Below are 57,671 nucleotides of genomic sequence, written 5' to 3'. Positions count from 1 at the left end.
ATAGGATTCGTACGCCTTACCAAATTCTTTTACGCATGCCGGAATGGCTTGATCACGATTTAACTTTAAGCCATTTTCTAACATTGGAATCAGCGAAATAATTTGGTCGAAAATATGTCCTGCTTGGGCCTCACTTAGTACAAACGCTAATTTTGATAGTTGTCGGCGTTGCTCTGGTGGCAACATCTTACCATGTGTTTGCGTCCATTTTAACATTTTTTTACGGATATCACGTGTTTTTTCTAAGTATAGACTTTGTCCGTAGGCAGCGATTGCATAAGCTAGCGATAAATCCTCCGCATGATGCCAGTCTTCCTCAAAGATCTCTTGCTGCGCCTCAATTTTTTCATTTAGTAGCGTGATATCTTCTTGATAAATATCCAATTTGCGTTGCTGTTGCTTATATACCTCGAGGGCAAGATTTAACTGGTCAATGTCAAGCTGCATCTTCTCTCCAAATAAACCCTTCTCATTCAAAATCCGCTGTACTTTTTCAACACGCTCTGCTGTAATGCTATCGCGTTCTTTGACAACGTGTGTTCGTTTTTTCAAGTATTCAAAGTAAAAGCTATATTTTTGCACGTAAATGAGAACTTGCTCCGCGGTATTTCGGTCGACTGTTAAGCCATTAGGATCTACAACCACTACGCCAGCCATTTTGCCGAGCATCGAGTAAACGATAACTTCAAAAAGCGTACCATTAATACGAACTTTGTACGGTAACGAGTGATTATTTTCTAGCATTTTTTTATATACTTTGGGATTTTTATTTACCATCCATATCACCTTCACTAAGCATTTTCAGTATCTATACTTCTATTATAAAGGAAAATCATCAAAATGTCAGGAGAAAGTTTTATTAGTTTACATAATAATATTATGAGCAATTAACTCTATTTATAACTAACAGCTATAAACATATCAGCATCTTGCTTCATGAATACTTTTTCGCCATGATAAAATATATCGATATCAGTCGACTCAAAGCCAGTACTCGCAAGCCATTTTTTGAGTTCATTTGCATCAAAACCATTATGAACAGTAGGATGATCAATGCGTTCATTTTTATCAAAGTCAACAATAATTAGCTTTCCTCCATCATTTAAAGTTCCATACAATCTTTCTAAAATGAGTTTAGTATCTGGAATATGTAAAAGAACCAGCGAAACTAAAATAATATCCGCTTTGGTTGCACTAACGTCCTTCGTGAAATCTGCAACTAATGTCCGCGCATTTTGAATATTAGTTTGTGCTATTTTATCACGGATTATCTCTACCATGCCTTCTGAGGAATCAATTAGTGTAATGGAGTTCACCAGATCCGTTAGCTGTAAACCAATTAGTCCAGTTCCACTTCCATAATCGATGAGTGTTTTATTTTTAGCTTCCATCAATTCTTTCTTTACTCTGCTGGCAACGATATTAGCGAGTTCGATCCGGCTTTCTGAATCATAATTTTTTGCCATTCTTTCAAAAATATTATCTTCCATCTGTAGTCTCATCCTTTACTTTGTCGTTTTATTTTTTTCAAACAGCCATATGATTAGTAAACATCCTAATACTTCTATTGGGATACTTACAATAAACCATAAAATAGTTCGCGGGAAAATCTCATAATAGTAGTACATTGAAACTGTTAGCCAAATAAATAGTAGAATATACTTTACGATGCTTCCCAAGAAATCACCTCTTACATCTGTGTTGTAGCTATTTAGATTTTGTTCCTTAAAAGAAAAACCTACCATTCTTTACGAATAGCAGGTCCTTAAGAATCACTTAAAACGTGATTTATTTTTTCACTTGATTCATAACTTCTTCAACAAAGTTGTCTTCTTTTTTCTCTAATCCTTCGCCGACTTCAAAGCGAACGAATGATTTGATTGTAGCGCCTTTTTCTTTAACAAATTGGCCTACAGTTACGTCTGGATTTTTAACGAATGGTTGATCTTCTAGGCTAATTTCGCTAAGGTATTTCGTTAAGCGACCTTCGACCATTTTTTCAACGATGTTAGCTGGTTTGCCTTCGTTAAGAGCTTGCTCTGTAAGGATTTTTCTTTCGTGCGCAATTTCGTCTTGAGAAACGTCATTACGAGAAATGTATTTAGGATTAATTGCTGCAACGTGCATTGCAACATCTTTCGCAATCGCGTCATCAGAAGTTCCTTCAAGAACTACTAATACACCAATACGTCCACCCATGTGAATGTATTCGCCAAATGCGTGATCAGCAACTTTTTCTTTAATTTCAAAACGACGAAGAGAAATTCTTTCACCGATTTTTTGGATTGCTTCATTGATGTAGTCTTGTAAAGATTGCCCATTAGGCATTTCCGTTTTTAAGGCTTCATCTAAGTTATCTGGACGAACAGTTAGTAGTTGGTTTGAAATGTCTTGTACTAATTGAATGAATTGGTCATTTTTAGCTACAAAATCTGTTTCCGCGTTGATTTCAAGTACTGCAACATGTTTGTCATTGCTGACAACACTTGTCATACCTTCTGTCGCGATACGATCTGATTTTTTAGCAGCTTTCGCAATACCTTTTTCACGTAGGTAGTCGATTGCTAAATCCATATCTCCATCTACTTCTACTAATGCTTTTTTACAATCCATCATACCTGCACCAGTTTTTTCACGTAGTTCTTTTACCATTTGAGCTGTAACGTTAGCCATTTACAATTCCTCCTAATATAAAATTGTTTGAAAAAAGGTGATAAGAGATTGCCACTTATCACCTTGTTAGTTTTAAATCATATCTTATGCTTCTGTTGTTGGTTCTTCAGCAACTGGTGCTGCAGGTTTTTCTTCAACAACTGGAGCTTTTACTTCTTCAACAGGAACTTCTTGCTCTTCACCTTGGTTTACTTCGATGATAGCATCAGCCATTCTAGCAGTTAAAAGTTTAACCGCGCGGATAGCATCGTCATTTGCAGGAATTACGTAATCAATTTCATCTGGATCACAGTTTGTATCTACAATACCGATAATCGGGATGTGTAATTTACGAGCTTCTGCAACAGCAATACGTTCTTTACGAGGGTCAACGATGAACAAAGCATCTGGAAGACCTTTCATATCTTTAATACCGCCTAGGAATCTTTCTAATTTCTCTTGTTCTTTCTTAAGTAGAACAACTTCTTTTTTAGGAAGGACTTCGAAAGTACCGTCTTCTTCCATTTTTTCGATTTTCTTAAGATGTTTAATACGTTTTTGGATTGTTTCAAAGTTTGTCAATGTTCCACCTAACCAACGATGGTTAACGAAATATTGACCTGAACGGATCGCTTCATCACGTACTGAATCTTGCGCTTGTTTTTTAGTTCCTACAAAAAGGATTGTTCCACCGTCAGCAGAGATTTCTTTCATGAAATTGAAAGCTTCGTCTACTTTCTTAACAGTTTTTTGTAAATCGATAATGTAGATACCGTTTCTTTCTGTGAAGATATATTTCTTCATTTTTGGGTTCCAGCGACGTGTTTGGTGGCCGAAATGTACCCCAGCTTCTAACAATTGTTTCATTGAAATAACAGGCATGTTATTCCCTCCTATGGTTTTATTTTTGCGGATTTTCCGCCCTCCGCGTGAATCAACCAGACAAAGACTTGCAAGCAAGCACCTTTTGTACTGTCCTCAACGCGTGTGTGATTTAACACTGTTTTCTATATTAGCATAAAAACCTTCGTATGACAAGTAAATGCAACGTTTATCTTACAAAATAGCGAAATGTTTTCTCTTATTCGTGCGTATGTCCAGAAAATGGTGTGTACACATTGTCATACTGCAGGTGCATCATCATTCCGTTGGTCGCATGGTCCAAGTTATGGCAATGATCCATCCAAATTCCTGGATTATCAGCTTTAAATGCGACTTCATATGTCTCACCAGGCTTTACGTTTAGAGTGTCTGTCCACCAAGGACTACCCGTTGTCGCTTCCCCATTACGCGTCAGAACAAGCATGGTATGTCCGTGTAAGTGCATCGGGTGGTGACCATAACTCCTATTGATAAACGTCGTCTTCACTAGATCCCCCTCACTGACCATGAGCATCGGTGTGTTTGGATAAAGCATGCCGTTAATCGTCCATAAATGATGCACCATACCGTCGAAAAAGGCTAACTTACTGTCAAATACCATCGTAAATTCACGATCAAATCCACGAGATAAATCTAATCCTGTTGCTTTTTGTTCACCGTATTGCTCCGGTTTGAAAACTTCTTTTGGAATATCATGAGAAGCTTCGGTTGTTCTCGTCGTCGATTGGAATTCCCATCCTCCTGCCTCATCTTTTGCATCAAATAACCGCACTGCATGATTTGGCATCGTGAATGTAATATCCATGCGTCCGCCAGCTGGCACCTGTAAGTACGTATCTTTTAGATTTGTTGGTCGATAGATGGCGTTCCCGTCAATCGCAGCCACTTGATACGAAGCTCCGTTCAGAATGATTTTTTGTGGCTTATTATGTGCATTTCCAAGACGGATTCTGACTTTAGTACCTGGTTTTACAGTTTTCGGCAAACTTCCATTAGCTGATAGTAGTGCGCCATCTTTATCTATATATTTCGGAGCAACGAAGCCCACGATTTCGAGTTCATTTTGTGTCCTGTCTTTTGGTTCAACAACGAGCGACCCAAATAAACCATGACCTACTTGTTCGGAAGACTGACTGTGAGAATGGTACCAAAATGTCCCCACTTTATCCGCTTTGAAACGGTACGTATGACTCTCCCCAACCCCGACTGCTTTTTGCGAGATATCCGGGACACCATCTTCTGAGATCGGTACGTCATATCCATGCCAATGAATCGTAACGCCATCCGCAATATCTTTGTTCATTAAAGTTACCTCCACGACATCCCCCTGTTTTACGCGAATCGCAGGCCCGGTCATTTCTCCATTAAAAAGCCATACTTCTTTTTTCGTCCCATCAGGAACCGTCATCCTTTTTTTTGCCGCTGTAAAACGATAGCGCTTGGTTACGTCCGCTTTACTCGGTCCAGTCAAGGTAGTTACATCCGTTTGATTCTGCAATTTCGTCGCATTTCCACCGCCCCAATCCATAATCATATCTTGCCCATCAGCCTTCATTTCATTTGCGTTCCATATGAGCGACACGGAAATAAAAGCAAGAATTGTAAAGACACTACCAACAATAAGCCAGCTACGCTTTGCTCGATCTGCCAGCCATTTATTCCATGCATATAATAGAAAGAATGCGAAAATTGGTACACCAAAACATTCGAAATATTCCCTAACGCTCGGAAATGCAGGTATTTGGAAAGCAATCATAAAAACAGCAAACCAAGATATGAAAATCGCATACCGTTTTGTCACCGTTCGCCAGCTCGTGTGTTCCCGAAAAATCAAGACTAGCAAAATTGGAGACAAAACCATTGGTGCTAACATCCCAAAAATTTGCCGAATAAATTCCCAACCAATAGTCAGGCTTGCAAGTAGCGCAACGGCACACCAAGCTATGAAAAAAAAGCCATTTACGATAAATAAAGCTCTGGTACCTTTAAAGAAAAAAACTGACCAAATAACTGCCATTGCCACCAGTATAAAAATAGAACTCCCAAAAAACATCATATACATCTGTATGTAACTCCTTTTTATCTATATATTGTCATTTCTATTTAAGTATACTACAAATTGCACAATCTTTCTTAGCAATCGCTAGTAAAATTATGTTATACCGTTGAGAAAACAACGTAGAAAATCACGCTATTCTCTTATTTTAACTATGTCAAAAGGTGTGCTAGTCTCTTTTTAGATATGCCTATTTTCCCATTTTAAACACTAAGTGAATGTTTTCACAAAAACAACTAGACAAAGACTTTGTGAAGTGTTACACTTACTTTATAAATAAGAAACACAAAAAAAGGACGGCGAGTCGACCGCCGCAATTTTTTTGAAATAACAGGGACATTAAATGTCACGAGAGGACGTTTTTAGTCCCAATATCATTGGAGGGTTCAAAAATGGCAATGAAAGAAAAAGCTGTAAATGAAGAAGTAGAAGTTCAAAAGGTAATTGATAAATTAGCAAGTAATGGACAAAGCGCACTGAAAGCATTCGCTGACTTTGACCAAGAAAAAGTAGATAATATCGTTCATGCAATGGCACTAGCTGGTCTTGATCAACATATGCCTCTTGCTAAACTAGCGATTGAAGAAACTGGTCGCGGTATTTATGAAGATAAATGTATCAAAAATATTTTTGCAACAGAATATATTTGGAATAGCATTAAAGCAGATAAAACAGTCGGCATTATCCATGAAGATAAACAAACCGGTGTTGTTGAGATTGCAGAACCAGTCGGCGTTATTGCTGGGGTAACTCCTGTAACTAACCCAACTTCTACTACACTATTTAAAGCTATCATTGCTATTAAAACACGTAACCCAATCATTTTCGCATTCCACCCAAGCGCTCAAAAATGTTCTTCTGAAGCCGCTCGTGTTGTTTATGAAGCAGCAGTTGCAGCAGGCGCTCCAGAACATTGTATTCAATGGGTTGAGAAACCATCACTAGAAGCGACAAAACAATTGATGAACCATAAAGATGTAGCGCTCGTGCTTGCTACAGGTGGTGCAGCAATGGTTAAATCAGCGTACTCTACTGGTAAACCTGCTCTTGGCGTTGGTCCTGGTAACGTTCCAGCTTACATCGACAAAACAGCGAAAATCAAACGCGCAGTAAACGACCTAATCCTATCTAAAACTTTCGATCACGGTATGATTTGTGCTTCTGAACAAGCTGTCATCGTCGACAAAGAAGTTGCCAAAGCTGTAAAAGACGAAATGGAAGCGAACAAATGCTACTTCGTTAAAGGCGCTGAATTCAAAAAATTAGAAAGCTATGTTATCAATCCTGAAACACACGCGTTAAATCCAAATGTTGTAGGTAAATCCCCTGCTTGGATCGCAAACGAAGCTGGATTCAAAGTTCCAGAAGATACAAAAATGCTCGTAGCTGAAATTAAAGGTGTGGGCGACGATTACCCACTATCTCATGAAAAACTAAGCCCAGTCCTAGCTTTCATTGAAGCGAAAGACCAAGCACAAGCTTTTGATCGTTGTGAAGAAATGCTTGTATACGGTGGTTTAGGTCACTCAGCAGTTATTCATTCAACAGACCGCGAAGCACAACTAGCATTCGGTTTACGTATGAAAGCATGTCGTATCATTGTGAACGCACCATCTGCTCAAGGCGGAATCGGCGACCTTTACAATGGCTTCATCCCTTCCCTAACACTAGGTTGCGGATCTTACGGTAAAAACTCTGTATCACAAAACGTTAGCGCAACAAACCTTTTAAATGTGAAACGTATCGCAGAACGGAGAAATAATATGCAATGGTTCAAACTGCCACCAAAAGTATTCTTTGAAAAATATTCTACACAATATCTACAAAAAATGCCGAACATCGAACGCGTATTCATCGTAACTGACCCAGGAATGGTGCAATTCAAATATGTTGACGTTGTTATCGAACACTTGAAAAAACGCAGTAACAATGTAGACATTCAAGTATTTGCAGACGTAGAACCAGATCCATCTGACGTAACTGTTTATAAAGGCGCAGAACTAATGAAAGACTTCAAACCAGATTGCATTATCGCACTCGGTGGTGGTTCCGCAATGGATGCTGCCAAAGGTATGTGGTTATTCTATGAACACCCAGAAGCTTCATTCTTCGGTTTGAAACAAAAATTCTTAGATATTCGCAAACGTACATTCAAATATCCTAAACTTGGTGAAAAAGCGCAATTCGTTGCCATCCCTACTACATCTGGTACTGGATCTGAGGTTACTCCTTTTGCGGTTATTACAGATAAAGAAAACAACATTAAATACCCACTTGCAGATTACGAATTGACTCCAGACGTAGCAATTGTCGATGCACAATATGTGATGACAGTTCCAGCTCACATCACAGCTGACACAGGTATGGACGTATTAACACATGCGATCGAGTCATACGTATCCGTAATGGCAAGCGATTATACTCGTGGATTGTCTCTACGTGCCATTGAAATGGTATTCGAATCATTACGCGCTTCCGTTCTTGAAGGTGACGAAGATGCTCGTGAAAAAATGCATAATGCTTCCGCTATGGCTGGTATGGCATTTGCCAACGCTTTCCTAGGAATTAACCATAGTTTAGCTCACAAAATCGGACCTGAATTCCATATCCCTCATGGTCGTGCGAATGCTATCCTTATGCCACACGTTATTCGTTACAATGCAACAAAACCTAGAAAACATGCGTTGTTCCCAAGATACGAATCTTACCGCGCAGACCAAGATTACGCACAAATTGCTCGCGTACTAGGGCTTCCAGCTTCTACAACAGAAGAAGGCGTGAAATCACTAGTTGATGCAATCATCAGCCTTGGTAAAGATTGCGGAATCGAAATGAGCTTGAAAGGTCAAAACGTTGACAAGAAAGCATTCGACGCAGTGGTTGATACACTTGCTGATCGCGCGTTCATGGATCAATGTACGACTGCTAACCCAGTTCAACCGCTCGTTTCCGAGTTGAAAGAAGTTTATATGAACGCTTATAAAGGTGTTTAATTTATAACTATATAAAAAAGAACAGCCCCTCCCTCGGGCTGTTCTTTTTTTATGCTACAACTTGTTTACATAATTAAATTATCGTTTACTACGCCCAAATAAGCAACGATATATACAATCCAACCAATGTGATAAATAAAACTGGCAGTGTGATGACAATTCCAATTTTAAAGTACATTACCCAACTTATTTTCACATTTTTTTGAGCTAATACGTGAAGCCATAAAAGTGTTGCTAAAGAACCAATTGGCGTGAGTTTAGGTCCTAAATCAGATCCAATAACATTGGCATAAATCAGCGCTTCTTTCATGATACCTGTAAAAGGAGTATGGTCAATCGCAAGTGCATTAATCATCACGGTTGGCATGTTGTTCATGATGGAAGACAGAATCGCAGCAATGAATCCCATCCCAATCGTACCCGCGAATAATCCATAACTACCGATGTATTCCACTGCACTGGCTAACACTTTTGTAATCCCTGCATTTTGTAGACCATAAACAACCACATACATGCCTATCGAGAAAAATACAATACTCCAGGGTGCTCCTTTAACAATTTTTTTGGCGTTGACAGCTCTACTATTTCGAGCTAGTACTAGGAAAATAAAAGCAATGAGTAATGCAATGAAGGAAACTGGTATCTGTAAAAGGCTACTCAAAAAGTACCCAGTGACCAAAATAGCTAAAACAAACCAAGAGATATGAAACATTTTTAAGTCCTTAATCGCAGAAACGGGTGCTTTAAGATCTGTCGCATCGTATCTTTTTGGTAAGGCTTTTCTAAAGTAAACATATAATATCAAAATGCTAGCGATCAGGGAGAATAGTGTCGGTAACCACATAATGAGAGCATATTGCGAAAAAGTGATGCCAAAAAAGTCTGCCGAAACGATATTTACTAAATTACTTACTACTAGTGGTAAAGAAGTTGTATCTGCAATAAATCCGCTGGCAATAATGAAGGGAAATACTTTCTTCTCATCAAATTTTAGTGCCCGAACCATCGCTAAAACAATTGGCGTCAATATCAGCGCTGCCCCATCGTTCGCAAAGAAAGCCGCAACCAACGCTCCTAATATTGCAATCAGAACAAACATCAATATTCCATTTCCCTTGGCTAGCCTCGCCATATGTAGTGCCGCCCACTCAAAAAAACCGATTTCATCTAATATAAGCGAAATAATGATAATGGCGATAAAAGCTAATGTTGCATTCCAGACGATTCCTGTCACCGTAAATACATCTGTAAAACTTACAACACCTAGTAATAAGGCAATAATGGCGCCACCACAAGCAGACCAGCCTATAGATAAATTTCTAGGCTGCCAAATAACGAAAATAAGTGTGCATATAAACACCAAAATCGCTAATGTTACTTCCATTTCCCCAACCTCCCAAAAGCCGTGTGCTATGTATATTGATTGCCGGCCAATATATAAAGATAAATCTATGAATTAGATATACATTTTCTTGATGATAGTAAACCGATACATAGATATTTATCTATATACAATATAAACCCCAAAATAATGTACGTCAAGTATTTCACTGCAAATTAGAAATACTTTGGATGACCCTACGCTTTTACTTGTATGTTAGTGGATTTTTAGCTATGTATACCTTATACTATCTCTATCACCTAGCGTGGTAATTTATTCATTAGGAGGAAACACAATGGCAAATACAATACCTTACTTAGAGCTTAACGGAAATACGAAAGAGGCTTTGGAATTTTACGGGAATGCTTTCGGTGCAACACCAACTATGGTTCAGACTTATGCCGAGATGGGTGATTCACGTGGTGATGAGACTCTTGGAAATCGCATTGTCCATGCACGTCTTGAAAAAGATGGTGTAGAGCTGCTTTACTTCTCAGATTCTTATACTGATGACGAGTCCGTAGTTGCTGGTAACATGCTTTCCATCGCTTTTATGTTCGATGATGAAGCTTCACTAAAAGCAACTTACGAGATATTTAAAGATGGTGGGCATGTGTCTATCGAGTTGCAAGAAATGCCTTGGGGTGGTACTTATGCGAAATTAACAGATAAACTTGGTGTTGAATGGCAATTAAACTGGCAAAAAAGCTAAGTTTATTTAATGAAAGCGAGGCAAGGGTTCCAAATAACGGGACTTTTGTCTCGCTTTATTTTTTTGTTATGTCAATTTTTCGCGGTTTTCTGTATGGAAAGGGCATGTTATCACATGATCATCAATCATCCCGATTGCCTGCAAGTAAGAATAGATAATAACAGGACCTACAAAGGTAAATCCACGCTTCTTTAGGTCTTTACTAATTTGTTGCGATAACTCATTTTGAGCTGGCATTTGGGCCATATCTGTCCAATGATTGATTATCGGTTCACCGTTTGAGTATCCCCAAATATAGTTAGCAAATGAACCGAATTCCGCTTGAACTTTCAAAAAGGCAATCGCATTTTTGCGCACGCCACCTATTTTTAGTTTATTTTTCACGATTTCTGCGGTTTCACGAATATGTTCTAATTCTTCATCAGTCATCACTGCGCATTTATTTGGATCAAATTGATGAAAAGCATTTTTGTATGCTGCTCGTTTATTCAAAATCAGGCGCCAAGATAAGCCGGCTTGTGCACCTTCTAAATTGAGCATTTCAAATAAATAATACTCATCACGACTTGGGACACCCCATTCTTCATCGTGATAGCCTTGTTCTACTGTATCATTCATTGCCCAACCGCATCGTTCTTGTTGCATGATGTATCGCCCTTCTTTCTTTTATTATTTAAATAGAGCTCGAACTTGTGCTATTTCTTCTTTTGTTAGTTTCGCATCCAGTGTTTTCATATTCGCGCGAACTTGGTCAGGGCTTTTGGCGCCTGGAATCACAACATCGATTCCGTCGATACCAAGCGTTGTAGCAAGGATAATGTTTGCGATGGAAACTTGGTGTTGTTCTGTTAAAGCCTTGAGACTATCCACTTTTGTGATAATATCCAAGTATTTTTGGCCTTGGAAATGCGGGCGCTCTTTTCGGAAGTCTTGGGGCGGATTTTGTTCGGTAAACTTCCCTGTTAATAGGCCACTTGCAAGCGGTGTGTACGGTATAAATGAGATCTCGTTTTCGATACAATAGGGAATCATATCGGCCTCTAATTCAGGATAGATCAATGAATATTTGTCCTGTACGACATCTACGTAACCATCTTTATTCGCGGCAGCTAACGCCTCCATGTTAAAATTAGACACACCGATAGCGCGTATTTTCCCTGCTTCTTTTAGTCGTTGTAATGCTCCAACTGCTTCGTCCGGAGGGGTTCTTCCATCTGGGAAATGGATGTAGAATAGGTCGATATAGTCCGTTTGTAAGCGCTCCAATGCGATATCAACGGCTTCTGTCAAAAATGCTGGAGAATTATCAAGTTTGATTTGATCTCCATTTACGATATGCGCGGCTTTTGTCGCTAAAACAACATCCGAACGGCGTCCAGTCTCCGCTAAAATTTCACCAATTAATTCTTCGGAACGTCCTAAACCGTACATAAACGCGCTATCGAAAAAGTCTGCACCTTCTGTTAGAGCTACTCGGATCGTTTCACGACTAACTTCTTCATCGATATTTTGAAATAGATTATGCGCCCCAATAGTATTTGCCCCAAAGCCGATTGGCGTCACGCGAAGTCCTGTTTTCCCAATTTCCACTCTATTTTCCATCTCCAAAAACCTCCTCATTTATCATTATGCTTCATGATAACATAAAACGAGACCAAACGCACGTTCTTGTTTGGCCTTGTTTTTTTATTTTTTCAATTTTCCACGTAAAACCATTGGTAAAATACCACCGTGACGGTAATAATCAATTTCTACATCAGAATCAAAGCGAACTAAAGCTTCAAATATTTTCACAGAACCATCTTCGGCAACAGCTGTTACTTTCACAAAATCTTGTGGAGCCACTGTTTCATCAATCGCAACACTAATTGTTTCGCGACCTGTTAAGCCAAGTGTTTCTGCACTTTCACCGTCTTTAAATTGTAACGGCAATACGCCCATCATCGCAAGGTTTGAGCGGTGAATCCGTTCGTAACTTTTCGCAATAACGGTTTTAATTCCAAGTAGGTTCGTGCCCTTCGCTGCCCAGTCGCGTGAGGATCCCATCCCGTAATCATCGCCTGTCAAAATAACAAGTCCAGTTCCTGCTTCTTGGTATTTCATCGAAGCATCGTAAATTGCCATGACTTCTTCGGTAGGCCAATATGTTGTGTAACCGCCCTCTGTGCCTGGTGCGACTTGATTGCGAATCCGAATATTAGCGAATGTTCCACGCATCATTACTTCATGATGACCACGGCGCGAACCGTAGGAGTTGAAATCGCGAATCGCAACGCCATGTTCTTGCAAATACTTCCCTGCTGGCGTATCTTTTCCGATTGCTCCTGCTGGTGAAATATGATCAGTTGTAACAGAATCTCCGAATTTACCAATAACACGAAGGCCATTTAGCGGTTCAACGGTTCCTGCTTCTGGTGATAAATTCTCAAAAAATGGTGGATTTGCAATGTATGTCGATGCCCCATCCCAATCATAAAGCGCTTGTTCCGACGTTGCAATCGCATTCCATTCCTCATTTTGACTGAAAACATGCGCATATTGTTCGCGGAAAAGCTCAGGTGTCACCGTTGCTTCAACGAGCGCCTTCACTTCTTCTTGCGCTGGCCAAATATCGCTTAAGAAGACGTCCTGGCCATGTTTTCCTTTGCCAATCGGTTCATTTATCATATCAATATTTGTTGTTCCAGCAAGCGCGTATGCCACGACAAGCGGTGGTGAAGCTAGGAAGTTTGCTTTTACTAACGCATGAATCCGTCCTTCAAAATTACGGTTCCCACTTAATACCGCCGATACAAGCAAATCATTCTCGATGATAGTTTCTTCTATTTCATCTTTTAGCGGGCCAGAGTTACCGATACACGTTGTACAGCCGTAGCCAACGAGATCAAAGCCTAAATTTGCAAGGAATGGAAGTAAACCTGCATCTTCTAAATAACCTGTTACGACTTTAGAACCTGGCGCTAATGACGTTTTCACGTATTTCGGTACTTCTAAGCCTAATTCCACTGCTTTTTTAGCAACAAGTCCGGCGCTTAGCATCACATAAGGATTCGATGTGTTTGTACAACTTGTGATCGCAGCAATCGCGACAGAACCTGTTTTCATCGTTGATTGATCGCCATTTCCGAATGTTACTTTGGCTTCTTTGTTTAAGTCTTTCTTCGTTAATCCAAAGCCCTGATTACCATTTGGTGCAGTAATCGACGCTTGGAATGTTTCTTTCATTTTAGAAAGTGGAATCAAATCTTGCGGACGTTTCGGACCAGAGAGATTTGGCTCAACTTGGCTTAAATCTAATTCGACAACAGATGTGTAGTTTGGTTCTACATTTTCAGGCGTGAAAAATAAATCATTCTGTTGTAAATATTCTTTTACTAGCGCGATATGCTTTTCTTCACGTCCAGTCAGGCGTAAATACGTCAGTGATTCCTCGTCTACTGGGAAAAAGCCACACGTTGCGCCGTATTCTGGGGCCATATTCGCGATTGTTGCGCGGTCAGCAAGTGGTAATGTCGACACACCTTTTCCGAAAAACTCGACAAATTTGCCAACAACTTTCTTTTCACGCAATACTTGGGTTACTTTTAAAGCTAAATCCGTTGCTGTTGCGCCACTTGGCAATGCGTTAATCAGTTTGACACCGATAACTTCTGGGATTGGGAAATACGATGGTTGGCCAAGCATTCCTGCCTCCGCCTCAATACCACCAACACCCCAGCCAAGTACGCCGATACCGTTGATCATCGTTGTATGAGAATCTGTTCCGACAAGGCTATCTGGGAACGCGGTGTATTCGTTTTTAGCTACTTCATTTGCAATGACAACACTCGCTAGATACTCCAAGTTTACTTGATGGACGATCCCTGTTGCAGGTGGAACTGCGCGGTAATTATCGAATGATTTTTGCGCCCAATTTAAAAATTGATACCGCTCCATATTCCGTTCGAACTCGAGTTTCATGTTGATTTCTAGTGCTTCTGGATTGGCATAGCTATCCACTTGAACGGAGTGATCGACAACGAGGTCTACTGGAATTTCTGGATTGATATCTTCTGGATCGCCACCTAAATCAGCCATCGCTTTACGCAATGAAGCCAAGTCTACAACAGCTGGTACCCCAGTGAAATCTTGCAAAATGACGCGGGCAGGTTTAAAAGGTACTTCCCCATCATTTTTGCTGTTCGCATCCCAATGTGCTAAATTTTCAATATGTTTATCTGTGATGATTCGTCCGTCCGCTTGGCGTAATACAGATTCAAGTAATACGCGGATTGAGTAAGGCAGTTTTTTAATGGATGTTTTACCATCCGCCTCAAGTGATTTTAATTGATAATAATGATACGTGTCGTCGCCGATTTGAAACGTCTGCTTTGCTTTTTCATTCCATTTTGTCATCATTTTTTCCTCCCACTGTGTCATCCCTTTTTTGAATGACCATTCGCTCTCGTTGCGCTCTTCTACTACTCTATTGTACGAAAAAAAGCGTGATAAGTAAACTAAGATAAATCGATACATTTCAATAAGTAAAAATTATAGCAAAAAAACCAAACAAAATTGCTTGGCTTTCTTGTGAAATCTTATTTTGCTGCGATGTCCTTGTTCCATGCTTGCTTAAATTGATCGCGATAGAACAAGATGTCTTTCACATAAATATCGCTATGATTATACTTAAAAATCGCTTGTTTTTCGTTGCCATCTTTTGCACCGTTATCCGCTAAGAAATTGGCGGTCGAAAACACGGCATCTTCCAAGTTCCACGGATCGGCTTTGCCATCATGATTGGCATCGACGCCATAACCGCCATGTGCTTTAATCACGGCAGGATCGACTAAATCATCATCCGTGAAATCACCGACGCCACCTGTTGCTGGACACCCACCTGCGCTCCAGCCCACAAACGTACAAGGCATAAACTGCATCGGACCAATCGCACCAACACTTGAAATCATCGGTTCCACCGTCGAAAATTTCGTTTCTACACGGTGAACGGCGGCTAAAAGAAACCAGTCAATGTCATATTCCTTTGCAGCCGCCTGATAAATCGAGACAAATTGCTCTGGAATATCTTGCGTATAAGGTTTTGGTTTCTCATTCGCTCGAAATTGCATTAAAACAACCAAGGCTAAACCGAGCACGAACAAGGCTAAAATCGCCATAAACATGCTGCGTCTTTGTTTGTATTTACGTAGTTGCGCCTTTGTCGGCTTCTTTTTGGCCAATTATCTTGCCAAAATCAGAATTTGACCACTATGAAGTGCGCGAACAAACTCATCAATTTGAGCATCATCTAAGTCAAAATCAGCAAGCAAACGTTTCACCGATTTATCACTTGTATTCGAGAACCATTTTGCAAAAGGACCCGCCGCATAAAGAGCGCCATATTTAGGATTATATACTTGCGGAATTACAATAGCACCACTTAGTGATTGTAGAATTCCCGAAATAACGCCGAAAGCTTCTTCATTGACTGGGTGTTCTTCTTCCACATTCGTTGATTCGATGATTTCTTTTACTTCATCTTCTTGTTCTGATTTAGCTAGGATAGAAATATTCTCTTTTTTATAACCGCGAACCTCTAATTCTGTAATTTTATCTACGGCTTCTGTTTCATTTCCAACTACAAATACTTCCCAATTATCCATAAACACTCGCGTCCCTTCTATTAATTCAATGTCAAAATTTCTTTTATCTCATCTGTTGTTAAACGATGGAGCATTTGTTCGCCTGGCTGAATTAAAGCATCCATCAAGGCTTGTTTTTGTTTTTGTAAATTATAGATTTTCTCTTCGATCGTCCCTTTGGTAATCATCCGAATCACTTGTACGACATTTTTCTGTCCGATTCGATGTGCTCTGCTGGCAGCTTGTTCTTCTACGGCTGGATTCCACCACAAATCATACAATATTACGGTGTCGGCCCCTGTCAAGTTAAGGCCAGTTCCTCCGGCTTTGAGCGAAATAAAGAATAAGTCTGTATCGCCCGCATTAAAGGCATTTACGAGATCCATCCGCGATTTAGCAGGCGTGCTACCATCCATATAAAAATAGCTATGACCAGCTTTTTCAGCTTCTGCTTTCATGATCTGTAGCATTGAAGTAAATTGAGAGAAAATCAAAATACGTTTCCCGCTTTCACGTGCTGTCTGTATTGTATCAAACAATTGTACTAGTTTACCAGAACCACCTTCATAATTTTCAACAAAAAGAGCTGGATCACAACAAATTTGGCGTAACCTCGTTAAACCAGCTAACAATTTAATCCGATCTTCTTGTGGATTTCCATCATTAGTTGCCAATTCTTTCTGGATTTTTTCCAAATAGGCAAGATAAACGGCTTTTTGAGGTTCTGTTAGTTCGGAATACAAGTTTGTCTCAATTTTATCTGGTAATTCCTTCACGACATCGCGTTTTAAGCGACGCATCAAGAATGGTCGGATCATTTGTGCTACGCGTTCGTGTGGTAGTTCTTTGAATTTGCGTAGCGATGGGAAAAAGCCAGGCATGATCGTTTGGAACATCGTCCATAATTCATCAATGCTATTTTCAAGCGGCGTTCCACTTAGAGCAAATACGTTCGTTGTTTTTAAGGCGCGCACTGCTTGAGATGCTTTTGTATTGTAGTTTTTGATCGCCTGCGCTTCATCCAAAATAACAGTTTGAAAACGTGTCCCTAAAAATTCTTGTTCATCTTGACGCAAGGATGGGTAGGAAATGAGATACACATTATTCGGCGCGATGTTTTGAATAATTTCTAAGCGCATTTGTGACGTCCCGTGAATGACAGTAACTGGGATATTCGGCGCAAATTTTTCGAATTCGCTGGACCAATTGTATAAAAGCGAGGCTGGTGTCACGATCAAAACTGGTTTCATGTTGCTGTTTTCTTCCAAGCAAGACGTGATATAGGTGATCGCTTGAAGCGTCTTTCCAAGTCCCATATCATCTGCGAGCACGCCGCCTAAATGATATTTCCCAAGTGATTTCATCCATTCAAAACCAGTGACTTGATATTCGCGCAACTCGGCGTTTAAGCCTTCTGGTAAGGAATATGTCACATTTTCTTGATTCACAATTTCATGCAATAGATCGCGGAATGTGCGACTAAATTTATTATGCTCATTTTGCGCGCTACCCATAGCTTCATAAATCTGCATACCTCGATATAGCGGTACAGCCATTTGTGTCGAAACTTCTTTTTTGCGTACATCGAGAATGTCAAAAATCGCTTCCATTTGCTTATAACTCTCATCTTCTAGCGATAAGAAACGACCATTATTTAAACGATGGTATTTCCGTTTTTCGCGTAACGATTGCAAAACTTCTTGAATTTCGCTTTCATCAATACCTTGAAAATCAAAGGCGACGGATAAATAATCGTTATCATTAGATACATCAATCGTCGTCGTTGGCTTCACGTGCTCCTCCACCATTTCTTCTAAGCCTTCTTCCAAATATATCGCTACATCTGTTGCTAGGCTTGGCACGACGCGATAATAAAATTCATAGAGACTTGCCTCGTCCGAATTGACAACCATCTGTGTTTCTGAAAAATGAACCGGTGCTGCCTCGATTCGGTGCATAATTTTGGCTTCGGTTTCCATATCGCGAATCATAATACGACCATCAGGATCGACGCTATCCGTTAACGCAAAAGGATCAAAAACTTGTGAGCCGTAATGATGTTCCAATTTTAAAACATGCTCGCCATTTTTTTGCGAAATCCACATTTTAGAAAGGAGCGGTTGCTGAATAACCCGGTCCTCAATCGATGGATCAATCTGAACATGCCCGCTTTTTTGCAAGGATGGCAATACATAAGACATGACTTCACTCAGTTGCGATTCGGTAAATTGAACCACTTCATTCTCGGTCACATTATGAAAATGAATCAGTGGTCTTAATTGTTCCCAAACCGCGTCACTTGGCCGATAAAAAACACCATTCAAAAACAGTAACTGATAGCTCTCCAAATAACTCGCTTGTTGCAGTTCTTCCATTACAAGTTGGTACATGTCGCCATCTTCATTTTTACGGAAAACGAACGAGAATGGTAGTGCACCTTTTTTGAAGACTAAACCGCTATATTTGATATCTTCATGAATACAGACTGTATTTTGCGTCATTAAGTCCGCTAGAATCGTTTCCGCTAAGCTTGGAGGAATAATCAGAACTTTTTCCTCTGCATAGGACTTATTCCAGTAAAAACTATCAGTATCATACATTTTAGCAATTTCATTAATTTTTGTTAGCTCGTTAAAAATCGCTAAATCCTGTTCCCCAAAGTAATAGTCATTCGGATCATAACTGAAATTTTTCGTGAAAAAGTAACTTGTATTTTCTCTAATTGCCTGCAAAAAGTCGCCGATATTTTTAACAACGTACGTACGATCTTGTCCTACTTTTAAATCGAGCGTCAACATGTTTTTATCGCGATTGTCCTGCATACGCAAAATATATTCTACTTTTAATCGTGTTTTGGCCGCTGTATCAAACGTGTCGAACTGCCGATCCATATTTTCTTGGAACAAAGAAAGTAGTGTGTTCGCTTCTTGCGCCAGAATTCGCTCTTTGAAATTGGCTTTTTCGATTTTATTCTGACGTGCTTCGTGTTCCAGCTCTACAGCGTAAATATGCGCACAAATACTGTTTTCTTGAAAGTAAATACAATCACATTGATAGTTACCGCTTGCTACGTGTTTGACTTCATACGATACACGATCATCAACAACTACCGAGCGCGTCATCTGAGGATAGGGCGTTTCTTCTTCAAACACTGTAATCGCACCATCCTCCAATAACTCGCGCCCTTTTCGCTTAATGGAAACAGGAATCATCGTGTTTTTTGGATCTGTTAACAATAAACTCAACTCCTGACATTTTGGGTCATGTGGTAATAATCATGACCAGATAAAACGATATCATATTCCGATTCATAACCTAGTTTTTGGTATAAATTAAGCGCGCCTTCATTGGCTTTTTCCACATTAAGTGCAATTATTTCGCAATTTTTAGCGACAGCCAGTTCTTTAAAGGCGTGCAGCAATTCTTTGCCGATACCTTGGCCGCGATAATCTGAATGCACAACGAGCGAATCCAAGTAATACTCGCCCATCCATGTTTCTTGCTCCGTGAATAGCGGCATCTTGTTGACGATTCCGAACATATCTTGAATGCCTTCCCAATCGTCATCGAGGTTTTCTGCATGCTCACCGTGGTAACTCACGAGAATTCCCGCTACTTTGCCGTCGATCTCTTTTACGATCACGTTTTCTTTACTAAAACGATAATCTGGGCGCACAAAGCTAGCTGCGATCATCTCCAGCATCATCTCTTCGCTTACCCCTTTTAAAAATGGCAATTCCATATCTTCTAAAATTATATAAATAAGTGGCGCCACTTGCTCCGCATCTTCCGTTTTCGCTTGTCTTATCATCATATTTCCTCCATTCATATCATCAGGAAAAAATCGTTCCCTTTTTCTATCCAACAATCCATTATACCGAAAAAATCATGATCTATCAAACTCGGAAGTTATTTCGATGCAAGTAAGTACCTCCATTTCATTCAGAATTGCTCTTGCGTGAAGAATTTTGTCGTGCTGCCATGGTTGGTTGCCGTTACTTCCAGCCTCGTTGGAATGCGTTCCTTTAGTTCAGGTACATGTGAAATAATACCGACTAACCGTCCTGATTCTTGTGTTTCAAGCAAACATTCTACGGCCATTTCTAGCGACTCAGGATCGAGTGTTCCAAAGCCTTCATCGATAAACATCGTTTCTAGGGAAATACCGCCCGACATTTCTTGGACAACCTCGGCTAGCGCAAGTGCTAGTGCCAACGAAGTTTTGAAGCTCTCTCCGCCAGATAATGTTTTGACATGTCGCTCTAAGCCAGTATATTCATCGTAGACTTCCAATTCCAATCCACTTTGCACGTTTCCTTTAGACTTTTCCTTTTTGCGGATCAATTGAAACCTCCCGCTCGTCATTTTTTTCAAACGACCGTTCGCACGAAGTAAAATGGTATCTAAAAATGTAGCTAAAACAAAGCGTTCGAACGTTAAACGGCGATCATTTTTCCCGCGCGCCATGTCTGCCAAATAGCCAATATCCGCGTAATCTTTCTCTGCCTGACTTGTTTCTTCAAGGTATTTCAAGAATTGCTCCGATAAACGCGCCAGTTTTTGAATGGCCTCTTTTTGAGTTATCGACCGTTCTGCTTGTTCATGGTAGACGTTTTGTGCTTCCTTATTTTGCTGTGCTAATGATTCGATGTCTGGTCGTGTACTGCCCGAAAGTCGCCCCTCACTCTCTTTTAAACGCTCTGTAACAAAATGATAGCGCTGCTCATAATCCTTCACCAAGTTCTCTTTTTCCGCCAAAACTTCCGTGGCTAAAATCGCTTGCCGATAGGAAGGATAATCCGCAAAACCATTGGCCGCCATGATTTCTTTAAAAATAATTCGTTGTTCCCCCAGCGCCTGTTCTGCTTTTATCGCTGTTTTTTTCGTGGCATCAAGCGTGGAAACAGCCTTGTAATGTTGTTCTTTTGCTATATCTAACGCCTGATCCGCGTGTTTTTTCTTCTCCTCATACGCCGATATTTGCTTCGTTAAAAGTACTTGCTGTTCGTAAAAATGCGCGGTATCCTGAAATTCTGCTGGCACATCTTCCAAAAGTAATCGGTACGTCGTTTCAGCGATATCCACCTGTTTGCGAACCTCTTCAAAAGCTTCCTGACTAGTTGCCCGATTTTTCGTAACTTCTATTAATTCCAGCTTATTTTTCTGATTTTCTTCCTCCACGTTGCTCGTTTCTGCGAGAAATTTTTCAATCACAACTTGTTCTTGTTCGACTTCCAAAAGCTCGTTTGCATTTACCTCCAAAGTCTCTTTTAAAGCATCTAGAGATTGATCGGACGCAAATTCTATCTGCTCTATTTGCCAGCTTTTCTGTTTTCTTTTGGCTTCCAAATCTTTCATCGCTTCATTGGCAGCCACTTGCTTTTCTCGCGACTCCGTTACTTCCAATTTCGTAATCGTGGCCGAATGGATCGCTGGTTCTGGATGTTCTAATGAGCCACAGACCGGGCAGGAATCTCCATCCGCAAGCGTCAAAGCAAGGATTGCAGCTTGCTCATGTTGCCAGCTAGCTTCTGCCTGTTTATACGCTTCGTCCGCAAGTATAGCTACACTTTTCGCAACTTCAAAATCAGCATCTAATTTCCCCAAATCTTTTTGTAATGTTTGCTTTTGCTCCCATTTGTTCATTTCCGTCAGAAAAACGGCTTCTTTTTGCTTTAATTCCGCCAGTTGCTGCTTCACTTCGGCATATCGTATCTGCATTTTTTGCGCTTGTTGCCATTGTTCTGCCAATGCCTCAGATTTCGCTACTAATTTTTGTTCAAGCGACACCAAACCTTCAAGTTCGCCTTCTAAGCGTCTTTTCTTCTCTTGTGTTTGTGCTAAATCTTGTTGCAACGTCTGCGCTCTAGTCACTTTTGCTTCCATCGCTTGGAGTTGTTCTCGTTTCTTGCCCCACTCCAAAAACGTATTTTCGGCCGCCTTCAATTGGTCCACTTCAAAAACTGCTTTTTCTAAATTTGATTCCATATGAAGCAACGTTTTAGTAGCTGCCGCCTGCTCTATTTTCGCCTCGTCCAACTGTTCTTTAAGTCGAATACAGAGCGCGTCTTGATCAATTATCGCCCCTGCTTTCCGCGCCAAATCGATCGTTCTTCGTTCCAAATCAACTTGCTCTGATTGCTGCTCTAATTTCTCTTTTTCTGTCTGTAATTGAGCTAATTGATGCCACTCCGCTAATTTTTCTTCTGCCAGCGTCACATTTTTAGCCGTGATTTCCGCTTTTTCTTTCGCGACTGCCAATTGCTCCTGTATCTTATCACTTAGTTCTTTTTCTACGCTAATCCGCTCTGTAAACAGCAATTCGATATCTCGCGCCGTTTTTCCAGAAAGCTCTTCCTCCGAAAAAACTTCTTGCGTGATCCCAGATACCTTTTCTCGTAAAAGTCGGACTTTCTGTTCCTGCTCCTTTTGCTGATTCCAAAGTTGATTCTCGATTAACTGGTAAAAATGCGTATGCGCTAAGCGTTGTAATATTGCTTCCTTTTCCTTACTTTCTGCCACAAGTAGTTCGCGAAACTCGCCCTGCGGTATCATCAATATTTGTCGGAATTGATCCACCGTTAGTTGCATGATTTCTTCAATCTTCGCACTAACATCTCGTACGGAACTTGCCAATAACTGCTCTTCTTCGCCGTCCAACTGATAGAGTTCCGCTTTCGCATTCACTGTCGTCATACCCTCGCCGCGTTGTTTAGCCACCTCTTGTTGCGGCACACGACGAACCTGGTAACGCACACCACGAAGTAAAAATTCAAGCGTCACTTCTGTTAAGTCCGTCGGTAGCGCATAATGACTGCGCAAAGAAAAGCCTTCCCGATCATTCGTGTTCGCCCGGCCAAACAGCGCAAACGTCATCGCATCGAAAATAGTCGATTTCCCCGCCCCAGTTTTCCCAGAAATAACGAAAATCCGCTCCTGACCAAGCTCTGTGAAATCAATCGTCTCCGCTTTTGCATAGGCACCAAAAGCCTGTATTGTAAGTCGTAGCGGTCTCATAAATCAGCGCCTCCCTTTACTTCATTTAACGTCGCACGCATAATTTCCACTTGTCGATCCGTCATCTCTTTCCCGCTTACATGTTCAAAAAACTGCGCGAATAAATCCAAATCATCCTTTTTAATCACATCTTCAAAACGTTCCATATCGCTATCTATCAAGTTCTCCCGAACACGCTCTAGATGCAGCACATTCGGATAAAACGCTCGCAATTGTCCCATCGGATCGATAAGCGCTCCCTCATCCAGCAAATTAATCTGCAAAAAGTCTTCATTTCCTGGTTCAATCGTTGTCACCAAATCTGCCAAATACCCTTCGACAATTCGCACATCATGTAACGGCTTCAAAAAACGCTCGCGAACTTCCGTCAAGTCCTTCCCATCCATCGTCACAATCCGCACGCTCTTCTTGTCCTTGCTCTCCGAAAAAGAATATTTCAGTGGCGACCCCGCATAAAAAATACTCGGATGATGGATCGCGTGCGGGTGATGCAAATGCCCAAGCGCCACATAATCAAATCCATCAAAACAATTCGTCGAAACTCGATCCACATTTCCAATCGCTAATTGCCGTTCCGAATCACTCGGAATCCCACCAGCAACAAACGCGTGACCGACCAGAATTTGCGCTTTACTCACATCCCAAACCGTCCTAATTTTAGCCGTTATTGCCTGCATCGCATCCTCAAACGAATGTACCGACTTATCATCAAAACAGGCCCGCACAAGCGCTGGCTCATGATAAGGAACCAACCAAACCTGTGCACCGTCCCACTCAATCGACCTCATCTCGGCTTCAAGCTTCCCTTGAATATGTAAACCACTTTTCTCATACCAAGCCGATCCAAAATTCACACGTTCCGCGCTATCATGATTCCCGCTAATCGCAAAAACCGGTTTGCCAAGCGTCACATTCAGCTCCATCAACGCATCATTAAGCAGCGTTACCGCATCCGCAGGCGGTACCGAACGATCATATAAGTCCCCAGCTATCACAACACCGTCCACCTGTTCCTCCTCCGCAATCCGCGCAATCTGCTCTAAAATATACCGCTGTTCCGCAAGCATAGACACACCGTTCACGATTTTCCCCAAATGCCAATCCGCCGTATGTAAAAATTTCATCCCAACACCTCATTATCCTATTTTCATCATTACCTCCAGTATACTATATTTTCGAAAAAAACAAGAACAGCACGTAAGCACTAGACGTTTCCGGAACTTTTCAGTATACTAAAAACAAGACTAAAAAAAGAATTATAGGAGTGAACCAACTTGTTCTACACTTTTGCGAGAAATTTCGTCCAGGTGATTCTCACGATAATCGGTGGACGTTTCAAGGTACAAAATAAAGATAAGATTCCAGAAGCACCGTTCGTCGTCGTTTCGACACACACATCATGGATGGAAATTCTCTATCTCGGATTTGCCATTAAACCACTTCAAATTCACTATATGGCAAAACAAGAACTATTTAAAACCAAGCCACTAAACTGGTTGATGCGACACCTTAACGCCTTCCCAGTAAATCGTGAAAATCCAGGTCCAAGTGCAATTAAGCTGCCCATCCGCCTTTTAAAAGATGGCAAAGTAGTCGGTATTTTCCCAAGTGGTACAAGGAAATCAGCTGGTCTCCATCTAAAACGCGGTGCTGTAACCGTTGCACTAAAAGGAAAAGTTCCAATCTTGCCCGCTGTATATGATGGGCCAAAAACAGTCGGTGAACTTTTCAAACGAAAAAAAGTTATCATCCGATTCGGCGATCCAATTCCATTCAATGATATGGACATCGATCAAAAAGAATTGCTAGAAATTAAATCTGAAGAAGTTTTGAAGACATTTGAACGCTTGCAAGCGGAAATCGACGAAACAAAACGAAAATAAAAAAACTTGATTCCCCATCGTGAACATAAACGATGGAGGAATCAAGTTTTTTCATGCTCAGCTTGTAATATCGTTCATGATATTAGAACCCGCCAAGCCAATATTTTGTAATGCTGCAGAAAGTTTATCCGAAGCAGCCTGTAGTGAGGCATCTGCTTTTTCAGCTACTTTCGTGTCACCAGGATTCGCCTTAATAGCAGCCGCTTTTTCGGCAAATGCATCGCTTAGACTTTGAATAGACGACTTAAACGCATCTGTCCGTTCTCCTAAATCAGGAACTTTCACGCTCGCCAACGTTTCAGAAATATTTTCTGCTGATGCGCTAGCTTTCTCCGCCAATTCATCTAACTTCGCACCTTTTGATGGCGCATCACTTGTTATATCGGCTATATAAGCGTCATAATCCTGATCCTTTTCATTCACTTTAGCAACTAATCCGGTGTAAAAATCCATCGCCTTCATTTGTAATTTTTGTTTCGTCGTATCCAGTTTCGTATCCGCTTTTTTCTTTACTTCGTCCGTTTTTGATTTCGCTTTTTCTTTTACATCTTCCGCTTTAGACGATACCTTATCTTTAGCTTCGTTCTTCGTGTCATCGCTCACATTTCCGCAAGCTGTTAAACTAAATGCTGTGGCTACTGCTAACGCTCCTACTACCCATTTTTTCAAATGAACATCCTCCTTTGAAATGATGCTAATTATCACATATTTATGTAACGATCTACTATACCCACAATCACAAAGAATCACACATGTAAACAAAGAAGCGTTGCAACTGTTTATGCTGCAACGCTTTCTTGTTTCTATCCTTTATTAAGCTGCTGTATCGTTCATAATATTCGATGGTGCTAAACCGACATCTTTCAATGCTTTACCGAGTGCATCAGAAGCTTTTTGCATTGCTTCATCCGCTGATTTTGTATCGATTGGAGAAGCTTTTAATCCTGTCGCTTCGTCTGCATATGCTTTGCTCAGGTCTCCCACAGCTGTTTTAAATACATCTGTACTTGTGCCTAAATTGGGAACTTTAAAATCTTCCAATGCTTTTGAAACTTTATCCGCTGACGCACTAGCTGCATCTGCAAGTTTCGTTAATTCTGCACCAGTTGGCGGTGTATCGCTACCAATTGCTGCTTGATACGCGTCATAGTCCGCATCATTGTCATTAATTTTTGCAACTAAATCCATATAGAAATTCATTGCATCCGCGCTAACATCTTTCTTCTCTGTCTCTTTTTCATCCTTCGCATCATTGCCGCAAGCCGCTAAACTAAAAATAAGCGCAAGTGAAAATAAAGCTACTAACCATTTTTTCAAATGAAAAACCTCCTCTTTTTATACATGTTACTTTTTTAACGTAACCCCTTATCATTATAGCGATGTTACCGTCATATTACAACCGTTTTCACACAATAATTCGCCCCAATTTTCAAGTTACACTTCTTCGGTCTGTTCCAATTTCTGCGCGACATTTTTATATTGGAAATACATCGCAATTCGCCAAGGAACAATCATTGCAAATGCCAAAATCCAGAACATTCCCGATAATTCGCCAACATCAACCGAACCGCTAATCCAGTATTTTATTCCAAGTCGAATCAATAATAAGCTTAGCAAAATAACTGGAAATGATTTCGTACGTTTAATGAAAACATATTTATGCTTGATTTCAAATCGGGTTGTCCAAATTAGAATTAATGAAAACACAAGCCCCATCAAAATCGCTTCTAAAATGCCACCTGGCGAAACTCGGAAATAAGGAATGACGAACATAAGTGCACCTGTACTCATCATAATTGGTGGAATAATGATTTTTTTCACGCTTGCTGGCTCTTTCGAAGCTTTCATTCGAATCAAAATAACCCCGACGCCAAACACAAGTGTGATAATAACTGATAAAATAAATGACACGATTTTTTCCTCCTACTCGGCACTATTTACTTGCCTCATTATAAACTTTTTTAGAAGAAAAACAACCTTTTTGACCAAGTTTAACCGATATCCTCCAAATCCATCCCACTGTTTTGCAGTTGATACATCGAATGGTAAACGCCACCTTGATCAAGTAGTGAATCATGTGTTCCCCGCTCAATAATGCGGCCTTTACTCAACACTAAAATCAAATCCGCATCCTTTATCGTAGAAAGTCGATGGGCAATCGCAATTGTCGTTCTACCTTGCCTCATATTTCGCAAACCCGTTTGAATTAAACTTTCCGTCTCCGTATCAATATTGGCTGTCGCTTCATCCAAAACAAGAATTTGCGGATTAGTCACAACCGTACGTGCAAACGAAATCAACTGCCGTTGCCCGCTAGAAAACGAAGCCCCACGCTCAATCACCTTATGATCATATTTATCAGCCAGTGTATTAATGAAACGATCTGCCTGCACAAATTGCGCTGCTTCCACAATTTCTCTGTCCGTAATCAGCTTGTTATAGAGACGAATATTATCCTTGATCGTCCCATAAAACATAAAGCTATCCTGCAAAACTAACCCGGTTTTCATACGCAATTCTTCCATTGGATACCGCTTAATCGACTTTCCATCAATCAAAATTTCGCCATGTTCAAACTCGTAAAAACGCATCATCAAGTTGATAATCGAACTTTTCCCACTTCCTGTATGACCAACGAGCGCAACGGTTTGACCCGATTCTGCTGTAAATGTAATATCTTTCAAAACATCCTTTTTCCCGTCATACGAGAACGTGACATTTTTGAATTCGATCTTGGCTTTTTCAATGACCAAATCTTCCTCACCTTCTTGAGCCGGCGCTAATTCCGTGCCATCCATAATCCGGAATACGCGTGAAGCCGCGGTAATCGCTTCTTGATACATCGCCAAACGCTCCATAATGTTGTAAATAGCCTCTAAAAACCGATCAAAATAGCTGACAAACGCATAAATCGTACCAATCGCGACAGGACCAGAAAAGGACTGGATTCCGAAGAAACTAAGAATTAAAATAACGGCTAAAGAATAGAGTAAGTCAATCGCAGGGCCGAGCAATAGCGCGTTAAATTTAATATTTTTCATCCCAACATCGTAGTAATCCTTGTTTATTTCTTCAAATTCACCAATCAGGCGCTTTTCTTGGTTAAACTGTTGAACAATCGACATGCCTGAAATCGACTCGGCAATTTTTGCATTAAGCTGACTTAATTTCTCACGACGAGCCCGATAAAATTGCGAACTGTACTTACGATACACAATAATAATCAACATGGTCAATGGGAAAATCAGCAGACTATATGCCGCCAATTTTGCATCTAGCACAAACATTGCCGCGTAGATCCCAATCAGCATAAATAAACTTTGAATTGCTGTTCCGAGTACATTAATAAACATATCTTTGATTGCCTCGGTATCATTGGTCACCCTGGAAACTAAGCTTCCCGCAGGTGTTTGGTCGAAATATCGCATCCCCATTTTGTGCAGCTTACTAAAAATATCAATCCGTATTTGCTGCACAATTCGTAGCGCAATTTTTTGAAATAACATCAGTTGAAAATACCATACGACCGATTTTCCTAAAATTAAACCAATATAACCCGATGCAAGCATTATAATCGGTCCTGCTACGAAATTCAGCGGTGTCAAATAATCATCTAAAAATATTTTAATCAAAATTGGTGAGAATACATCAGCCAGTGTGACGAGCAGTACGAGAAACCCCGTTAAAATAAGCGCAGGAACATGGTATTTCGTATAGCTAAACAATCTTTTTAGGACCGCACGATGTTCTTTCCCACTCATCGTTAACATTTCTTCATTATTCGGCTCCATTCGCATCACCCCCAGCCTCGATCAACTCTTCTAACTGCTGATTTCGGAACATTTCCGCGTACCAACCGTCAAGTGCAATAAGCTCCGTGTGTGTTCCCCGCTCGACGATCTGCCCTTTATCGATCACGATAATCAGATTAGCATGCTCGACAGAACTAAGCCGATGCGCACTAATAATCGTTGTTTTATCCGCTCGATTACGCTTCAAGTTTTGCAAGATTTGCTCTTCCGTTTTCGCATCCACCGCAGATAAAGCATCGTCTAAAATGAGCAACTCAGGATTCATAATGAGCGCCCGAGCAATCGCAAGCCGCTGCTTCTGGCCACCCGAAAGCGATACACCACGTTCCCCAACAACTGTATCATAGCCATCTGTAAACTCCGTAATATCTTGATGTACCGATACCATTTCTGCCGTGCGTTCTACATCTTCTTGCGACAACTCTGGATTTCCAAAACGAATATTTTCTCTAACCGTCGTTGAAAACAAGAACTGATCCTGAGGCACATAACCAATCGCATTCCGGAGACTTCTCACTGTATAACATTGAATTTTCTCCCCATCAAACACGATTTCGCCTTCATAATCATCGTATTCCCGCATCAGTAATTTCAGCAGCGTCGTTTTCCCTGAGCCTGTCCGCCCAACAATTCCGAGTGTCCCTCCTGCTTTTAACTGGAAATCAATATCCGCAAGTACAGGCTTCTCCTCATCAGGATACGTAAATGCCTTGAGTTGAAAATCGATATCTCCCGATGGAACTTTATCGATCGCGCCCGATTCATCTTTCACGTCTTCTGGTTCGTTCAATAACGTATTCAAGCGATCATACGAAGCATTTCCGCGCTGAATCACATTGAACAAGAATCCAAAAGCCAACATCGGCCAAATCAACAAAAATAGATAGTTCGTAAAAGCAATAACCTGACCAATGGATAGCGTCCCTTCCATCACGAACTTAGATCCAAAACCAAGCGACAAGACAAAAGAAATCCCCACAATAATCGAAATCATCGGATCAAACAATGCATCCACTTTCGCAACTTTAATATTCTGCTCCACCACTGCGTCCGTCTGCTTTGCAAAATCAGCAATATCCTCGGCTTCCTGCCCAAACGTTTTCGTCACCTTAATCCCCGATAAGCTCTCCTGCGTCTTATCATTTAATTTAGAAAACTCCGCCTGTGCACCATGAAAGCGATCGTGTAACTTGCGACCGAGCACTGAACTTCCCCAAACCATCAGCGGCATCGGCAAAAGTGCAATCAACGTTAATCTCCAATCAATCGTAATCGCCATCGTTGCAATAACTGTACTCCCTGTCAAAATCGAATCACAGAGCGTCAACACACCAAACCCAGCTACCTGCTGAACCGCCGCGATATCATTCGTGGCATGCGCCATCAAATCGCCCGTACGATACCGCTGAAAAAAGAATGGCGACATTTTCGATAAATGCTCAAATAATCGTAACCTTAGTTGACGTTGCAGCTTATTATCTGATCCAAAAATCATCATCCGCCAAAAATATCGGCCAATATAAGCCAGTATCGCGGCGCCGAGTAAAATTCCCATCCACAGCCATAAATTACTTTTCGTCAACGTATCTTTTGTAAGTGCATCCACTGACATTCCCAATATTTTCGGTGGAACTAATTGAAGTAATGTAATCATGAAAAGCAGTGAAACCCCGATAATGTATGACTTCTTCTGCTCTTTAAAAAACCATCCTAACTCCTTATAAATCTTCACGCATAAATCCCCTCTTTTCTAGATAAGCCATTTTTCTCCTGTTTTTGGACATAAAAAATAACGGACACTTCTTGCTTTGTCCATTACTGTTGGAAATATATATCGAATAAAGTCATATGGAATACATACGAGCCCTCAAATAAGCTTGTACCTCTTTTTCGATATAGCGGACTCTGAAAACAGATCCTTCCCTACAATAACGGTGTTTAATTCGCGTCTAATTATCTTTTTCATTGTCCTTACCTCCTTCATCGTATTTGTTTACAAAATCCAGTGTAACCGATTTCTTCATATTTTTCAAGTACAAATTGCTGATAAATTTATAATTTTTTCATTTTGCTGACAAAGAACCCTTATTCAGGATTCTCCGTCAAATACGTATAAGCATACTGCGCGTAAAGCTCTGCACCATAAACCAAAGCGTCCTCATCCACATTAAAATGACCATGATGATGTGCCCACTCTGTATCTTTATCCGGATTTCCAGATCCAACAAGCGCAAAACATCCTGGTGCCTCTTGCAAATAATAGCTAAAATCTTCTCCCGCCGTTGTTGGCCGATCTGAATAAAGCATACTCTCACCAAAACTATCCACGATGACACGTTGCGCAAATAAAGCACTATCTACCTCGTTGATAACCGCATGCGTACCGTAACGATAATGGACTTCAGCCGTCGCACCATAAGTCGCTGCAACCTGTTGTGCATAGCGTCTAATTGCCCGTTCCATTTTTTCACGAACCCGCGGATGAAACGAACGAACTGTCCCTTCCAAAATAGCATGTTCTGCAATCACATTATAGCGCGTCCCTGATTCCATTCGACCAATCGTGAAAACTGCTGGTTCTAAAGGATCTGTTTCCCGAGATACAATAGCTTGGGCGCCCATCACAAAAGCCGCCGCCACCACTGTCGCATCAATACAAGCATCTGGCATAGCGCCATGTCCACCTCGTCCAGTGAATTTGATCTCCACCACATCCGCCGAAGCAAAAACAGGTCCAGTATTACAAGAAATAGTATTCGTCACCATCTGAGACCAAATATGAATTCCAAAAACATTGTCCACGCCTTCCATTGCTCCTTGCTCAATCATTGCCTCGGCGCCTTCCGTGATCTCCTCCGCCGGCTGGAAAATAAAACGCACAGTTCCCGCAAAATCGTCGCGCACAGCAACAAGCGCTTCCGCCGCACAAAGCAGCATCGCCGTATGAGCATCATGACCACAGGCATGCATTTTTCCATCATTTTGTGATTTATAGTCTAATGTTTCATTCAACTCTTCCACAGGTAACGCGTCCATATCTGCACGCAAAGCAACGACTTTTCCAGGCTTATTCCCAACAAGCTCCGCCACGACACCTGTAGGTTCCATTCGACGATACGGTATCCCCATTCTTTCTAGCTCCGTTACAACATGATTCGTCGTCCTAATTTCCTGCCAAGACAATTCTGGATGTGTATGTAAATCCCTACGAAAAGCAATCATTTTTCCCTCATTACGCTTCACTTCAGCCTTTATTTTTTCATTCATTTCACATACCACCATTCTTTAATAATTGATCCAACTATATGCTAATCATTTTACCATTCCCCCCTTTTTTTAGCTCACCTAAAGATCCGAAAACCCGAAATATTCCGTCAAATATAACTTTTCCACGGCAAAAAATACGCTCTCAAATTACGTCGTATAAACGTAGCTTTGAGAGCGTACCTAAAGTTCAAAATAAAATGGTGTTAGCTAAAAAAATGATAAAACCACCAAGTAAATCTTAGCGCTCAAGAAGAGCAAGCTATTATTTTTTCTTCTTAGGTTTTACTTCTTTTTCTTGCTGTTTACCCATTGCATTCATCATTTGGTTAATTTTCTTTTGCGATGGTTTCATTCCCATTTGGGCCATCATCATTTGTAACATTTGCTCATTAATTGGTGGGTTTTTCTTCAGATACGTCATCATGTAACGTCTTGCAATGAAGAATCCTAAAGCTAAACCCGCAAGTAAGCATAGTATGCCGATAAGTATATACCACAACATATTCTCTTTCTCCTCCTCGAAACAATATATCCCTTTTATTGTACTTGATTTATCAGGTCAAAACAATAGTTTTTCGATATTCTATAGCAATAAAAGTTCGCTATCATTAAAAATTCACAACTGCCTCATTATACCATCAACACAACGTTTACACAATCCTATTATGATAAAAAAACGCATCAAATAGTTGGTATAATCCAGACTATTTGATGCGTTTTCCACAATTTTATAGAGATTTTACAGTTTTTACAACATTTTCAACTGTAAAGCCATAGTTTTCAATAATAGTATTACCTGGTGCTGAAGCTCCAAATTTATCAATACCGATTGTTTTGCCATCAAGACCTACATAACGACCCCAACCAAGCGTTGATCCCATTTCAATGGATACACGTTTGCGAACAGCATTTGGCAATACGCTTTCTTTATACGCCTCTGACTGTTGCTCGAAAAGATCAAATGCCGGCATGCTGACAACAGAAGCATCGATGCCATCTTTCGCAAGTGCTTCTTGTGCTTGCACTGCCAAATGAACTTCAGAACCTGTAGCTAAAAGAAGGACATCTGGAACATCTTTTTTAGCAGGCGATAATACGTACGCTCCTTTTGCAACGCCTTCTTCTGCTAATTTCACAGAATTAGGTAATGTTGGTAAGTTTTGTCTCGTTAATACAAGAGCTGTCGGACGATTTGTTGAGCGAATAGCAATTTTCCATGCAGCAACGACTTCGTTACCATCTGCTGGGCGAAGAACTGTCAAACCAGGCATAGCGCGAAGAGAAGCAACTTGCTCTACTGGCTCATGTGTTGGGCCATCTTCACCAACCGCAATACTATCATGTGTTAACACATAGTTTACAGGTAAATTTTGAATCGCTGACAAACGGATAGCTGCACGAAGGTAATCTGAGAATACGAAGAATGTTCCACCGTAAACTTTAAGACCAGCATGGAGCGCCATTCCGTTTAAAGCAGCACCCATCGCAAATTCACGAACTCCAAACCAGATATTACGTTCTGCAGGTGCTTCTTTTGTAAACTCACCGTCTGTTGCGATATTTGTGTTATTTGATCCGGCTAGATCTGCTGAACCACCAAATAGTTGCGGTAATGTAGCCGCTAACGCATTGATTACTTCACCACTTGAAGCCCGGCTAGCAAGGGATGAACCTTCTTCATATACAGGTAAATCTTTATCCCATCCTGCTGGAAGCTCTTCCTTCAAGGTAAGTTCTAATTGAGCTGCCAATTCTGGATATTTTTCTTTATATGTGGAGAACATATCGTTCCAAGCTTTTTCTTCTTTTGCGCCACGAGTTGCGATCGTCTCTTTGAAACGATCATAGACTTCGCTTGGCACGTGGAAATCTTCTTCATAATCCCAACCATATGCTGCTTTTGCTGCTTTTATACCATCCGCACCTAGTGGAGCACCATGTACTTTGCTTGTTCCAGCATTTGGAGCACCAAATCCAATGACAGTTTTTACTTCAATCATAGTTGGTTGCGATGTATTTTGTTTTGCTTTTTCAATAGCAGCTAAAATTTCAGCTGTATCATTGCCATCTTTTACAAGAAGATGTTCCCATCCATAAGACTCGAAGCGTTGTTTCACACTTTCAGAGAAAGACTTATCTAAATCACCATCAAGTGAAATATCATTTGAATCATACATTAAAACTAAGCGGCCTAATTGTTGATGTCCTGCAAGAGAAGCCGCTTCAGAAGCAACACCTTCCATCAAATCTCCATCACCACATAGCGCATATGTATAATGATCTACGACTGGGAATCCATCTTTGTTATACATTGCTTCTAAATGTCTTTCTGCCATCGCCATACCAACAGCCATTGCAATACCTTGTCCAAGTGGACCAGTTGTTGCATCAACACCGTCCGTATGATGTACTTCTGGATGCCCTGGTGTTTTGCTATCCCATTGACGGAACTGTTTCAAATCCTCTAATCCTAATTTATAGCCACTTAAGTGTAACAAGCTATAGAGTAACATAGAGCCATGGCCCGCAGAAAGTACAAAACGATCACGGTTAAACCAGTGTGAATTCGCTGGATTTGCCTTCAGTACTTTGGACCATAAGGCGTAGGCCATTGGAGCAGCCCCCATTGGTAATCCTGGGTGTCCAGAATTGGCTTTTTGAATTGCGTCGATCGATAATGTTCGAATAGTATTAATTGCTAATTGGTCTGTTTTATCAAACAAATGAAACATCCTCTCTTGTTTTAGTCACTACTATTTATAATAATCCTTTCTCGCATAATAAACAACTAAAAAATATCATTTTGTTCAAAAATGTGTAGATATGTTCAAAAATGTTCGTTTCATGTATAAGAATAGGTTAAGCAACATGCACCTAACCTAGACTATTATAATTTTTTTCGTTCTTCTCGCTTCCGTTTGATCTTATCTGGTGTCACATCGTCACCATTAGGATCAATAAATGTGGTGTGTTCAATTGTATCTCGCACTTGGTTTCGGAATGACTTGATGTATTCTTCACGCAGTGTATCTTGCTCGATTTTCTCATCCGCTGTCATCGTCCCAGCTTTCTTTTTGTGGGATAATTCATTGATACGATCTATCTTGGACTTTTCTAACATGTTCATCCTCCTAAATGTAGTGATATTATAATGATGAAGTTCTAGATTCTTGTTCGATCAACTCAGAAGTACAGTGCAGACATTTCGTCGCTTTTTCTGGTACAGCTGATAAACAATATGGACATTCTTTAGTCGCTGGTTGCTTCGGTTCTAGCGGCATATACTTAGATACCAATTTGATGATCAGAAAAACAGAGAAAGCAATAATCAAAAAACTGATAATGTTATTAATAAACATACCATAGTTAATTGTCGGCGCCCCTGCTGATTGCGCAGCTTTTAATGTATCATAATGCGTTCCATTTAGACTAATAAATAAATTTGTAAAATCGACATTTCCAATGAGTAATCCAAGTGGCGGCATAATAATATCATTCACAAGTGAATTAACAATACTTGTAAATGCAGCCCCAATTACAATACCTACGGCCATCCCTAATGCGTTCCCTTTCGAAATAAACGCTTTAAAATCCTTAAACATTCAAAAACCTCTTTTCATTCCTTGTTATCACATATTCTACATGAAACAAAAAGATTTTTAAAGCATTGTGCATATTATTCATCGGCTAACTGAATAGAACTGTCATCCCCAGTTACTTGCTTAACTGGTATAGTAATTGTGCTCCCAGCGGTAAGCTTTCCATCAATCAATTGGTTTTCCTTTTCCATCCAAGCTACAAATTCTTGTTTACTCATCTTATATTCTCCCGCATATTCATCTGCCAAAGCCCATATTGAATCCCCGCTAGCCACACTAACCTCATTATAATCTGATTCTGCTTGGTTAACTGTTACCATCAATAGTACAATTCCTAAAACAAAACATGTAACAAAGAAAATAATAGCAATATAATATCGATCCCAAATAGATTTTAAAGTCATCTTTATCCCTCCAAAAGAATATATGTTCGCCTTTTGTTATATTATAGAACACTCGTTCTACTATGTCAATTAAAAAAACGAACAATTGTTTGCATATCCTTTTTTTTTTTGATATACTGAGGTTAATAAAGAAGTAAAGAGTAAGCGGGGTGAAACAAATGAAACTATCAAAACGCCAGCAAGATATCTATGACTTTATTAAATCGGAAGTAAAGGATAAAGGCTATCCGCCTTCCGTAAGAGAAATCGGTGAAGCTGTGGGATTAGCATCTAGTTCAACCGTACATGGTCATTTGGCACGTTTAGAAGGAAAAGGTCTTATCCGAAGAGATCCAACAAAACCAAGAGCTATTGAAATTCTTTCATTAGAGGATGAAATACCTACTCCAAACGTTATTAATATCCCGATTATCGGTAAAGTAACGGCTGGGATGCCTATCACTGCGATTGAAAACATTGATGAATACTTCCCATTACCTGAACATATGGCAAATGGTGAAACAGAAATATTTATGCTTGAAATTGACGGTGAAAGTATGATTAATGCTGGTATTTTAAATGGAGATAAAGTAATTGTTAGACAACAAACTTCAGCCAATAACGGTGAAATTGTTGTTGCAATGACAGATGAAGATGAAGCTACGTGTAAGAGGTTTTATAAAGAAGCAAATCATTTCCGTCTACAACCGGAAAACGATGCTTTGGATCCAATTATATTGAATAACGTCTCGATCCTAGGGAAAGTTATTGGACTATATCGTGACATTCGATAAACAACAAAAAAGGTGGGCACCATTTTCGGTGCCCACCTTTTTTTGTTGTTTTTTTAGTAAATTTCCATGTATTGATCGCGTTCCCATTGATGAACCGCAGTTCTAAACATATCACACTCAATAACTTTTGCCTCTACAAAGTGTTCCATAATATGTTCTCCTAAGCCGTCTACGATAATATCATCATTCTCAAGCTCTTTTAAAGCCAAGGCTAAGCTTTCTGGAAGATCATAAATACCGTGTGCATGGCGCTCTTCCTCGTTCATCCCATAAATATTACGATCCACAGGTTTTGGAGGTGTTAATTCATTTTTGATACCGTCTAATCCTGCGCGGAGTAATACAGCCATCGCTAAGTATGGATTTGCTGCTGGGTCAACGCTACGAAGTTCTAGGCGAGTACTCAAACCACGAGAACTTGGAACACGAACAAGTGGGCTACGGTTTTTACCTGACCAAGCGATATAGCATGGTGCTTCATAACCTGGTACTAAACGTTTATACGAGTTTACTGTTGGATTCGTTACGGCTGTATAACCTTTCGCATGCTTCAACATACCAGCTAAGAAATGATACGCTGTTTGGCTAAGTTGTTCCTCGCCATCAGCATCAAAGAAGGCATTACCGTCTTTATTGAACAGTGACATATTGAAATGCATCCCGGATCCGTTCACGCCGAACAATGGTTTAGGCATGAATGTTGCGTGCAACCCGTGTTTACGAGCAATCGTTTTTACAACTAGTTTGAATGTTTGAATATTGTCACACGCAGTGACCGCATCTTCATATTTGAAATCGATCTCATGTTGTCCTGGCGCTACTTCATGATGACTTGCTTCAATTTCAAAGCCCATTTCTTCTAATTCGAGCACGATATCGCGGCGACAGTTTTCACCTAGATCGGTTGGCGCTAAATCGAAGTACCCAGCATTATCATTCAATTCTAGCGTTGGCTTACCTCGCTCATCTAATTTGAAAAGGAAAAATTCAGGTTCTGGTCCTAAGTTAAAATCTGTAAATCCTAAGTCATGCATTTCGGCTAATACACGTTTTAAGTTAGCACGAGGATCCCCCGCAAAAATTGTTCCATCTGGATTATAAATATCACAAATCAATCTAGCTACTTTTCCTTTTTCCGCTGTCCAAGGGAACACAACCCATGTGTCAAGATCCGGGAATAAGTACATGTCTGATTCTTCAATACGTACAAAACCTTCAATGGAGGAACCATCAAACATCATTTTATTATCCAATGCTTTACCCAACTGGCTAAGGGGAATTTCCACGTTCTTAATGATTCCCAGGATATCCGTGAATTGTAAGCGAATGAACTTTACATTTTGTTCGTCTGCGAAGCGAAAAATGTCTTCTTTAGTGTACGATGTCATAATTAAATCCTCCCAATAATTGATATTATATAAACTTTTTTAAAGTAAATACCTTTTGTCAAAATCTTGGCAATTGTTGCTTTCCAGAAGCGTCTTGTTTCACGAAACGTCCAGCTTGTTGCATTTCTTTTCGTAAAATTTTGCGTACATCTTCGTTGGTAAGCGGCGATTTTTCCTCGTCCTGCTGCATTTGGTACATTTTCTTAATTCCTGCAATATTCAGACCATCATTCAAATAATCTTTGATCTCAAGTAGTGTATCGATGTCTTGAAGTGAATATAAGCGGTGATTTCCTTGATTTCTTGCCGGGTTAATTAACCCCTGATCCTCGTAGTAACGTATTTGTCTTGCAGTAAGATCGGTTAGTTTCATGACTGGACCTATCGGGAAAAGAGGCATCGATCTTCTAATTTCTTTTTCACTCACGATTTTTTCCCCTTTCGCAAAACGACTTATTTTTCTTATGTTAGTTGCATTATAATGTATGTTATATCATTTGTCAAATTTATGTTAGATAATCTAACATCGCCAAAAACCTTATGTACCAATGCTTTTTAGAGCATATAAAAAAACAGCGAAAATAAATTCACTGCTTTTTTACATAGAAATGTCATTTTACTAATGTGGTAAGACAAGTAATTTTTGTGCTAATAATCTGGTTGTTGCTTCTAAAACCGCAATTTTCACATGTTCGTACGTTAAGCCACCTTGTACGTATAATTGATATGGTTCGCGAATGGGACCATCCGCTGTTAATTCCAAGCTAGCACCTTGAATAAATGTTCCCGCTGCCATAATAACGTCATCTTCATAACCAGGCATATACGCGCCTTCGGGAACAGCGTGGGCATTAATAGGAGATGCTGTTTGAATCGCTTGAGCAAAAGCTACCATTCTATCACGATCGTGAAATGAGACACTTTGGATCAAGTCTGTTCGTGGCGCATCCCAAGCTGGTTCTGTTTCGATTTGAAAAGCATCCAGGATTCCAGCTGTGAATCGAGCGCCTTTAACAGCCTGCGCTACAACATGTGGCGCTAGGAAAAAACCTTGATACATTTCCAATAGACTGTATAAAGATGCACCCGCTTCAGCGCCGATACCCGGAGTTGTTAGACGAAAAGCACACAGCTCCACCAGATCCGCTCGACCAGTAATATACCCACCAGTTTTAGCTAGACCACCACCTGGATTTTTGATTAAAGAACCTGCCATTAAATCAGCCCCGACTTCAATCGGTTCCATTAGTTCCACAAATTCTCCGTAACAGTTATCAACAAAAACAACAATACCCGGCTTGATTTCTCGAACAAATGCAATCATTTCTTGGATTTGCTGTACCGAGAATGACGGACGATCTGCGTAACCTTTGGAGCGCTGAATACCTATCATTTTTGTGGTAGGCTTTATCTTTTGACGAACTGCCTCCAAATTTACAGAACCATCTGCTTGAAGCGGCACCATGTCGTAGCCAATCTGAAACTCTTTTAAAGAACCCTTTCCTGTGCCGCGAATCCCGACAATTTCTTCTAGCGTGTCATAGGGCGCGCCTGTAATATAGAGCAAATCATCGCCTGGACGTAAAACGCCAAACAAAGCCGTAGAGATAGCATGTGTTCCTGAAATAATCTGTGGGCGTACAAGTGCCGCCTCCGCCTTGAAAACAGTCGCATACACGCGTTCTAACGTATCTCTGCCGTCATCGTCATACCCGTAACCAGTCGATGGCGTGAAATGGAAGTCACTTACCCGATTTTCTCGAAAAGCCTGCATCACTTTCCACTGGTTTTCTTCTGCAATTTTATCCGTTGCGCGCTGCAAAGAAAGTAACTTCTCTTCCATTTCATCTGCTAATTGTCGCAATTCATTTGGTATTTCATTAAAAAATGTCGTCATTTTAGTTTTCCTTTCGTGCCTTATAGCCTTTTAGTTGATAACTTTCCGTCGTTTCATCGAACGCTTCTTCAATGACGACCGTTTCCTGTTTATATTTATGTAACATTCTGCCGTCACTCGCTGGAATACTCACCACATACGGTTGCCAAATCTGCTTTATTTCCCAAAGCATTTTTTCCTTTAAAAAATACTGCGAGCTTTCTTCTAGCGCGCTAACTTCCACATAATTCGGTTGTGTTGGAATAAAATACGGCAATTGTTGATCTTTTTTATTGTAGACCGTTAAAACGGGAATGTGATGCATATCTAAATCCTCGAGCAACGATAATACGGTTTGTTCATGCTGCAGATAATCTGGATTTGAGCTGTCTACCACATGTAATAAAACATCAACATTTGCTGTCTCTTCTAACGTCGAACGAAAAGCCGCAACAACCGTCGTCGGCAAATCTTGAATAAAACCGACCGTATCTGTTAGTAGCGCTGTATACCCTTGCGAAAAAGAAAATTTCCTCGTCGTTGGATCAAGAGTCGCAAATAACTTGTTTTCCTCCAATGTTTTAGCATCGCTGAGTCGATTAAAAAGTGTCGATTTCCCTGCGTTTGTATAACCAATTAAGCCAAAACGAAAGATATCCTGATCATTCCGTCTTGCCGTCATTCGTTCCCGGTGCTGTACTACGACCTCTAACTGCTTCTTAATGTCCACCATCTTTTGTCTAATGTGACGACGATCCATTTCAAGTTTTGTCTCCCCAGGTCCACGAGTCCCAATGCCACCACCAAGACGTGACAAAGAAATTCCTTGCCCGCTAAGTCTCGGCAATAAATATTGATACTGCGCTAAGGCCACTTGTAACTTTCCTTCACGCGTCTTTGCGCGCATCGCGAAAATATCTAAAATAAGCTGGGTTCGATCTAAAATCCGCGCATCGACAACCTCCGAAATATTCCGAACCTGTGTCGCACTTAGCTCACTATTAAAAAGCACAACGTCCACATCCATTTCAGCAACAACTGCGGCAATTTCCGCAATTTTTCCCGTTCCTACAAATGTTTTTGGATGCACTTGCTCTCGTTTTTGCATGACCTCGCCAACGACTTCGGCTTGTGCTGTTTTTGCTAAATTTCCAAGCTCTAACATCGAATAATAAAAATGTTCTTCTGTGACTCCGGGTAATTCACAACCTACTAATATCGCTCTTTCCATCTGCTTTGCACTCCAATCACTTCATCTCCCTATCGTAGCATAAATAGGCACACAAAGAAAGATGAAAACCATTATAAAAAACCGAATGCGCGTACCCTGTAAAAGCAGTACACAACACCCGGCCTCGTTTCATTTTTAATCAACGACGTCTATTCGTCATCCGATTTCAAGACAACATTTTTTTGTGGAGAGAATGTCGAAATCGCATGTTTAAATACAAGTTGGTGCTTACCATCTACATCAAGCAACACCGTGAAATTATCAAAGCTGATAACTCTGCCGCGCAACTGGAATCCATTTGTTAAGAAGACCGTTGCTAAAATTTTCTCTTTCCTCAATTGATTTAAATAATGATCCTGTAACCCTTGCCCACCTTGTTTCATAGTAAATCGCTCCTATTCTCTATCTTACTTTAGCTATCTTCATTTTAAACGAAATGCACAAGAAGTACAAATGGCACCTCTAAAACAAAGATTCTTTTTCTCCGCTAGTTTCAAATACCCTGTTTCGCACCAATTAAAACAACTTATTATCTTCTAAAAATTGCTTTATTTCGCCTGCAACGACATCATTTATAGACGTTTCTTCCACATCAAACCATTCCACATCCATCCGATTTCGAAACCATGTCAATTGCCGCTTCGCAAAACGTCTAGAATTTCGCTTGAGCAGCTCAATCGCTTCATCTAACGGTATTCTCCCATCAAAATAAGCAAACAGTTCTTTATAACCAATACCTCGCGCCGCAGGAACATCACGCAAACCAGTATCATAGAAAAGGCGCGCTTCTTCAAGCAACCCTTGATCCAGCATCATTTCCACACGTAAATTGATCCGTTCGTAGAGTTGTTCACGTTCCCTTGTCAAACCAATAAGCAACGGCTGAAACTCACTCATCTGCTCCTTTTGGTTTTGCAAATCAGAAAATCTCTTCCCTGAAAAATGATACACTTCTAGCGCTCGTATTAAACGCCGTGGATTATTCTCATGCAACTTTATCGCGCTTTCTGGATCCACCTCGCGCAACATTTCAAGCAATGCTGCACTTGATTTCCCTGCTAATTCCTCGCGATAAGCCGTATCACCATCCACTTCTCCAAACGTATAATCAGAAAGTACCGATTGTACGTAGAGACCCGTCCCACCAACGAGGAAAGGAATTTTACCAGACTCCCAAATCTTTCGAATAAGGCGATGCGTTTCTTGCTTGAATTCAGATACATCATAAGGTTCACTCGGTTCTCTAATATCAATCAGGTAATGCGGCACACCAGCCATCTCTTCTTGCGTAACTTTAGCTGTCCCAATATCAAGCCCGCGATAGACTTGCATAGAATCACCGCTAATAATTTCACCACCGAATTTCTGCGCCATCTCAATGCTAAGCGCTGTCTTTCCAACCGCTGTCGGGCCAACGATCACAATAACGGGAATTTTGCTCAAAAAAACCTCCCCTTCCATATCTCCTAATGTATCACAAAATAGAGATTTGTAAAGAGAGGTTTTTTACCAGTTCAAACGTTTAATGCCAGTCAGCAGGTTCGCGTGCATCATCAATTTGTGTTTGCAATTCTGAAACTAATTGTTCTTTGGTCTGCGCATCCCATTGGAATAAATGATCCATATCCGCGATCACTTCGTCTTTCCACTCCAACAAGTAAGGCATATCGAATAACAGATAACCCGTGCGACGAAGCAAGAAATCCACTGGATGAATGACCGCTTCTTGATAAATGGCATAATGGAGTTGCGCGAATAAACTATTTGGTAGCGGTGATGTTCCATTTTCTTTATGCTCTTGTGCGTAAGTGAAAACATGATCGATATTTGAGCCATAACGTTTAGCTAATTCACGACCTTCTTCCAGTGACCAACCAAAACGATTATTTCCTTCTTTCGCTTTTTTCTCAATAAAGGCGTCAATATTATCCGAGCCACCGACGTCACCACCAGAAATCGCTAAATGATGCGTTTGTACTGGTTTGAATTTCTTTCCTGATTCTTTTGCTAAAGGTTTACTAACTTCATCTAACAGTTTTTCTGCCATTTTACGATATCCTGTTAATTTACCACCGGCCATCGTGATTAGGCCACTTTCAGAGAACCAAACCTCATCTTTACGCGAAATTTCAGAGGGATCTTTTCCTTCTTCATAAATCAACGGACGGACGCCAGCCCAGCTTGATTCAATGTCATTTTCACTAATGTTGACGTCTGGGAACATATAGTTAATCGCTTTAATTACGTATTTATGATCTTCTTCGTTCGCCTTAGGATTGATGACCATTTCATCGTACACGGTATCTGTTGTTCCCACGTAGACTTTCTTATCACGAGGAATAGCAAAAACCATGCGGCCATCAGGTGTATCAAAATAAACTGCCTGCTCCATCGGGAATTTCGTTTTATCAATAACTAAGTGAATACCTTTCGTTAAACGAAGATGCTTATTGTTTGTTGTGTAGTCCATTTTACGAACGCGATCCACCCAAGGTCCTGCGGCATTAATCACGCGACGTCCACTAATATCAAAAACTTTACCTGTAATTAGGTCGCGTGCTACCACACCAACGACATGTTTTTTATCGTCATACAAGAAGTTTTCCGCTTTCGTATAATTAATAACTTTTGCGCCTAACTCCACCGCTTTTTTCATAACTTCAATGGTTAAACGGGCGTCATCCGTACGGTATTCCACATAATATCCGGAACCTTTTAAACCTTCTTTTTTCACAAATGGGTTTTTAGCTAGCGTTTCTTTTGCAGATAAAATTTTACGGCGTTCCTCTTTTTTAACACCTGCTAAGTAGTCGTATAAACGAATACCGAAAGATGCGCTAAGTTTGCCCATATTTCCACCCTTATGAAACGGTAACATCATCCACTCTGGAGTTGTTACGTGCGGCCCATTTTCATACACAATCGCGCGTTCTTTTCCTAGCTCTGCGACTTCTTTCACTTGGAATTGTTGTAAATAGCGCAAACCACCGTGTACAAGTTTCGTAGAGCGACTTGATGTCCCTGCTGCGAAATCTTGCATTTCAATCAACGCGACACTCATGCCACGAGAGACAGCATCAAGTGCAATACCTGCACCTGTAATACCGCCACCTACAATAACTAGATCAAATGTTTCCTCCGTCATTTTTGTTTGAATCGTTTCTCTGTCGAATGCTGAAAATAATTGTACCATCTTGTTTTCCCCCTTCAGGACTCTAATACAGTTTATCTATTCACCATCTGTTTTCCACAATTTGCAGGTTTTGAAACCGTTACACAAAAAAAGAGAGACTACAAAACAAGCGATTGCGCTCGCCATTTGTAGTCTCTCCGTATCTCAGACAATAATAAATATTAACTTGTCACCAATTATAGTACATATTACCTTGAAAAGTAAAGCTATTTGTTCCGCTCATTTCGAGCTTTCACCGCTTTTTCTGGAAAATCAGTCATAAAGCCCAATACATCCTCATCAAATAGCGTATCCATCTGGCTAACCTGATTCGTGGTCCAACATCTCGTTGGAATATTCGCGAGCGATTCGTGGTTTCGCAGTTTGAACGGCGGATTAATGCTATCTAATTGAAGTTCATCCATCTTTTCTACCGCGGCCTTCACATCCAAGCCAGTGATTGCGGAAAGCACCAGCGTTTTATCAAGCGTCCTTAAACGTGTTAATGTATCTAGATTAAACGAACAAAATATAAATGTAAAATGATGCTGATGTTCTTTGCACAGCTCCAATACTTTCTCTTCTATTCCTGGATAATCATAGACATCTGTCTTTAATTCAATGTTCAAAATCAGCGGATCATGCTTCAAAGCAACGAGCACTTCTTTTAATGTTGGTATTTTCGTTTTCTTAAATAGAGCTCGCAAACGTTTTTTATGACCTTGATGCGCGTCTAATTTTTTGATTTCCCTTAAGGTAAGTTCCCGGACTACCCCAGATCCATTTGTCGTACGATTCACTTTATCATCATGAATTACGATCGGAATGCCGTCTTTGGTCAACTGAACATCAAGCTCTATGCCATCAGCGCCAGATTCTACCGCCGCCAAAAATGCTGGCAACGTATTTTCAGGATGTGCGCCTGAACTACCTCGATGCGCAAATATTTCTGTCAAAGCCCTCATCTCCCATTTTATTATTCTTCGGTATCTATTATACAAAACTAAGACAAATGTCTCAAATTTAATAAATTATCATGTTTTTGCTCCATATAGAATTACAGTATCGATGACATATGTTATGATAGAGAAGTAAGAAATACGCTGTAACAACATGTTTTATCTCCTACATAAAGTGAAATAAAACGGCTCACAAGATAGTGTTTCTACCACATTACATTAGCAATAAAATTAGGAAACATTCTTTCCATATGGATTTGCAGTTAGGAGAGATCAGATGGAGAGATCCACTCGCTATAAAAGAAAATATGTACCAAGCATTGATGGGCTCCGAGCGTTAGCAGTTATTGCTGTTATCGCCTATCACCTCAGCTTCGGCTGGGCTTCTGGTGGTTTCCTCGGGGTTGACGTCTTTTTTGTTTTATCTGGTTACTTAATCACGAATATCCTATTATCTGAATGGGAAAAAAATGAACGCATTGATTTAAAGAAGTTTTGGCTAGGACGCTTCAGACGTTTAATTCCAGCTGTCTACTTGATGATTGTCGTCGTTGTCGTTTTTGCCGTCATTTTTAATCGTCCACTTCTTGCTACACTTAGAGGTGATGCGACAGCCTCCTTCCTTTATCTAAGTAACTGGTGGTTCATTTTCCATAACGTCTCGTATTTTGACTCATTCGGAATGGCATCGCCTCTTAAAAATCTATGGTCTCTCGCTATCGAAGAGCAGTTTTATATTATCTGGCCACTCTTTATATTCGGTGCTTTAAAATTTATCAAAAAACCAAAGAATATTTTGCGAATCATTTTAATCGCAGCTCTGGCCTCCGCAGTTTTGATGGCGATCTTATACTCACCTGATGCGGATCCTAGTCGTGTTTACTATGGTACAGACACGCGTGCATTTGGCCTTCTTCTTGGCGGTGCTCTAGCTTTTGTTTGGCCATTTACAAGGCTTTCTCCCAATATTCCTAAGCAAGGAAAAATTGCAGTGAACGTTGCTGGAACGGCAAGTGTTTTAATCTTTATTATTTGTGTTGCAACCGTAAACGAATACGATTCCTTCTTGTATCGTGGCGGTATGTTCCTCATTGCAATCAATTCCATTGTCATGATTGCGACGATTGCTCATCCTGCGTCCTATTTAAGTAAAATATTCAGCTTCAAACCATTGCGCTGGATTGGCATGCGTTCGTACGGTATTTACTTGTGGCATTATCCTATCATCACGTTAACGACGCCTATTACTGATGTTGGCACTCCAAACTTGTTACGCGCAACACTGCAAGTCGCCGCGACGCTTCTTATCGCCGAAGTTTCTTATCGCTTCATTGAGACACCAATCAGAAAAAATGGTTTTATCGCTTATATCAAATCGTTCCGCCTAACAGAATTGCTACACTGGCGCGGTTATCCTATTGGAAAATGGGCTTTTATCGGCAGCCTCGTCCTTATTTTAGGATTTTTCACGTTAGGAATGAGCAACTTGATTTCAGTAAAAACGAACGCAGAAGGAACTCAAAAAACACATGTCAAAACAGTCGCTAAGCCTGTCACAACTACAAAAAAAGACCCACCACCAGCGGCAACCACCACCACACCTAAGAAAAATGCTGCGCAAATACCTATAGTTACACCAGATCAAATAAAATACACGCAAACCGTCGCAATTGGTGATTCGCTCATGATTGACATCCAACCAAAACTAGAAAATGCGGTCCCAAATATTGCAATCGACGGCTTAGTCGGTAGACAAATGGCGGATGCTTTAAACACAGCCACGCAGTATAAGAAATATAATTCAAAAGGCAGTGCGGTTATCCTAGAACTCGGAACAAATGGCCCCTTTTCTCTAAAGAAAATGGAATCCTTAGTCCAAATGTTCGATAAAGCCACCATCTATCTTGTGAATACACGCGTTCCGCGAGCCTGGGAATCTGAAGTAAACACAGCTATTGAAAAAATTGATGCGGAATACGACAATGTTATTCAGGTGGATTGGTACAGCCTGGCCATTGATCATCCCGAATACTTTGGTAATGACGGCGTCCACTTAACAAAAAAAGGTGTCACAGCTTATGTCCAACTACTAACATCCAAAATGGTACATTAAAATAAAGACCGCGACGCTCACTATTTTTTGTGACTGTCGCGGTTTTTTTGTATCTTATAAGAAAACGAGGCGTTCTTCTTCGTTAAATAATGTTTGAATTTCATTAGATTGGAATAAAGCATCTTGTTCTTGGTAAAATAAATAAAGCATTAACACCCGATCAAATGCAATCCTGACAGCAATACTTTTAGGGCGCACAAGTGTTTCACGATGTTGTTTTCCTTTTAAATCAATATAAAAACTGCGTCCAGAATCCCAATCTGTCTCTAAATTAATCGAGTCTGGCTTTTGTTCATTTTCAAAGCTGTATAAATGTCTTGGAATATGTAGTTTTAAGAATACCGCCAATGCACGTTCAACCGTTGCAACATCAGGGCTAAGATCGTAATCTGTATCTTGTAAGTATGCATGAATTTTGCGAACATATTTCTGCCGATAATGACTGCGCATCGTCCATAAATAGAAGCTTCTAGCGCCCTCTCGCTCATCAGTGTAGCTCGCCAAATGTTCTTTTTCAATAACCTGTTCTTGTTTATTTCGTATATAAAAATAATGCCACTGCTCGCTTTTATTTAACCGTTCGCGCTCCAGCCGATAATAATCTTCATCTGATTCATGGTACGTTTCCACACCATTCTTCTTCACAATAATGCGCTCTCCACGTTGTTTTAATAAACGACAAATACGTTCTAATTCCATATAAAACTAATCCTCTCTAAAACAACTATTCTTCTATTTTTAAATATCCATAATCAATTAGGTTCTTGATAGAAGCAATAATCCATAATTCTTTTTCCACATGCACACGTCCTTTTAAGTAATGACGCATACTATTATCGACCGCATCCATCTGATTTAAGACTTTTTCACAGGCTGTTTCAAATGGTTCTATCACAATATATTTAGCTGATTCCTTTTTTTGTTTAGGTTTCTTTTTTTTAGGTAATCCCTGCAGCTTGTTCACAGCGTCATTAAACCGGCATAATTTTATATCCATCTCACTTTGATGCATAATAGATATTCTGTTCATTATTATCCACCTTTCCAGAAAATGCTTGCTATAACCATATGTTCCCGCTTTCACGGAGCCAATAAAAGAAGACCACCCTAACAGTGATCTTCATCGTTGTGTATATATATACAATTTAGCATACTTCAGCTTGCCTGTAAATGCTTTTTCTAGCTATTCCCCAAATACTTGTGGCCATTCAGACTTTTTATCTAAAAATGCTTGCGCTAACTCTTTAGCACCTTCTAGACTATGACTTGCTGCCCAACCACATTGCATTTCATTACAAGCCGGAACTTCCGTAGCATTTAAAACATCTGTTAGCGTTTTTTCAAGAATAACTAGAACATCGTCGTAGTCTGTATGATTAATAAGTGACATGTAAAAACCCGTCTGACAACCCATTGGACTAATATCTACAATTTTATCAGAATGATTCCGAGATAATTCTGCCATCAAATGTTCAAGTGAATGAAGCGCAGGCATTTCCATATGCTCCTTATTTGGTTGCATGAAGCGAACATCATATTTATAAATTTCGTCTCCATGATCTCCAACTTTTTGTCCTGCTAAGCGAACATACGGTGCTTTTACTTTCGTATGATCCAGATTAAAACTCTCTACATTCATTTTTTCAGCCATCTTATTACATCCCTTCGCCATATATTAGAATATTCCTAGAGCAAAATTTGTACTCTAGGAATATTTCTTTATTCTACCGTATTTTCAGTTATTGTTGCTAGTGATAGCCATGTTTCAACTGGTACGCCTTCTAGTTGCTCGTCCATAATGAACGAACCATTTGAATAGCGATCAGTCACACGTAAGTTCGCAACTTCCATATTTACAATAACTTCTTTATTTGTCGCAATATGAATAACGTCTTTACTACTCGCTAAATCCAGGCTAATAAAGCGATGTGGGCTACTTTTCAGTTCGCGGAGCATTAATAGCCCGCGTTTTGCCCTTGTAGTTGGTTCGAACTCTGTTAATTTCATACGTTTAGCTGATCCGCGTTGTGTTAGCAAGACAAGATCTCGTTTTTCACTTGGGGTAATGGCTTTCGCACCAATAATGAAATCGCCATCTTTCAAGTTCATTGCCTTCACACCAGCAGTTCTAGCACCAGAAAGCGGTACTTCACTAATAGGGTAACGTAAACCGTATCCATTTCGGCTGGCAAGGAACACATCTTCATTTCCAATCACTTTTTCTACGGAAATCAAGCGATCATCGCCTTTTAAGTTGATACCCATTAATGTCTTAGAATAGCGCTGTGGTTTGTAATTTAATACAGCAGATGCTTTAATCATGCCATACTTCGTGACAAACAAGAAATAATCGGTTTCGCTAAATTCTTTCATTGGAATCGCTGCTACAACTTCTTCCTCAGCAGACGTATCGGACACGAGATGACTCACGTGATCGCCAAGGTTTTTCCATTTAATGTCTGGAAGCTCATGCACTGGGCGATAAATATAATTCCCTTTGCTTGTGAAAAGTAAGAGAGAATCCATCGTGTTCATCGTTTGAATAAAGATGGCATGATCCGTCTCCTTCATCGATAAATCTTCCCCATTTGACGCCGTATAAGAGCGCATACCTGTGCGTTTTACATAGCCTTCTTTGGTCACAGAAACAACAACCTCTTCACTAGCAACAAGAACTTCCGTATCAATTTTGATTTCAGAAATTTCGTTCTCAATCACCGTTAACCGAGGTGTTTTATATTTTTTCTTAATTTCGTTAAGCTCTTCTTTTAAACAAGCAATCAGATTATTTTCATCACCTAAAATTGCTTCCAGTTCCGAAATCTGTTTCGCAAGCTCGTCTGCTTCTTGTTGTAGCTGTGTGATATCCGTATTTGTTAAACGATATAGTTGCAAGGAAACAATTGCCTCTGCTTGCTTTTCGCTGAAATCATAGGTTGTTTGCAGATTTAATTTCGCATCACGTTTGTCTTTTGAACCACGGATGATCTGGATAACTTCATCTAAAATCGATAGAGCCTTCATAAGACCATCAATAATATGTTGGCGCGCTTTTGCACGTCGAATGTCATACTCAGAACGCTTCGTAATAATCTCTTTTTGGTGCGCAATGTAAGCATCAATCATTGAAATAATACCCATCAACTGTGGACGCTTATTAAAAATAGCTACCATATTGAAATTGTATGAAATTTGTAAATCTGTATTTTTGAAAAGATAGTTAAGTACGCCGTCTGCATTAGCATCTTTTTTCAACTCAATAACGATGCGGAGTCCCGTTCTATCGGTTTCATCACGAACCTCGGAAATACCCTCAATTTTCTTGTCGATTCGCAAATCATCCATCCGTTTTACAAGGGTTGCTTTGTTAATCTCATATGGAATTTCTGTGATAACAATCTGTTGACGACCACCGCGCATATCTTCAATCGCTGTTTTAGAGCGAACAACTACGCGTCCTTTTCCAGTCTCGTAGGCTTTACGAATCCCGTCGATACCTTGAATAATACCGCCAGTTGGGAAATCAGGGCCCTTGATAAGCTTCATAATATCCGACGTCGAGCAGTCAGGTCTATCGAGACGCTTAATAACACCCTCGATCACTTCCGTCAAATTATGCGGAGGAATATCCGTGGCGTAACCCGCTGAAATCCCTGTAGAACCATTGACAAGCAGATTCGGAAAACGACTCGGTAACACGGTTGGTTCACTTGTCGTATCATCAAAGTTAGATACAAAATCAACTGTTTCTTTATCTAAATCACGCAAAAGCTCCGATGAAATTTTTGACGTCCGTGCTTCTGTATAACGCATTGCAGCAGGCGGATCACCGTCCACACTACCATTATTTCCGTGCATTTCAATCAACGTATTACGAACTTTCCAATCCTGGCTCATCCGCACCATCGCTTCGTAAACGGATGAATCACCATGTGGATGATAGTTACCAATAACATTACCGACTGTTTTCGCCGACTTACGGAATCCTTTTTCAGCCGTATTACCTTCTACATGCATCGCAAACAAAATCCGGCGCTGTACAGGCTTCAAGCCGTCGCGAGCATCAGGTAACGCCCGTTCTTGAATAATATATTTACTATAACGACCAAATCGGTCTCCAATTACGTCTTCTAGCGGTAAATCTTGAACTTTTTCATCTGGAGTACTCATTCGCCCGCCTCCTCAATAATCATATTCTCATTTTCTAGAATGCTTTGATCCTCTTCTAACGAGAATTCCACATTTTTTTCAATCCAATCACGTCTAGGCTCTACCTTGTCACCCATCAGTGTCGCCACACGACGCTCAGCGCGAGCGATATCGTCAATACGTACACGGATCAGTGTTCGTGACTCTGGATTCATCGTCGTATCCCACAACTGGTCTGCGTTCATCTCACCAAGCCCTTTATAGCGCTGAATGATGTAGCCTTTACCGATTTTTTGAATTGCAGCATCAAGCTCTTCATCCGTCCAAGCGTAAGCCATCACTTCTTTTTTACCAACACCCTTACTTACTTTATAAAGTGGTGGTAGCGCGATGTAGATTTTTCCAGCTTCGAAAAGAGGCCTCATATAGCGATAAAAGAAGGTCAGGAGTAGCACTTGGATATGCGCGCCATCGGTATCCGCATCGGTCATGATAACAACTTTATCATAATTACAATCACCTACTTCAAACTCTGCGCCAACACCAGCGCCAACTGTATGGATAATCGTGCTAATTTCTTCGTTTTTCATAATATCTGCGAGCTTTGCTTTTTCCGTATTAATAACCTTACCACGAAGCGGCAAAATAGCTTGGAAACGGCGATCACGGCCTTGTTTCGCCGAACCACCAGCCGAGTCTCCTTCGACAAGATACAGTTCATTTCGTTCAGGATTACGCGATTGCGCTGGCGTTAACTTACCAGAAAGCGAGGTTTCCGAACGTTTACGTTTCTTTCCATTACGCGTTTCTTCACGCGCTTTTCGTGCTGCCTCACGCGCCTCACGCGCTTTAATTGCCTTTTTCACGAGTAGCGCACTAGTATCTGGATTCTCCGCGAGGAAATAACCAAGATGTTCTGCAACAACAGCATCCACTGCGGGTCTAGCCTCTTGCGTTCCCAATTTTTCTTTCGTTTGCCCTTCAAATTGGAGCAAGTTCTCCGGAATCCGAATCGAAAGCACAGCCGAAAGACCCTCACGAATATCGCTGCCCTCTAAATTCTTATCTTTCTCTTTTAGCATCGTCACACGGCGAGCATATTCATTGAAAACACGCGTCATCGCAGCCTTCATACCTGCTTCATGGGCACCAGCACCCTTCGTCCGAACATTATTAACAAAGCTCAAAATGTTCTCTGCGTAGCCATCATTAAATTGGAAAGCCATCTCGATCTCAATCGTATTGCTCTCTCCTTCAAACGCCACAACTGGATGAAGTACATCTTTGCCTTCGTTAATGTACTCTACAAAGTTCTTTACACCCTCTTCAAAATGAAACTTCTCTTCCATACCAACGCGTTCATCGATAAGTTCGATTTCCATTCCTTTTAGCAAGAAAGCGGATTCGCGAAGTCTTTCTGATAACGTTTCATAATTGTACGAAGTCATAGGAAAAATCGTTTTATCAGGTTTAAAACGAATCGTTGTGCCTCGTTTAGTTGTTTTTCCAAGCTTACGTAACGTGCCGACTGGTTTTCCGCCGTTCTCAAAATCCATCTCGTACGTAAAGCCATCGCGATAAATCGTTACTTTCAGCCATTCCGATAATGCGTTCACAACCGATGACCCTACACCATGTAGTCCACCACTTGTTTTATACCCACCTTGACCAAATTTACCGCCCGCGTGGAGCACTGTTAAAATAACTTCTACAGTTGGCTTCCCAGTTTTATGCATTCCAACAGGCATTCCACGTCCTTCATCAGAAACGCTGACACTATCATCCGCATGTAAAATCACTTTAATTTTATGACCATATCCAGCTAGCGCCTCATCCACTGAATTATCTACGACCTCATATACTAAATGATGCAATCCACGCGTATCCGTCGAACCGATATACATCGCTGGGCGTTTACGTACCGCCTCAAGCCCTTCTAGTACCTGAATCGAATCATCATTATACTCATTTTTTGAACGACTCATTTTATTTTCTCCTTCCGTTTCCTGTATATATCATGCTGTTTACCCATATCTACCTGCTATTCAAACACTTCCGTTCGAGTAGCAACTACTTTAACAGGATAGCACTATCATCTAAATTAATAAAGCCCTATTCGACTTCATTTTAAAATATATGTTTTTTTACAAGTCAAAAGCCCCTAAAAAAAGAGGCTTCCGTTGCAAACTATTTATCTAGTCTACCATTATCCCTTACCAGAAAGCAAATACTCCACCATAATACAGCGATCCATAATGACTGTATGGCCCTTTTCTTTTAAAAATTGATACGCTTCTTCGTTTGAAACGCCCGATTGTGCCCAAAAAACATCCGCATCGATAGCATCAAATTTAATTGCAATTTCCGGTAAGAATTCAGAGCGTCTGAAAACATCAACAATGTCTACATGCCCTTCAATATCGGCTAAACTTGCTACCGCTTTTTCACCAAGTACCTCGTCCACTAGCGGGTTCACAGGAATAATCGTATAGCCTTCTTGTTGCATACGTTCTGATATTTGATAGGATGTACGTTCTGGATTATCGCTGAGTCCAACAACTGCGATTCGCTTTGCTTTCTTCAAAATCTGATGAATTTCCGATCTTTCAGGATTCAAAATTGCCATCTAAAATCCCCTCCTATAGCACTATCATAGCGGATAAAGAGGGGAAATAGCAAATATTAAAAAGAATAAACGTTGTGAATCAGCGAACTTTTTTTGATTTCGCACCTTTTTCTCGAAACAAGAAAAACTGTTCTAAAATAATGGCAAAAACGCTTCCGATAATCAGACCGTTATTTAAAACAGCGATCACAGCGGCCGGTAATCCTTTTGTTGCAGCGGGTGATAAAAACATCACGCCTACACCTAACATAAGGGAAATACCAATCACAAGATACGCGTTATCTTCCCCAATCGTCACATTTTTAAGCGTCTTTAACGCCATCACCACCATATTCGAGAATAACACAAATGTCACCGCATAACCTACAGGCGCTGGCAATGCACTCATCACATTCATAATTGGTGGAAATAGCGTAATACCACTAACTAACAAACACCCAATCAAAAATGGTTTCAATGATTTTTGGCCAGTTTGCGCTACAAAGCCCGCCGCTCCAGAGATGGGAACCGAACCAATAGCTGAAAACCCGCCACCAAGAAGTTGATTTATACCAGAAATGAACCCGCCACGCTTGTATCTTTTTGGATCGCTCGTTTTATCTCCATCCACAATACCTTCCATCAAACGCACCGAAGCAACTAGATTCGTGATAAGTAATAGCGTGATAAAAATGGCAGTCGTAATGACACCTGAATCAAAAGTGGGTACACCAAAAGCAAACATTTTCGGCAAGTCAAACCAAGCGTGCGCCTCACTCACAGTTGGCGCTTTCCCTGCAATTAAAAATAATCCCCAACCAAGTAGTAAACTAAAAATAACCGAATATTGACGTAACCATAAAATTTTAGATCTTCCAAAAGCAAACGTTGCTGCAACAACAATGAAACTCAAGAGTGCCATCCAAGGATCCATCGTTGGACTATCAGCTGAAATACCGAACATCCCTTTTATAAAGGAGCCGCTTAACTGTAATACGAGTAGCATTAAGTAGACAAACGTAACGGTCGGCGTAAATAACTTGGCCAAAACACCGATAAATCCGCTTACAGCCAAGATAATAAAGAATACACCACTGACAAGTAAACCACCCGATAAAGCTTGTAAAGCCTCAATATTTGACGTATATAGTACTCCAATAAATCCTGCATAAATCGTGAATACGCTCCACCACAATCCCGCTGGACCCTCATGTATCGGCAAGCGATGTCCGAGTAGCCCTTGAAGCAACCCAGCAATTCCTAGTACAAAAATTGTTCGTTGCATAAAGCCCGCCGTATCCGCAGCACTTAATTGGTATAAGTCCGCAATGGCGATTGGCGCTACGATCGCAGCAGCAATCATGAAAATCATCCACTGCAAGGCAGCGATTCCCATTTTCATTTAAAAACCCTCTTTCTTTGTATTATTTTCTAATTATTCCGTCTATAAATAAACTCTTTCCATTTTCCTATTTTACGCGACTTCCCCTCAAAAGTCCATGAAATAATAGAAAGTTTACGGTATTCTATCCCATGTTTTTGTGCTATAATTGCGAGGATACATAGTTCGAATTAAAAGGAGTTTCTAAACAAATGGAAATGATAATTTTACTTTGCTTTATCGCATATATTCTTGGTTCCATCCCATCTGGTTTATGGATTGGCAAATTTTTTTATAAGAAAGATATTCGTGAATTTGGCAGTGGTAACTTAGGTGCTACGAATTCGTTCCGTGTTCTTGGAATCAAACCTGGTATCGTCGTTACGCTGATGGATATACTAAAAGGAACAGCAGCAACATTGTTACCTTTCTTCTTCCAGCTAGATGTTAACCACCATTTTTGGTTACTAACTGGCGTGTTTGCTATCATCGGTCATAGTTTCCCGATCTTCGCAAGATTCAAAGGTGGAAAAGCCGTCGCGACCTCTGCAGGCGTGATCTTAGCTTACGCACCTTGGCTATTTCTGGCGGCATTATTAATATTCGCACTATCTCTGAAAATCAGCAAATACGTGTCCCTTAGCTCCATGATCGCAGCAACAAGCGCTTTACTCATCTCGTTATTCTTCTCTGATTGGATTTTAGTCGGGATTATAGCAGCGATTGCGGCGTTCATCATCTATCGTCATATCCCAAATATTAAACGCATCAAAAAAGGCGAAGAACCAAAAATAACGTGGATGTAATAAAATAAAAATCTGGGCATGTATCGCGCCCAGATTTTTTATTATCCAATTGTAATCGTGTATTCACTTGAAAAATCAGCGCCAACCTCTAGTGTTTCCATCGCTAATTTATCCTTCAACTCAACTGAATTCCCTTTCGAATCTGCAATACCAAACCACGGTTCAATACACAAAAACGGCGCGCCTGGTTTTGGAGTCCAAAGCCCCACATATTTAAATTCTGGGAATCTCACCTTCACAAAATGGCGGTTTTTACGCGAACGAATTGCGATCTCATTTTTCTCTAAACCTTCAAAAATCAGCGCATCATTTGAAAATAAATCATAATTTAACGCTAACTTTCTAGCCATCGCGATTGGTTTCTTTTCACCAGATAAATAAGGCCCATCAAGCGCCAACGTTTCCAAGTTCTCCTCTACACCAAAATCGAGGTAATAGTCCTCAAATGACTCTCCTGCAACGAATGGAATGTTAAACGCAGGATGTGCACCAATTGAAAAATAGAGCGTTTTATCATCTAAATTAAGGACATGATAACCTACATGAATTGTTCCGCCTTCCAATAGATACGAAATCTCTAGAGCGAAACGGAATGGATAAATTGTGAGCGATTCCGCATCAAATTCCAAGCGCAATGTAATCGACGTTTCCGTTTGTTCCTTCACTTTAAATACGCGATCACGTGCAAAACCATGCTGTCCCAAATGAAAAGCCTCGCCCTCAACGAAATACGTGTCCTCGACCAAACGACCCACTGTTGGGAAAAGTACCGGAGAACGCCTTGACCAAAATTCTGCATCACCATGCCACAAAAATTCTTTTTCCGAATTCTTATCAAATATCCGTGTTAATTCGGCACCATCTTCTTTTAATTCTACTAATAAAGCATCATTTTCTAATTTTAACATTCTGCATCACCTTTCAGATGAAACCGCTCAA

The 57,671-nt window shown here is 40.5% G+C and carries 49 protein-coding genes (2 of these 49 only partly in view); 6 read left to right on the top strand and 43 right to left on the bottom strand.

All coding sequences use genetic code 11. From position 1 onward, the window contains the following. The 5 genes from UE46_RS08260 to UE46_RS08240 all read right to left on the bottom strand — a co-directional run. Positions 1-777 carry the 5' portion of a hypothetical protein gene (locus UE46_RS08260; protein WP_118907533.1) on the bottom strand. 63 nt of this gene lie to the left of the window's left edge, so only the first 777 of its 840 coding nucleotides appear in the window; its start codon is at positions 775-777; the stop codon falls past the left edge of the window. Positions 778-893: 116 nt separating this feature from the next. After that, the gene (locus tag UE46_RS08255; RefSeq protein WP_036062281.1) at positions 894-1,490 is read right to left on the bottom strand and encodes a class I SAM-dependent methyltransferase; all 597 of its coding nucleotides are present in this window, start codon (positions 1,488-1,490) and stop codon (positions 894-896) included. A gap of 298 nt (positions 1,491-1,788) precedes the next feature. Further along, complete coding sequence (tsf, locus tag UE46_RS08250; RefSeq protein ID WP_036062279.1) at positions 1,789-2,673, bottom strand: translation elongation factor Ts; 885 nt, start codon at positions 2,671-2,673, stop codon at positions 1,789-1,791. Positions 2,674-2,757: 84 nt separating this feature from the next. Then, positions 2,758-3,534 carry a 30S ribosomal protein S2 gene (rpsB, locus tag UE46_RS08245; protein ID WP_036062278.1) on the bottom strand — a complete coding sequence of 259 codons (777 nt, stop codon included), beginning with the start codon at positions 3,532-3,534 and terminating at the stop codon, positions 2,758-2,760. Positions 3,535-3,733: 199 nt separating this feature from the next. Beyond that, positions 3,734-5,596, bottom strand: coding sequence for a multicopper oxidase domain-containing protein (locus UE46_RS08240; RefSeq protein WP_051493026.1), 1,863 nt, complete (start codon positions 5,594-5,596; stop codon positions 3,734-3,736). Positions 5,597-5,982: 386 nt separating this feature from the next. On the opposite strand from UE46_RS08240, the gene adhE reads away from it, so the two are divergent. Next, positions 5,983-8,583 carry a bifunctional acetaldehyde-CoA/alcohol dehydrogenase gene (adhE, locus tag UE46_RS08235; RefSeq protein ID WP_036062274.1) on the top strand — a complete coding sequence of 867 codons (2,601 nt, stop codon included), beginning with the start codon at positions 5,983-5,985 and terminating at the stop codon, positions 8,581-8,583. Positions 8,584-8,671: 88 nt separating this feature from the next. Here the strand turns inward: adhE and UE46_RS08230 are convergent, their stop codons facing one another. Continuing rightward, complete coding sequence (locus tag UE46_RS08230; protein WP_118907532.1) at positions 8,672-9,967, bottom strand: arsenic transporter; 1,296 nt, start codon at positions 9,965-9,967, stop codon at positions 8,672-8,674. 292 nt (positions 9,968-10,259) lie between these two features. Between UE46_RS08230 and UE46_RS08225 the strand changes: the two genes are divergently transcribed. Continuing rightward, entirely contained in the window at positions 10,260-10,676 is a 417-nt protein-coding gene (locus UE46_RS08225; RefSeq protein WP_036062272.1) for a VOC family protein, read from the top strand. 66 nt (positions 10,677-10,742) lie between these two features. Here UE46_RS08225 and UE46_RS08220 read toward each other — a convergent pair whose 3' ends face one another. The 9 genes from UE46_RS08220 to UE46_RS08180 all read right to left on the bottom strand — a co-directional run bounded on the left by UE46_RS08220 (position 10,743) and on the right by UE46_RS08180 (position 24,438). After that, a complete protein-coding gene (locus UE46_RS08220) occupies positions 10,743-11,324 on the bottom strand; it encodes a DNA-3-methyladenine glycosylase I (protein ID WP_036062270.1) in 582 nt (193 codons plus the stop codon). Between the two features lie 21 nt (positions 11,325-11,345). Next, positions 11,346-12,278 (bottom strand): aldo/keto reductase, encoded by a 933-nt coding sequence (locus UE46_RS08215; RefSeq protein ID WP_036062268.1) that lies wholly within the window; start codon positions 12,276-12,278, stop codon positions 11,346-11,348. 84 nt (positions 12,279-12,362) lie between these two features. Then, positions 12,363-15,071 (bottom strand): aconitate hydratase AcnA, encoded by a 2,709-nt coding sequence (acnA, locus tag UE46_RS08210; protein WP_118907531.1) that lies wholly within the window; start codon positions 15,069-15,071, stop codon positions 12,363-12,365. A gap of 182 nt (positions 15,072-15,253) precedes the next feature. Continuing rightward, positions 15,254-15,832: a lytic transglycosylase domain-containing protein gene (locus tag UE46_RS08205; protein WP_233231006.1), complete on the bottom strand. Its 579-nt coding sequence runs from the start codon at positions 15,830-15,832 to the stop codon at positions 15,254-15,256. Positions 15,833-15,895: 63 nt separating this feature from the next. After that, the gene (locus UE46_RS08200; RefSeq protein ID WP_036062260.1) at positions 15,896-16,318 is read right to left on the bottom strand and encodes a general stress protein; all 423 of its coding nucleotides are present in this window, start codon (positions 16,316-16,318) and stop codon (positions 15,896-15,898) included. A gap of 20 nt (positions 16,319-16,338) precedes the next feature. Then, positions 16,339-19,509, bottom strand: a complete 3,171-nt coding sequence (locus UE46_RS08195) for a DEAD/DEAH box helicase (protein ID WP_036062413.1) — start codon at positions 19,507-19,509, stop codon at positions 16,339-16,341. Positions 19,510-19,538: 29 nt separating this feature from the next. After that, on the bottom strand, positions 19,539-20,111 hold the full coding sequence (locus UE46_RS08190; protein ID WP_159103118.1) for a GNAT family N-acetyltransferase: 573 nt from the start codon (positions 20,109-20,111) through the stop codon (positions 19,539-19,541). A gap of 128 nt (positions 20,112-20,239) precedes the next feature. Further along, positions 20,240-23,314 (bottom strand): AAA family ATPase, encoded by a 3,075-nt coding sequence (locus UE46_RS08185; RefSeq protein WP_036062256.1) that lies wholly within the window; start codon positions 23,312-23,314, stop codon positions 20,240-20,242. Next, the gene (locus UE46_RS08180; protein WP_036062255.1) at positions 23,311-24,438 is read right to left on the bottom strand and encodes an exonuclease SbcCD subunit D; all 1,128 of its coding nucleotides are present in this window, start codon (positions 24,436-24,438) and stop codon (positions 23,311-23,313) included. The genes UE46_RS08185 and UE46_RS08180 overlap by 4 nt, the downstream gene beginning before the upstream one ends. A gap of 150 nt (positions 24,439-24,588) precedes the next feature. Here UE46_RS08180 and UE46_RS08175 point away from each other — a divergent pair, with 150 nt between their 5' ends. Beyond that, positions 24,589-25,197: a lysophospholipid acyltransferase family protein gene (locus UE46_RS08175; protein WP_036062253.1), complete on the top strand. Its 609-nt coding sequence runs from the start codon at positions 24,589-24,591 to the stop codon at positions 25,195-25,197. A gap of 57 nt (positions 25,198-25,254) precedes the next feature. On the opposite strand, the gene UE46_RS08170 is transcribed toward UE46_RS08175, so the two are convergent. The 11 genes from UE46_RS08170 to yneA all read right to left on the bottom strand — a co-directional run bounded on the left by UE46_RS08170 (position 25,255) and on the right by yneA (position 36,279). After that, entirely contained in the window at positions 25,255-25,866 is a 612-nt protein-coding gene (locus UE46_RS08170; protein ID WP_118907530.1) for a hypothetical protein, read from the bottom strand. A gap of 144 nt (positions 25,867-26,010) precedes the next feature. Continuing rightward, positions 26,011-26,514: a hypothetical protein gene (locus tag UE46_RS08165; protein WP_036062247.1), complete on the bottom strand. Its 504-nt coding sequence runs from the start codon at positions 26,512-26,514 to the stop codon at positions 26,011-26,013. Between the two features lie 117 nt (positions 26,515-26,631). Continuing rightward, on the bottom strand, positions 26,632-27,108 hold the full coding sequence (locus UE46_RS08160) for a CcdC family protein (protein WP_036062245.1): 477 nt from the start codon (positions 27,106-27,108) through the stop codon (positions 26,632-26,634). An 80-nt stretch (positions 27,109-27,188) separates the two neighbouring features. Continuing rightward, positions 27,189-28,988 (bottom strand): ABC transporter ATP-binding protein, encoded by a 1,800-nt coding sequence (locus tag UE46_RS08155; protein WP_036062243.1) that lies wholly within the window; start codon positions 28,986-28,988, stop codon positions 27,189-27,191. Beyond that, the gene (locus UE46_RS08150) at positions 28,975-30,741 is read right to left on the bottom strand and encodes an ABC transporter ATP-binding protein (protein WP_036062240.1); all 1,767 of its coding nucleotides are present in this window, start codon (positions 30,739-30,741) and stop codon (positions 28,975-28,977) included. Before UE46_RS08150 ends, UE46_RS08155 begins: the two co-directional genes overlap by 14 nt. A 353-nt stretch (positions 30,742-31,094) precedes the next feature. Then, entirely contained in the window at positions 31,095-32,276 is a 1,182-nt protein-coding gene (locus UE46_RS08145; protein ID WP_036062237.1) for an amidohydrolase, read from the bottom strand. A 262-nt stretch (positions 32,277-32,538) separates the two neighbouring features. Continuing rightward, positions 32,539-32,775, bottom strand: a complete 237-nt coding sequence (locus UE46_RS08140) for a YneF family protein (RefSeq protein ID WP_118907818.1) — start codon at positions 32,773-32,775, stop codon at positions 32,539-32,541. A gap of 229 nt (positions 32,776-33,004) precedes the next feature. Beyond that, positions 33,005-34,999, bottom strand: coding sequence for a transketolase (gene tkt, locus UE46_RS08135; RefSeq protein WP_036062235.1), 1,995 nt, complete (start codon positions 34,997-34,999; stop codon positions 33,005-33,007). 164 nt (positions 35,000-35,163) lie between these two features. Continuing rightward, positions 35,164-35,397 carry a DUF896 domain-containing protein gene (locus tag UE46_RS08130; RefSeq protein ID WP_036062234.1) on the bottom strand — a complete coding sequence of 78 codons (234 nt, stop codon included), beginning with the start codon at positions 35,395-35,397 and terminating at the stop codon, positions 35,164-35,166. A gap of 25 nt (positions 35,398-35,422) precedes the next feature. Continuing rightward, positions 35,423-35,878, bottom strand: a complete 456-nt coding sequence (mscL, locus tag UE46_RS08125; protein ID WP_036062227.1) for a large conductance mechanosensitive channel protein MscL — start codon at positions 35,876-35,878, stop codon at positions 35,423-35,425. A 74-nt stretch (positions 35,879-35,952) separates the two neighbouring features. Next, positions 35,953-36,279 (bottom strand): cell division suppressor protein YneA, encoded by a 327-nt coding sequence (gene yneA / locus UE46_RS08120; protein WP_036062225.1) that lies wholly within the window; start codon positions 36,277-36,279, stop codon positions 35,953-35,955. A 158-nt stretch (positions 36,280-36,437) separates the two neighbouring features. Here yneA and lexA point away from each other — a divergent pair, with 158 nt between their 5' ends. Further along, positions 36,438-37,052, top strand: a complete 615-nt coding sequence (lexA, locus tag UE46_RS08115; protein WP_036062412.1) for a transcriptional repressor LexA — start codon at positions 36,438-36,440, stop codon at positions 37,050-37,052. A gap of 53 nt (positions 37,053-37,105) precedes the next feature. Here lexA and glnA read toward each other — a convergent pair whose 3' ends face one another. From glnA to UE46_RS08075, 8 genes are all read right to left on the bottom strand, one after another. Beyond that, positions 37,106-38,440: a type I glutamate--ammonia ligase gene (glnA, locus tag UE46_RS08110; protein WP_036062223.1), complete on the bottom strand. Its 1,335-nt coding sequence runs from the start codon at positions 38,438-38,440 to the stop codon at positions 37,106-37,108. 58 nt (positions 38,441-38,498) lie between these two features. After that, a complete protein-coding gene (locus UE46_RS08105; RefSeq protein ID WP_036062221.1) occupies positions 38,499-38,867 on the bottom strand; it encodes a MerR family transcriptional regulator in 369 nt (122 codons plus the stop codon). 192 nt (positions 38,868-39,059) lie between these two features. Further along, the gene (locus UE46_RS08100; protein ID WP_036062217.1) at positions 39,060-40,337 is read right to left on the bottom strand and encodes a methionine gamma-lyase family protein; all 1,278 of its coding nucleotides are present in this window, start codon (positions 40,335-40,337) and stop codon (positions 39,060-39,062) included. A gap of 1 nt (position 40,338) precedes the next feature. Further along, positions 40,339-41,547, bottom strand: a complete 1,209-nt coding sequence (gene hflX / locus UE46_RS08095) for a GTPase HflX (RefSeq protein ID WP_036062215.1) — start codon at positions 41,545-41,547, stop codon at positions 40,339-40,341. A gap of 149 nt (positions 41,548-41,696) precedes the next feature. Next, on the bottom strand, positions 41,697-41,930 hold the full coding sequence (gene hfq / locus UE46_RS08090) for an RNA chaperone Hfq (protein ID WP_036062214.1): 234 nt from the start codon (positions 41,928-41,930) through the stop codon (positions 41,697-41,699). A 133-nt stretch (positions 41,931-42,063) separates the two neighbouring features. Next, a complete protein-coding gene (gene miaA / locus UE46_RS08085) occupies positions 42,064-42,990 on the bottom strand; it encodes a tRNA (adenosine(37)-N6)-dimethylallyltransferase MiaA (protein WP_036062409.1) in 927 nt (308 codons plus the stop codon). A gap of 79 nt (positions 42,991-43,069) precedes the next feature. Next, entirely contained in the window at positions 43,070-44,740 is a 1,671-nt protein-coding gene (locus UE46_RS08080; RefSeq protein WP_036062213.1) for a glycerol-3-phosphate dehydrogenase/oxidase, read from the bottom strand. A 206-nt stretch (positions 44,741-44,946) separates the two neighbouring features. Further along, positions 44,947-45,675 (bottom strand): glycerophosphodiester phosphodiesterase, encoded by a 729-nt coding sequence (locus tag UE46_RS08075; RefSeq protein WP_118907529.1) that lies wholly within the window; start codon positions 45,673-45,675, stop codon positions 44,947-44,949. Positions 45,676-45,955: 280 nt separating this feature from the next. Between UE46_RS08075 and UE46_RS08070 the strand changes: the two genes are divergently transcribed. Then, a complete protein-coding gene (locus UE46_RS08070) occupies positions 45,956-47,791 on the top strand; it encodes an acyltransferase family protein (protein ID WP_118907528.1) in 1,836 nt (611 codons plus the stop codon). A gap of 54 nt (positions 47,792-47,845) precedes the next feature. Here UE46_RS08070 and UE46_RS08065 read toward each other — a convergent pair whose 3' ends face one another. The 7 genes from UE46_RS08065 to UE46_RS08035 form a co-directional block, all read right to left on the bottom strand. Continuing rightward, positions 47,846-48,490, bottom strand: coding sequence for a hypothetical protein (locus tag UE46_RS08065; RefSeq protein WP_036062212.1), 645 nt, complete (start codon positions 48,488-48,490; stop codon positions 47,846-47,848). A gap of 25 nt (positions 48,491-48,515) precedes the next feature. Further along, the gene (locus tag UE46_RS08060; protein ID WP_118907527.1) at positions 48,516-48,821 is read right to left on the bottom strand and encodes a hypothetical protein; all 306 of its coding nucleotides are present in this window, start codon (positions 48,819-48,821) and stop codon (positions 48,516-48,518) included. Between the two features lie 153 nt (positions 48,822-48,974). Then, positions 48,975-49,442, bottom strand: a complete 468-nt coding sequence (locus UE46_RS08055) for an S-ribosylhomocysteine lyase (RefSeq protein ID WP_036062407.1) — start codon at positions 49,440-49,442, stop codon at positions 48,975-48,977. Between the two features lie 68 nt (positions 49,443-49,510). Further along, positions 49,511-51,961 carry a DNA topoisomerase IV subunit A gene (gene parC, locus UE46_RS08050; RefSeq protein ID WP_036062211.1) on the bottom strand — a complete coding sequence of 817 codons (2,451 nt, stop codon included), beginning with the start codon at positions 51,959-51,961 and terminating at the stop codon, positions 49,511-49,513. Next, positions 51,958-53,925, bottom strand: coding sequence for a DNA topoisomerase IV subunit B (parE, locus tag UE46_RS08045; protein ID WP_036062209.1), 1,968 nt, complete (start codon positions 53,923-53,925; stop codon positions 51,958-51,960). The genes parC and parE overlap by 4 nt, the downstream gene beginning before the upstream one ends. Before the next feature lie 221 nt (positions 53,926-54,146). Continuing rightward, positions 54,147-54,566 (bottom strand): CoA-binding protein, encoded by a 420-nt coding sequence (locus tag UE46_RS08040; RefSeq protein WP_036062206.1) that lies wholly within the window; start codon positions 54,564-54,566, stop codon positions 54,147-54,149. A gap of 79 nt (positions 54,567-54,645) precedes the next feature. Next, positions 54,646-55,947 carry a purine/pyrimidine permease gene (locus tag UE46_RS08035; protein WP_036062205.1) on the bottom strand — a complete coding sequence of 434 codons (1,302 nt, stop codon included), beginning with the start codon at positions 55,945-55,947 and terminating at the stop codon, positions 54,646-54,648. A gap of 191 nt (positions 55,948-56,138) precedes the next feature. Between UE46_RS08035 and plsY the strand changes: the two genes are divergently transcribed. Further along, entirely contained in the window at positions 56,139-56,732 is a 594-nt protein-coding gene (gene plsY, locus UE46_RS08030; protein ID WP_036062204.1) for a glycerol-3-phosphate 1-O-acyltransferase PlsY, read from the top strand. Positions 56,733-56,773: 41 nt separating this feature from the next. Here the strand turns inward: plsY and UE46_RS08025 are convergent, their stop codons facing one another. Together UE46_RS08025 and UE46_RS08020 are read right to left on the bottom strand one after the other, a co-directional pair. Further along, on the bottom strand, positions 56,774-57,640 hold the full coding sequence (locus UE46_RS08025) for an aldose 1-epimerase family protein (RefSeq protein WP_036062203.1): 867 nt from the start codon (positions 57,638-57,640) through the stop codon (positions 56,774-56,776). Further along, positions 57,634-57,671, bottom strand: the final stretch of a protein-coding gene (locus tag UE46_RS08020; RefSeq protein WP_036062201.1) for a hypothetical protein. It continues 283 nt past the right edge of the window; the window shows 38 of its 321 coding nt (coding positions 284-321); the start codon falls outside the window, past its right edge; it ends in the stop codon at positions 57,634-57,636. The genes UE46_RS08025 and UE46_RS08020 overlap by 7 nt, the downstream gene beginning before the upstream one ends.

The sequence above is a fragment of the Listeria weihenstephanensis genome (assembly GCF_003534205.1).
GTDB lineage: Bacteria > Bacillota > Bacilli > Lactobacillales > Listeriaceae > Listeria_A > Listeria_A weihenstephanensis.
Note: the sequence above shows the minus strand (reverse complement) of the source record. Positions and strands in the feature narration are given on the sequence as shown.

Bases quoted from the DNA above. Each gene is read 5' to 3' on its own strand.
- UE46_RS08255 (WP_036062281.1), bottom strand. From the start codon at position 1,490: ATGGAAGATAATATTTTTGAAAGAATGGCAAAAAATTATGATTCAGAA.
- tsf (WP_036062279.1), bottom strand. From the start codon at position 2,673: ATGGCTAACGTTACAGCTCAAATGGTAAAAGAACTACGTGAAAAAACT.
- rpsB (WP_036062278.1), bottom strand. From the start codon at position 3,534: ATGCCTGTTATTTCAATGAAACAATTGTTAGAAGCTGGGGTACATTTC.
- UE46_RS08240 (WP_051493026.1), bottom strand. From the start codon at position 5,596: ATGTATATGATGTTTTTTGGGAGTTCTATTTTTATACTGGTGGCAATG.
- adhE (WP_036062274.1), top strand. From the start codon at position 5,983: ATGGCAATGAAAGAAAAAGCTGTAAATGAAGAAGTAGAAGTTCAAAAG.
- UE46_RS08230 (WP_118907532.1), bottom strand. From the start codon at position 9,967: ATGGAAGTAACATTAGCGATTTTGGTGTTTATATGCACACTTATTTTC.
- UE46_RS08225 (WP_036062272.1), top strand. From the start codon at position 10,260: ATGGCAAATACAATACCTTACTTAGAGCTTAACGGAAATACGAAAGAG.
- UE46_RS08215 (WP_036062268.1), bottom strand. From the start codon at position 12,278: ATGGAAAATAGAGTGGAAATTGGGAAAACAGGACTTCGCGTGACGCCA.
- acnA (WP_118907531.1), bottom strand. From the start codon at position 15,071: ATGACAAAATGGAATGAAAAAGCAAAGCAGACGTTTCAAATCGGCGAC.
- UE46_RS08205 (WP_233231006.1), bottom strand. From the start codon at position 15,832: ATGGCGATTTTAGCCTTGTTCGTGCTCGGTTTAGCCTTGGTTGTTTTA.
- UE46_RS08200 (WP_036062260.1), bottom strand. From the start codon at position 16,318: ATGGATAATTGGGAAGTATTTGTAGTTGGAAATGAAACAGAAGCCGTA.
- UE46_RS08195 (WP_036062413.1), bottom strand. From the start codon at position 19,509: ATGATTCCTGTTTCCATTAAGCGAAAAGGGCGCGAGTTATTGGAGGAT.
- UE46_RS08190 (WP_159103118.1), bottom strand. From the start codon at position 20,111: ATGATGATAAGACAAGCGAAAACGGAAGATGCGGAGCAAGTGGCGCCA.
- UE46_RS08185 (WP_036062256.1), bottom strand. From the start codon at position 23,314: ATGAGACCGCTACGACTTACAATACAGGCTTTTGGTGCCTATGCAAAA.
- UE46_RS08180 (WP_036062255.1), bottom strand. From the start codon at position 24,438: ATGAAATTTTTACATACGGCGGATTGGCATTTGGGGAAAATCGTGAAC.
- UE46_RS08155 (WP_036062243.1), bottom strand. From the start codon at position 28,988: ATGGAGCCGAATAATGAAGAAATGTTAACGATGAGTGGGAAAGAACAT.
- UE46_RS08145 (WP_036062237.1), bottom strand. From the start codon at position 32,276: ATGAATGAAAAAATAAAGGCTGAAGTGAAGCGTAATGAGGGAAAAATG.
- UE46_RS08130 (WP_036062234.1), bottom strand. From the start codon at position 35,397: ATGTTAGAAAAGTCCAAGATAGATCGTATCAATGAATTATCCCACAAA.
- mscL (WP_036062227.1), bottom strand. From the start codon at position 35,878: ATGTTTAAGGATTTTAAAGCGTTTATTTCGAAAGGGAACGCATTAGGG.
- yneA (WP_036062225.1), bottom strand. From the start codon at position 36,279: ATGACTTTAAAATCTATTTGGGATCGATATTATATTGCTATTATTTTC.
- lexA (WP_036062412.1), top strand. From the start codon at position 36,438: ATGAAACTATCAAAACGCCAGCAAGATATCTATGACTTTATTAAATCG.
- glnA (WP_036062223.1), bottom strand. From the start codon at position 38,440: ATGACATCGTACACTAAAGAAGACATTTTTCGCTTCGCAGACGAACAA.
- UE46_RS08100 (WP_036062217.1), bottom strand. From the start codon at position 40,337: ATGACGACATTTTTTAATGAAATACCAAATGAATTGCGACAATTAGCA.
- hflX (WP_036062215.1), bottom strand. From the start codon at position 41,547: ATGGAAAGAGCGATATTAGTAGGTTGTGAATTACCCGGAGTCACAGAA.
- hfq (WP_036062214.1), bottom strand. From the start codon at position 41,930: ATGAAACAAGGTGGGCAAGGGTTACAGGATCATTATTTAAATCAATTG.
- UE46_RS08080 (WP_036062213.1), bottom strand. From the start codon at position 44,740: ATGGTACAATTATTTTCAGCATTCGACAGAGAAACGATTCAAACAAAA.
- UE46_RS08070 (WP_118907528.1), top strand. From the start codon at position 45,956: ATGGAGAGATCCACTCGCTATAAAAGAAAATATGTACCAAGCATTGAT.
- UE46_RS08065 (WP_036062212.1), bottom strand. From the start codon at position 48,490: ATGGAATTAGAACGTATTTGTCGTTTATTAAAACAACGTGGAGAGCGC.
- UE46_RS08060 (WP_118907527.1), bottom strand. From the start codon at position 48,821: ATGAACAGAATATCTATTATGCATCAAAGTGAGATGGATATAAAATTA.
- UE46_RS08055 (WP_036062407.1), bottom strand. From the start codon at position 49,442: ATGGCTGAAAAAATGAATGTAGAGAGTTTTAATCTGGATCATACGAAA.
- parC (WP_036062211.1), bottom strand. From the start codon at position 51,961: ATGAGTACTCCAGATGAAAAAGTTCAAGATTTACCGCTAGAAGACGTA.
- parE (WP_036062209.1), bottom strand. From the start codon at position 53,925: ATGAGTCGTTCAAAAAATGAGTATAATGATGATTCGATTCAGGTACTA.
- UE46_RS08040 (WP_036062206.1), bottom strand. From the start codon at position 54,566: ATGGCAATTTTGAATCCTGAAAGATCGGAAATTCATCAGATTTTGAAG.
- UE46_RS08035 (WP_036062205.1), bottom strand. From the start codon at position 55,947: ATGAAAATGGGAATCGCTGCCTTGCAGTGGATGATTTTCATGATTGCT.
- plsY (WP_036062204.1), top strand. From the start codon at position 56,139: ATGGAAATGATAATTTTACTTTGCTTTATCGCATATATTCTTGGTTCC.
- UE46_RS08025 (WP_036062203.1), bottom strand. From the start codon at position 57,640: ATGTTAAAATTAGAAAATGATGCTTTATTAGTAGAATTAAAAGAAGAT.